The following is a 53,462-nucleotide window of genomic DNA, read 5'->3' on the forward strand; positions in this document are numbered from 1 at the left end:
GCTCCTCGGCGTGGGTAATCACGGCACCTTCAACCAGGGCCTGTTCAACACCGGCAACTACAACATCGGCATCGGGCTCACCGGCGATCACCTGATCGGCATTGGCCCGCTGCACATCAGCCGTTGACCGCACCCTCCAGATCGGAAATGAGATCGGCAAGACTGAGGATCCGCTGGGCGTCACGCACGTGCAGATTTTCGATCATGCGACCGTCGACAGTGATGACGCTGCGGCCCGCTGCCCGGGCCTGCTCATAGGCCGAGACGACCTTGCGGGCGTGCGCCAACTCTTTCTCCGAGGGGCCGAACGTGTCATTGGCCGCCGCGATCTGCGACGGGTGGATCAGAGTCTTGCCGTCGAAGCCCATCTCGCGGCCCTGTCGGGCCTCGGCGGTAAAGCCGTCTCCGTCGGTGATGTCGTTGAACACGCCGTCCAGGACGGCTTTCCCGGCCGCGCGGGCACCCAGTACAGCCATTGCCAACGCCGGCAACACCGGAGCCCGGCCGGGGACATGCAGGCCATGCAACTCGTTCACCAGATCGTTGGTGCCGACCACCAGAGCAGCCAGGCGATCGCTCGCCGAGGCGATCTCTTCGATGCGAAGGAACGCGCGGGGCGTTTCGATCATCACCCACAACTGCAGCGAACGCGGCGCTCCCAGCCCGTCGAAAGCACCGACCAGATGCTGAACTTGTTGGGCTGTCTCGATTTTCGGCACCAAAACCCCGTCGGCGGCCGAACCCGCCACGGCGGCCAGGTCATCGTCGTGCCAGTCGGTGTCCAGGCCGTTGATCCGTACCACCACTTCGCGGGGCCGGTAGTTGCCCGACATAACGGCATCACACACGGCCGTCCTCGACTCGTCCTTCGCGTCGGGACCGACGGCATCCTCGAGGTCGAAGATCAATACGTCCGCCGGTAGCGTCCGGCCCTTCTGCAGTGCCCTGCTCTTGTTGCCGGGGAGGTACAGCGCGGATCGACGTGGGCGCAATGTCGGTGCCATGGTGCTGAAATTCTTTCACTCGGCTTTCCGGCCGGTCTGCCAGGTCTGCACGCCACGGTTAGGCTGACCACGTATGGAATGGCCGGCCGGGACGGGAGCAGCGGATGTCATCGTTTGGTTCGGCGCGTGCCGAGGGGGACAGCTGGGATCTCGCCTCCAGCGTGGGGGCGACCGCCACCATGGTGGCGGCCGCGCGAGCATTCGCCTCCCGCGAACCTGATCCGCTGCTCGACGATCGATTCGCTGAACCGTTGGTGCGTGCGGTAGGGCATCCGTTCTTCACGCGCATGCTGGACGGCGAGATACCCCTGGAAGACGCCGAAATGCCGATGACCTTCCAGCAACGGCGTGAGCAAATGACCGTGCGCACACGCTTTTTCGACGATTTCCTGCACACCGCCACCAGCGACGGCATCCGACAGGTGGTGATCCTGGCCGCCGGACTCGACGCCAGGGCCTACCGCCTCTCGTGGCCAGAGGGCACGGTGGTCTTCGAGGTTGACCAGCCCGAGGTCATCACCTTCAAGAGCCTGACGCTGGCCCAGATCGGCGCCGAACCGACCGCCGAACGTCGCCCGGTGGGCATCGATCTGCGCGATGACTGGCCTAATGCGTTGTCCGAGAACATGTTCGAGGCGAACGAGCCAACCGCGTGGATCGCCGAGGGCCTGCTCCCCTATCTTCCGCCGGAGGCTCAGGACCGGCTACTGGACAACATCACCAGGCTGAGCGCCCACGGCAGCCAACTCGCGACGGAAAACATCACCGACATGAGTGTGTTCACCGACGAACGTGCCCGATCCATGCGTGCCGCCTGGCAAAAGTACGGGCTGGATATCGACGTCGCCGATCTGGTTTGGCTCGGCGAACGCCGGCCGGCCGCTGACCACCTGGCTGCCGCCGGCTGGACGGTCCGCCAGTACCCCACCGAGCTCTTGTACGCCCAGTACGGATTCACCCTGCCGGACAACGAGATTCTCGCGGCGTTCCGCGACACCGTCAGCTACATCAGCGCCGCACTGAGCTGACGGCCCAGACTTGCCAGGCCTGTGAGTGTTGGGTTCTCGCCGAAAGGGGGCATCCACTCCAGCGATCACACGCCAGAGCAGGAGGCCGGAGTATGAGCATTGTCCCGTCAATCACACTCAATGACGGGAACTCGATCCCGCAGCTGGGTTTCGGGGTCTTCCAGATCGAGCCGGACCAGACGGCCGCGGCCGTGCGTGCCGCCCTGGAGGTGGGGTATCGGCACATCGACACGGCCGAGATGTACGGCAATGAGAAAGAGGTTGGTCAAGGCGTTCGTGACGCGGGCGTGGACCGCGGCGAGGTCTTTCTGACCAGCAAGCTGAACAACGGTTTGCATCGGCCGGACGACGCCCGGAAAGCTTTCGATGCGACGCTGTCGGCACTGGGATCAGATTATGTGGACCTCTTTCTCATCCATTGGCCATTGCCGACGTTGTACAACGGCGATTTCGTGTCGACCTGGAAAACGCTCGAGGAGTTTGCCGCTGACGGTCGCGCCCGCAGTATCGGCGTGTCCAACTTTCAACCCGCCCATCTGGATCGGCTCGCGGACGCTGCACAGACCGTGCCGGCGGTCAATCAGATCGAGGTGCACCCGTACTTCACCAACGACGAGGTGCGGGCTTACGGCAAAGCCCACAACATCGCGACCGAGGCGTGGTCACCGATTGCGCAGGGCAAGGTACTGAACGACGAAGTCATCACGGGTATGGCGAAGGCTCTAGGCAAGACGCCAGCGCAGGTGGTGCTGCGCTGGCACATTCAGCGCGGCGACATTGTGTTTCCCAAGTCGGTCTCTCCAGAGCGGGTGAAGTCGAACTTCGAGATCTTCGACTTCGAACTCTCGGAGCAGAACATGGCGGCCATCACCGCGCTGGATCGAGGAGAGAAGGGACGCACGGGAGCTCATCCCGACGAGTTCGACTACATCCCCGACTGAACGAGTGCCAGGAGCCGACCCGCGGGTTACGGCTCATTTCTGCGTTCACGCCACTCCCGCTCGAACGGCAGTCGCCACGCGTTCGGCGCAATCAACTGGTGGATGGCGTTCGGGCCCCAGGTACCGGGCTGATAGAGCTTGGCCGGCGGCGGATCGTCGAGCAGATCCTGCGATCGCTCCCATAGCGACTCGATGCCCTCCGCAGTGGTGAACAGCGTGTGATCGCCGCGCATCGCGTCCAGAATCAGCCTCTCGTAGGCTTCCAATACGTCTGCGGCGGTGTCTATCTCCTGGGTGGAGAATTGCATGGACAGTTTGTCGAGCTTCATTCCCGGGCCCGGTCGCTTTCCGTAGAAGGACAGCGAAACTTTCGAGTTGTCGGCGAGGTCGAACGTCAGGTGATCAGGGCCCTGTGTTCCCACGCCGGACCCCGGCGGGAACATGGTCCGGGGTGCCTCTTTGAAAGCGATCGAGATGATGCGGATGCCCTCGGCCATCTTCTTGCCGGTGCGCAAGTAGATCGGCACCCCGGCCCAGCGCCAATTGTCCACTCCCACCTTGAGCGCAATGAAGGTCTCGGTGTCGGAATCCTTCGACACACCATCTTCCTGGCGGTAGCCGTTGTATTGGCCACGCACCACATTCGACGTCTTGATCGGCAGCATGGACCGGAACACTTTGTTCTTCTCCTCGCTGATCGCGCGCGGTTCCAGCGCCGTCGGCGGTTCCATCACCACAAAGGCCATCACCTGCAAGAGATGGGTGACGACCATGTCCCGAAAGGCGCCGGTGTTTTCATAGAAGTGCGACCGCTGGTCCAAGCCGAGGGTTTCCGGGATGTCGATCTGGATATGGTCGATGAAGTTGCGGTTCCAGATCGGCTCGAACAGCCCGTTGGCAAAGCGAAAAGCCAAAATGTTCTGGGCGGCCTCCTTGCCCAGAAAGTGGTCGATGCGGAAAATCTGGGATTCATCGAAGGTTTCGTGTACGAACTCGTTGAGTGCCACCGCGCTGTCGAAGTCGGTACCGAACGGTTTCTCCATCACCACTCGCGAGCGGTCGACGAGATCGGCTTCGCGCAACATGGTGATGACATCGGGCGCCGCCTTCGGCGGAACCGACAGGTAGTGCAGTCGTCGGACGTTGTCGCCCAAATCTTCTTCGGCTTTCGCGACCGCTTTAGCAAGTGCTTCGGAGCCGGAGTCTTGGGGCACATAGGTGAGGATTCTTGCGAATTCCTCCCACTGTTCGGGCGTGAGTTTGTGGGCGCCGAACTCATCGATCGCGTTGTGGGCGATTTCCCGGAATTCGTCGTCTGTCAGATCCTCGAGTGAGGTGGCGATGATCTGGATATTGGGTGCGAGTTCAGACTGGTCCAAGTGGGCAAGGCCGGGAATCAGCTTGCGTTTAGCCAGATCACCTGTCGCGCCGAACAACACGATGACGTGCGGGTCCAGCGGGGCGTTGTCGTGGTGGTGCGGGCGCGCCTCCGGCGCCGGGTACGAGATGGTCTGCGGTTTCTTGGTGGCCACCCTCGCGATACTTCCACCGCGCGGCGCGATCTGCACGTGCGGGCCCTCATGTCAGCCTGGACGACGAATTCAGGCTGCCGGGTTACTGACACACTGGGCGGTAATCTTCACTGCGGCCAACCACTTTCGCTGACCGGCGATCAGGGGCGGTCCAGCACCGCGTCGATAGCCCGATAGATCCGCTGTTCGCTGACTGGCCGTGGGGTGCCGAGTTGCTGTGCCCACAGGCTGACCCGTAGTTCCTCGATCTGGCGACCGATCTGGCGGATGTCGTCCGCTGCCGCCCGCCAGCCGGGGAGGTCGCGCAACAGTTCGCCGAAGGCGTTCTGTACCCCGTGCACCCGCCGCATGCGGTCCCGGTCGGTCTGAACTGACTGGGGCAGCCGGTCGAGGCGGCGCCTGGCCGCGGTCAGGTAGCGGGCGAGGTCGGCCAGATGCGCGGCTCCGGTGGCTGTGACAAATCCGGGCGGCAACAGCCGGTCGAGTTGTGCCCGCACATCGGAGATCGCCTCGGCCTGTTCGGTCGATGGGTGAGCAGGCAAAACGAGTTGCACTTCCCGTGCCGCCGACAGCACCTTCGCCGTGCGGTCGACGATATCGGCGGTCGTGGCCACCAGGGCCGTCGCCACCCGGTCGCGTAGTAGCGTGAACGCCTCGCGTGTCCACACCGCTTGCGGTATCAGCGCGTCCGCGGCGGCGTCGGCGCAGTCCTCGAGGAGCGCGGCTAACGAGCCGTCCGGATTGCTGCCGAGAGTCAACCGGGTGCGTGGATCCAGCTGCCGTTCAACAGCTTTGACCGTTGATGTGACACCGAGTCGGACCAGCCGGCGGAGGCCGGGTCCCATCGCGCTGCCCTGCTCGCCGGAATGAGTGAAGACGCGCACGTCAACGGCGGTGCGTGCGTCGACGAAGGCGGGAAAGCCGCGCACCGATCGGCCGTCGACAATTCGCTCGACCACTTGCGGCAGTTCCGCCATGTCATCGGGCCAGGCACGCAGTCCCGTTCTTTCCAGCTCACCGGCGACCGCATGGGCGACGGCCCGGCGAGCCGGTGCCGCAAGCCGTTGCTGCAGCACCGCCAGATCCTTTCCGCGCGCGACTTCTGTCCCGTCGGCGGCCTCGACGGCGAACGTCACTCGCAGGTGCGCGGGCAGCTTCTCCAGGTCGAACTTCTCGACTGGCACCACAACGCCTGTGCGACGGCGTAATTCGCGCTGTAATGCGGGTAGTAGCGGCTCGCCGGCGGGGTCGATGCCTGCCAGCAGGGCCCGGGCGGTATCGGGTGCGGGAACAAAATTGCGCCGCAGGTCTTTTGGCAGTGATCGGATGAGTGCCGTGACCAATTCCTCCCGCAGTGCCGGAACCTGCCAAGCGAATTCGTCCCCGCCCAGCCCGGCCAGCACGTCGATCGGAACATGCACCGTGACACCGTCGTCGGCGGCGCCCGGTTCGAAACGATAGGTCAACGCCAGCGCCGCGTCGCTCGTGCGCCACGTATCCGGCCGGTCCTGGTCCCCGGCAGCCTGTTGGCTGCGCAGCAGGTCTTCACGACGGAAGGTCAGCAGCTCAGGGGTCTTGTGGCGCTGCTTTTTCCACCACCCGTCGAAGTGGCGCGCGGATACCACATCAGCGGGGATACGGGCGTCGTACAACGCGTAGATGTCGTCGTCACCCACCAGCAGGTCACGCCGGCGTGCCCGCTCCTCCAACTCCTCGAGTTCGGTGCGCAACCGTTCGTTGTCGCGGAAGAAGTGATGCCGGGTGTTCCAGTCGCCTTCGACGAGTGCGTGCCGGATGAAGATCTCCCGCGCGACGGCCGGTTCGATCCTGGCGTATCCGACCTTCCTGCGCGCAACCAGCGGGAGGCCGTACAGGGTCACCCGCTCGTAAGCCAGCACTTCGCCACGTTTGGCGTCCCAATGCGGCTCGCTGTAGGTGCGCTGCACCAGATCACCCGCGACCCGCTCGACGACCTCCGGCTGGATGCGCGCGGCGGTCCGGCCATAAAGTCGGCTGGTTTCTACCAGTTCGGCCGCGACCACCCATTGCGGCGGACGCTTGGTGAGCACCGAGCCCGGAGCCAGGACAAACCGCGCATTGCGCGCGCCGAGATATTCGCGCGTGTCTTCGCGGCGCATTCCCACGTGCGACAGCAATCCGGCAAGCAGAGCCGCGTGGATTCCGGATGCCTGGGCCGGCTCGCCGGACTCGACGATTCCCAAATCCCGGGCGATGGTGCGCAGCTGCCCCACCAGATCCTGCCACTCGCGGATGCGCAGGTAGTGCAAGAACTCTTTTCCGCACATCCTTCGGAAAGCGCTGCCGGACAATTCTTTCCGCTGACTTCGCAGATACTGCCACAGGTTGAGGTAGGCAATGAAGTCGGAATCCTCAGCGGCGAACCGGGCGTGACTCTGGCGCGCCGCCTCCTCGCGGTCGGCGGGCCGTTCCCTCGGGTCCGCAATGGTCAGTGCCGCAACGAGTACCAGTATTTCGCGCACGCATCCTTCGGTGTCGGCCTGCAGGATCATCCGGCCCAGCCGGGGGTCGACGGGCAGCCGCGCCAGCCGGCGGCCGACGTCGGTGATCGCGCCGTGCTGGTCGAAAGCGCCGAGTTCCTGCAGCAGTTGCACACCGTCGCGGATGCTGCGGCGGTCCGGTGGGTCCAGGAACGGGAACTGCTCGAGGTCGCCGAGTTCGAGAGCCGCCATCTGCAGGATCACCGAGGCGAGATTGGTGCGCAGGATTTCCGGTTCGGTGTATCGGGGACGGGATTCGAAGTCCTCCGCGGAGTAGAGGCGGATGCACACACCCGGCGCCACTCGACCGCACCGGCCGGCCCGCTGCGCGGCCGACGCCTGCGAGATCGGTTCGATGGGCAGGCGTTGCACCTTCAGCCGGCGGCTGTAGCGGGAAATGCGGGCATTGCCCGGATCGACGACGTAGCGAATGCCGGGCACGGTCAGCGACGTTTCGGCGACGTTGGTGGCCAGCACGACGCGGCGTCCGGTATGCGGCGCGAAGACACGCTGTTGTTCGGCGGTGGGCAACCGGGCATAAAGCGGAAGCACTTCGGTGTGTTTGAGCCCACTCAAAGCCTCTGCGGTATCCCGGATTTCGCGCTCTCCTGACAAAAACACCAGGACGTCACCCGCTGGTTCGGCCTCCAGTTCATCAATGGCGTCGACGATCGCCTCAATCTCATCGCGTGTCTGGGTGCGGACGATTTCGTGGTCGGGGTCGTCGGGATCGTCCGTCGTGTCAAGCGAAACGGGCATCTCGAGTGGGCGGTAACGGATCTGCACCGGATACGTCCGTCCGGACACCTCGACGATTGGTGCCTCGTTGAAATGTGCCGCGAAGCGCTGCGGTTCGATGGTCGCCGATGTGACGATCACCTTCAGTTCGGGACGGCGGGGCAGCAGCTCGCGGAGGTATCCCAGCAGGAAGTCGATGTTGAGGCTGCGTTCATGGGCTTCGTCGAGGATCAGCGTGTCATATTGCAGCAGTCGGCGGTCCCGCTGAATCTCGGCGAGCAAGATGCCGTCGGTCATCAGCTTGATCAGGGTGCGATCGCTGACTTGGTCGGTGAAGCGGACGGTGTAGCCCACGACGTCGCCCAGTGTGCTGTGCAGTTCGTCGGCGATGCGTTGCGCAACGGTGCGGGCGGCCAGCCGACGCGGCTGAGTGTGCCCGATGGTGCCACGCACGCCGCGGCCGATGTCCAGACAGATCTTGGGCAATTGGGTGGTCTTGCCGGAGCCGGTTTCTCCGGCGACGATGACCACCTGGTGGTTGAGTATCGCTTCGGCGATGTCCCGACGGCGCTCGGTGATCGGCAGATCGGGATAGCCGATGGCGGGCACCGCGCCCTGCCGGGCGGACAGCAGTGACTCCGCGGCGGCCACCTGCTCGGCGAGCTGCTGGAGCTTTTCGGGTCTGGCGCCGCGGAGGTTGTGCAGGCGCCGGCGCAAGCGGGTGGCGTCGCGGATGGTCAGCCCGTCGAGTCGGCTCCTCAACTCCCGGACGCTCGGATCGGCCACTCGGTCAGAGTAATCGGCGTGTGTCGCGGGTTACGTTGGGCAACAGTCCGAATGAGTCGCCTATGCCGCGGGCGGCAGCACCGGTGGGCGGCACACATTGGCTGCCGGGTCCCACCACCAACCGTTTTCGCAATCGAGTGGTTGCGGCCCGACGCCCAGCGGGCGACAAACGTTGGCCGTCGGATCCCACCATTGGCCGGCGTCACAGTTGAGCGGTTGTGGTCCCACGCCCAGAGGCCGGCACACCTTGCCGGTGGGGTCCCACCATTCGCCGTCCGCGCACTGTGCCGAACTGATCGCCGGGGTTGCGATCGTCGCTACGGCCATCGGCGCGAACAGCATGGCGGCCACGGACATCAGCCGACAAATGATCGTCCACATTGCACACCTCGTATCGTGCGAGCTGATCTAAGGCCCGTCTTTCCCCGATACGGCGTGTCCCAAACTCAATACCCGGAGGAAACCGACCGGTTCGGTGAAGCCTTTGAGCGCAACCTTCTCTTCGCGTTTCGGCACGTCGGCCAGTATTTCGCGCACCGCGGGATCGGCGGCGACGGCCTGGGAGAGCACGATGTCGTTGCCGGCGCTCTGGCCTTGCAGTCGGGCAGCCATGTTCACGGTGGAACCGAAATAGTCCAGGCGGTCGTTCAGCGTCACGACCACGCTCGGTCCGGCGTGGACACCCACCTTCAACACCAACTGCTCGCCGCGGTGCGCCGAGGAGGCGATCCGGCACTGCATTGCCAGCGCCGCCCGCACCGCTTGCGCCGGATCGTCGAAAGACGCCATCACTGCGTCACCGATCGTCTTGACGACAGCGCCGTCATGGTCACGAACGATCGCGGCCAGCAAGGTGAAGTGCTCACGCACGAGGTTGTAGGCGACGGCATCGCCAACCCGTTCGTAGAGCTCGGTTGAGCCGCGCAAATCGGTGAAAAGCAACGCAACCTGGCTCACGCCCGCGTCGTCACCCGGTCTCAGCGTCGCCTCAGCGAACAAGTCGCGAAAGGCTTGCAGGGAAATCGCTTCCGGTGCGGTCAGTGCCTGGCGTGTCCACGTGCGTTCTTCTATCAGCGCCGCCAGCTCGAAGTCGGCGTCGTTGACGAACGTCACGGTTCCCGGCTCGTCGCTGCATGCCGCGGCGGAAAGTATCTGCACACCGGACCTCGTGATGCGCAGGCCGGGGAACGGACCCCCGGAGTGTTCGACGTTGACGAAGTCGCCGGGGTGCAACGTACGCAGGCGATAGGAACCGGCGGGCAGTTCAACGGCCATTGTGCGCCGCTCCCCCGGACCCAGCAGGACCTGCACGGCCACGTGCTCGGTGCTCATCGGGCCGGACAGGCAGAAGGCGCCTTCGCGCAGTGGTCGAACCGCCGGCGCCGGTGCAAAAGTCAGCTCGACGTTGCGCTCGAAGTCGCGGTCGTAGTCGATATTGCACGATGAGCAGTGCGCGCCGTGGGGTAGGTCGGCCAGCGTCGGGACGCTGACTTTGGCTCCACGGCAGTTGGGGCACAACAGATCCCATTTCATCCCGAGCAGGCCGGCCTTCACCCCGGTCAAACACGCCTCGGTCGCGGCCCGCGGGGGCACATCCAGCTCCCCCGCCAGAAGCTTGGGCCGCAGACGGGTGAGATCGGCGGCCATGGCCCGCAGCACCCACTCGGCGAGCCGGTCGCCAAGTCCGTTTCCGTACGGGCTGTTGTCGATTTCGCGCGCCATCGCGGTGGCGCGTTCGCGCGCGCCCTGGGGCAGCATCGGCTCTGGGAGCACGAACGGTGTCAGTCGCTCAGAGGCGTGGTCGCCGCGCAGAAAGGCGACCGCCTCGAGGACGCGCCGGCGCACGTTCTCCCCGGCCTGCGCCGCAAGTCGGGTGCCGAACACGCGGCCCGCCATGTTCAGCGGCTCCCATTCCAACGCATAAGAGACGCGCGAGCCCCCGTTGCCGTCGGGTTCGATATCGAAAACCGGGCCAAAGCGGCGAAATGGTCCCTTGCTGAACACCCGCGATTGGCGGAAGTGCCGGCCCGCGACCCACTCGTAGGGCTTTTCCTCCCACTCCAGCGCGAAGCCCGCCGCTTTGCCTCGGCCGGTGCGCAGCACCGTCCCGGTGGATTGCGGTGTTTCTTCCAGCGTGTAGGGCGGCAAACCCAAGGCTTCGTTGAACCGGTTCGTGTCGGCCAGGACCGGCCAGAGTTGCTCTGGCGGGAGGTCGAATGTCCAGGTCCACGTGCGACGCATCGATTGGCACTTTAGACCCGGGGGTCCGCCTAGGGACATCAAATCGGCTTGTTGCGCGACCGACCTGATGTGCTGGTGGCCGGGGTTGCCACGAGGCGCCGCCAGCGACGTCACGGGGGGTGTGCCAGGATCTGGGCATGACTGCACGCCGCCTCGCACGCATCTTCGCTCTCTTCGTCATGACGACGTGGGTGCTGTTGAGCGTGCCTCTCGCCGGTCCGACGGAAGCCTCAGCCGACCCGTGTGCCGACGTCTCGATCGTCTTCGCCCGCGGTACTCATCAAGAGCCGGGGCTGGGCAACGTGGGCCAGGCTTTCGTGGACTCACTCACCTCCCAGCTGGCCGGGCGATCCGTCGAGGTCTACGCCGTGAACTATCCCGCCAACGACGACTACCACAACAGCGCTCCGAGCGGCGCCGACGACGCCAGCGCCCACGTGCAGGGCACCGTCGCCGGCTGCCCTGCTACGAAGATCGTCATGGGTGGGTATTCGCAGGGCGCGACGGTGATCAACCTGGCCAGCACCCAGATGCCGGCCGCGGTTGCCGACCACGTCGCCGCGGTCGCCTACTTCGGTGAGCCGTCCAGCGGGTTCTCCAGTGCACTGTGGGGCGGCGGCCCGTTGCCGGCGATCAGCCCGCTCTACACCGGCAAGCTGATCAACCTCTGCGCTACCGACGACCCGATCTGTACCGGCGGCGGAAACATCATGGCGCACGTCTCCTACATCGAGAACGGAATGACGGCCCAGGCCGCGACCTTCGCGGCCAACCGCATCAAGTAACTCTCACGGGCCGACCGGGGCAAAATAGGTGCACCGGCGAGCCCACGTTGCTGATCACCGGAAATCGACTCGCGGGCACCGCGCCTAACCCCGACCATCTCTCGATGCCCGCCCAGCCATTGATGATGTCATCGGGGTCGATACCTCCGTGGTAGCCCGCAATGTCGTAGGGCAGCGCAAAGGTGGCCAAGATGGTATCCCCCGTCACCCCGGCGACACCCAATTCGACGTCGAAGATGTCCAACCAGTCCAGCCACGACAGCCCATCGCCGGCCGGGTTGGCCAGGCTGGCCAGCGCGTCGGGCACCGCGGACAGCGATCGCTGTGCCGAGGACGCGGCGCTCGGTGCTTCCCCCGCGGCAGTGCCGGTGGCTTGGCAGACGGCGGCCGGTTGCCCGGGCAACCCATTCGGATCGGTGGTGGCCGCGGGCTCGCTGAACGGTGTCAGGGTCGTCGCCGACGCCGAGGCCACCGCATAGCCCTGCATAGCCGCGGTGTCCTGCGCCCACATATCGGGGGCGCGGCAGCCCGGTCCGACGACCTACCGCTCGAATTCGAGGTAGTGCCGGATCTCCTCGGCCGCAGCCTCGAGATTGCGGGAGACGACGCCGCGCCCGAGCCACTCGCTCAGCCGTGCGATGCCCAGACCGCTGGTGGAAAACGTCAAGGTCAGGGTGAGACGACTGCCGTCACCATCCGGTTCGACCAGTGCAGCGAAGGAGTGGCGCGTCCCCTGCACTGCTCGCCATTTGAGCAGGCTTCCCGTCGGGGGTGTGATCAGCACCCGGCCGCCGAGCTGAATGGTGCCACTGTCCAGATAGACGTCCCACAGCTCGCCGTCGTCGCGCGACTTCACGAACCTACAGCGGCTGAACGTCGACACCCGGGGAAAAAGCGAATGGGGGTCGGTGATGAAGCCGGCGCTTATCGGGAACGGGCAGGCGATGTGGCGTGAAACGCTGACGGACTGGGTCATTTCACCGGATCATCGGCACGATGGTCTTGCTGGCCAGCTTCGACAGCCCGACCTGCATGACGCTGGTGACGTAAGCCAGCGCACGATCCCAATCCGGGTCGTCGCCGAACCGGGCTCGCACATCGATGGGCTCCAGCACTTGCATGCGGATCTTGGCCGGCAGTGGAAACTGCGGAAGCGGTAGCGGTGACAAGCCCCACGGAATGCTCAGGGTCATCGGCATGCTCTTGACGCGGGCCAGTTTGTCCAACCGCAGCAGTTGTGCGGTGCGCCGGCCGTCGTTGAGCACGATCAACGTGTCGTGCCCACCGGTAGCCACCACCGGCACGATCTTCACGTTGCACCTGTGGGCCAGGCGCAGAAAGCCCTTGCGGCCCGAGAAGATGATCTTGTTGCGGTCGCGCCACGGACGCAGCGCCTCCACATCGCCGCCGGGGTAGACAAGGGCCGAGCCCTCGCACTCGAAGATGCGCTCGGCAAAAGAGTTGGCAGCGGGAACGACGCCGAGCTTGCGGGTCAATCCGCCGATGACCGGCGCGGCGGTGACCGTGTCGTGCGCCAGCGCGTAGAGCGGGCGACCCTCGACGGTGAAGTAGGTGTTGTAGGCCAGCAGGAAGACGAACGTGTCCGGGGTCGCCCCCCCACCGCTGTGGTTGCCCACGAACAGGACCGGCTCATCAGGCACCTTCTCGAAGCCCTGCACCTCGGCCCGGAACCACACGGTCGACGCCAGCCACAGTGCCGGCAGCACCGCGCGAATGAACTCCGGGTCGCGATAACGAAGTTCCTTGGGGAGTCGTCGCCGAGTCATCTCGATGAGACTAAACCGACACGCCGCGTTTCAACCGCAGTGGCCGCCGGCAGTATTACCTGACCATTCGCGCCTCGAGGATCGCGCGGCGCGGGGGTTCGCCTGGTGGCTAGGGTTGTCGTAGCTTGAGACGGGAGTGTCGTAGCTTCGGCCGGTTCAGAACAAAGCCGGCGATGAGGCTCGAGTGGGGATTGCTGCGTGTCGATGTGACTGACTGCGTCACCGCCGCCCAGTGAAGTGTGTAAGGGGTTCGTTTGCGTCGATTAGCTGACCGAACTATAATCTGGACACATGTCCAGTTTGCTGTCGCATCGTATGCGGGTGTGTTGACAGCCATGAGATTGGCGCCTTTCCGCGGTCGATCGCTGGCGGCGAAGGGTTGAGTATGCGAATCGCTCTGCTGTCCTACCGGAGTAAAGACCATTGCGGTGGGCAGGGTGTCTATGTGCGGCATCTCAGCCGCGGGTTGGTGGATCTCGGTCACGAGGTCGAAGTGTTTTCCGGCCAGCCGTATCCGGAATTGTTGGATCCGCGGGTGCGGCTGACCAAGGTTCCCAGCCTGGACTTGTACCGCGAGCCGGACCCGTTCCGGGTGCCCCGGCCGAGTGAGATCCGTGACTCGATCGACATGCTCGAACTTGCCACGATGTGGACCGCCGGCTTCCCCGAGCCACGAACCTTCACGTTGCGGGTGGCGCGGCTGCTTTCCGGCCGGGTCGGCGATTTCGACGTCGTCCACGACAACCAGAGCCTGGGCAGCGGGCTGCTCGCCATCGCCCGATCGGGCATGCCGGTGGTGGCTACCGTGCACCACCCCATCACGCGCGACCGGTTGCTCGACCTCGCGGCCGCGAGGTGGTGGCGAAAGCCCTTGGTGCACCGCTGGTATGGGTTTTCCAGCATGCAGAAGCAGGTGGCCCGCCAGATTCCGGATCTGCTGACCGTCTCCTCGTCGTCGGCGACCGACATCGTCAGCGACTTCGGGGTCGCGCCGGCTCAATTGCGTGTGGTCCCGTTAGGAGTCAATACGGAACTGTTCAAGCCGGGATCGTCGCCACGGCGGCCCGGCCGGGTGATGGCGATCGCCAGCGCGGACACTCCGCTGAAGGGGGTGAGCACGCTACTTCACGCCGTGGCCAAGTTGCGGACCAACCGGGATCTCGAGTTGTGCTTGGTCGCGAAAGTGGAAACCAACGGTCCCACCCATAAGCTCATCGCCGAACTGGGTATCTCCGACATCGTCCACATCGCCAGTGGGCTGCCCGATGCGGAGCTTGCCGCTTTGTTCGCCTCTGCCGAGGTGGCGTGCATTCCCTCGCTCTACGAGGGCTTTTCGTTACCGGCGGTGGAAGCGATGGCGAGCGGAACTCCCATCGTCGCCAGTCGCGTCGGCGCGCTACCCGAAGTCCTCGGGACAGACGGTGCCTGCGCCGAGTTGGTGGCACCGGCGGACGTCGACGCCCTGACCCAGGCGCTGGGAAGACTGCTGGATTCACCCGAGCGCCGCCGCAGTCTGGGTGCGGCGGGACGGGCACGCGCGGTCGACGTGTTCAGCTGGGACGCCGTGGCTGCTCAAACCGTGCGCGTCTATCAGCAAGCCATTGAACGCCGAGGCGGCGTGGGCGAGCCGCCATGCTGACGGTCGACTTCCAGCGGTTGAGTATCGGGCCCGCTACGAAGGTCATCGACGTGGGGTGTGGCGCGGGCCGACACGCATTCGAGGCGTACCGACGAGGTGCGGATGTGGTGGCCTTCGACCAGGACGCAGCCGAACTGCGCTCGGTGGACTCCTTGTTGCGCGCGATGGCCGAGACTGGCGAGGCGCCGCCCGCGGCCTCGGCGAAGGTGGTTCGCGGCGATGCGCTCAACCTGCCCTATGCGGACGAGACCTTCGACTGTGTGATCGCATCGGAGATTCTGGAGCACATCCCGCACGACGATGCGGCGATCGCCGAATTGATCAGGGTGCTCAGAGTCGGCGGCACCCTTGCCGTCAGCGTGCCGCGCTGGCTGCCGGAGTGGGTGTGCTGGTTGCTGTCCGAGGAGTACCACAGCAACGAGGGCGGACACGTGCGGGTTTACCGGGCCAGTGCGCTAAGGGACAAAATCGCAGTCCGCGGAATGCAATTGACGCATACCCATCACGCACACGCACTGCACTCACCGTTCTGGTGGCTCAAGTGCGCCGTCGGACCCTCGAAGAACGATCATCCCGTGGTCAGCGCCTATCACAAGCTGCTGGTATGGGACCTCATGCGCCGGCCCAAGATAACGCAGTTGACCGAGACCATGCTCAATCCACTCATCGGCAAGAGCGTGGCCATGTATTTCACCAAGTACAGATCAGTGGAAACTCGCTCGGCACAAGGGTATTCAGTTGCTTCGGGATAACAGCGCGCTGGGGGTCGTCGGTGTTCTGACTCCACAGCAGTGCCGGCAGACCGCGATGTCCATTGCCGCCGCGCAGGAATCGTCGGGGGCCATCCCGTGGTTCCCGGGTGGTCACACCGATCCGTGGGACCACGTGGAGAACGCGATGGCGCTCACCGCTGCCGGGTTGCTGGAAGCTGCGCGCGCCGCCTACGACTGGTGTCGCCGCATGCAGCGACCGGACGGCTCCTGGCCGATCCAGGTCCGGGCCGGCATTGTCGAAGATGCCAATAGCGACAGCAACTTCTGCGCCTATGTCGCCACCGGTGTATGGCACTACGTCCTGGTCACCGGGGATGAAGCCTTTGCCGCCATGATGTGGCCGGTGGTGCAGAAAGCGATTGACTTCGTCATCGACCTGCAGGTTGGGTACGGCGAAATCTGTTGGGCCAGAAGTGAAGACGGGCCTCTGCCGGAGGCCCTGCTAACCGGTTGCGCAAGCATATTTCACAGCATCCGTTGCGCGCTGGCCCTCGCCGCCCTGATCGGCGAACCGCAGCCGGAGTGGGAACTGGCGCTGGGCCGGTTGGGTCACGCGATAGTCGCTCACCCGGAAGTGTTCACCGAAAAGGACCGCTATTCGATGGATTGGTACTACCCGATCCTGAGTAGCGCATTGCGAGGTCCGGCGGCCGCGGCACGAATCCGTCAGCGCTGGGACGATTTCGTGGTGGGCGACCTGGGCATTCGCTGTGTGGTCGACCGGCCGTGGGTCACCGGTGCGGAGACCTGCGAACTGGTCCTGGCGTTGGATGCCATCGGTCACCGATCGGCCGCCCACCGGCAATTCGGTGCGATGCAGCATCTGCGCGACGGCGACGGGTCTTACTGGACGGGACTGGTTTTCGCGGACGGCAAGCGCTGGCCCGAGGAACGCACCACCTGGACCGGCGCGGCGATGATTCTGGCTGCCGACGCACTGTCCGGGACCACGCCCGGTAGCGGGATCTTTCGCGGGCATGGGCTGCCGATCGGATTGCAGACCGACTTCGACTGCGAATGCGTTACCGCCGGGCCTGGGCGGTGACCTCGACCGGTTCGCCCGCCCGGCCGGCGGTTCTTTCCAGCACCCGCAGCGAACCAGTCGCGGCCGTCTCTCGAAAATAGCCTGATTCGATTGCACGACAATAGATTTGGTATGGAGCGCGGCCCCCGTCGTTAGGGTCGGGGAACACATCGTGGATCACCAGCGCTCCCCCGGCGACCACCCACTTCGCCCATCCTTCGAAGTCGCGCGCAGCGGCGGCCTCGGTGTGGCCGCCGTCGATGAACAGGAATTGCAGTGGCGTGCGCCATCCCTTGGCGACGACCGGAGACTTGCCCACGACGGCGACCACGTGATCGTCCAGGCCGGCGGCATCGAGCGTGCGCCGGAATGTGGGCAGCGTGTCGAAGAGTCCGGTTGTCTCGTCGACCAACGAGGCGTCGTGAAACTCCCAGCCGGCCTGGTGTTCTTCCGACCCGTGATGATGGTCGATGGTGAAGAGCACGCTCCCGCTCTGCTGCGCAGCCGCACCCAGCAACAGCGCGGACTTGCCGCAGTAGGTTCCGATCTCCACGCCCACGCCGCCGTCGAGATAGCGGCACGCGGCATCGAACAGCGCTTGACCCTCATCGCTGGGCATGAAGCCCCGGACCTGCTCGGCAAGCGCGAACAGGCGGGCGGTCGAGCCGGCGTCGTGATCGCTCATGAGCTGAACTTATCGGGCGCGGCGGTGACGCCGACCATCGGTCGGCATCCTTGCTGGATGCCCGCGTGGTCAAGTCCTTCTGGACACCCGTCCGGCCCGAAGGGGTGCGCCCGATCAGCCGTGCGGCGCCTCGGAGATCTTGCTGTCCGGCTTGCCCAGGGTCTGGCAGTACGTCTGCGCCGAAAGACGCGTCGCGTTGATCTCGAGCGAGCTCGGCTCGGCGCCGTTCTTGTCCTTGAGCATCTTGCTGACCTCCTCGCTCTGCTTCTTCTCGTCCTGCGTGGTGAAGTCTTTGCACTTGGTGTCACCACCGGTATTGATGACTTTCGAAGCCGAACATCCACTGAACATCAGCGTGGCGATGACGATCACGGCAGGTGCGAGGGGTTTCATCACTGGCCCTTTCTCGAGTCGGAGTCGTAGCTGTCTATACACCGCGGCGCGCATTTCCAAACGCGAGCAATTGCACAACCGCGAAACAAGCGATGCTTATTTTTCCAGGGTGAACTGATTGACGTCTATATGGCCGGAGCGGAAACGATCGGCGCAGCCGGTCAGGTATTTCATATACCGGTCGTAGACCTCTTCAGACTGAATTGCGACGGCCTCGTCGCGGCGTGCCGCCAGCGCTGCTGCCCATAGGTCGAGGGTCTTGGCGTAGTGCCGCTGCAGCGACTGGCGCCGGGTCAGCGTGAAACCCGCCTTCCCGGAGAGGTCGGCGACTATATCGGTATCCGGCAACCGGCCGCCCGGAAAGATCTCTGTGACAATGAATTTGACGAACCGGATGTGGTTCATGGAGATAGGCAGACCGCTCTGGTTGAGTTGGTCGCGGGTCAGTCCGGTGATGGTGTGCAGCAGCATCACCCCGTCGGCCGGCAGCAGCTTGTAGGCCAGCGAAAAGAAATCTGCATAGCGATCGTGACCGAAGTGCTCGAACGCACCGATCGACACAATGCGGTCCACGGGCTCGTCGAATTGTTCCCAGCCCTGCAGCAGCACCCGTCGGTCGCGCGCGGTGTCCATTTCGTCGAACGTCCTGTGCACATGCGCGGCCTGGTTCTTGGACAAGGTCAGGCCGACGACATTGACGTCATATTTCTCGATTGCGCGGCGCATGGTGGCGCCCCACCCGCATCCGACGTCCAGCAGCGTCATGCCGGGACGCAGGCCCAGCTTGCCCAGCGACAGATCTATCTTGGCGAGCTGAGCCTCTTCCAGCGTCATGTCGTCGCGCTCGAAATATGCGCAGCTGTAAGTCTGGGTCGGGTCCAGAAACAGCCGGAAGAAGTGGTCGGACAAGTCGTAGTGTGCCTGCACGTCGTCAAAGTGCGGCTTCAGTTCCTGAGACAAGCGGGTTGTGCCTTTCGTGGCATGTGAACTCAGTTTCGAGTCCGGCCTACGCCGGCTGGTATCTAGTTCCCCGCCGGTGCCAAACGAAACACCGGCTAAATCACACCGGCCTCCGAGCGGTGAGTTTCCGGCGATCGGCGGGTCATACCCATGGAACGGACACTTCATGAGAAAAGGTGGAACCCATGTCTGAGGCCAAGCCGCCGGTCGTGGATGAGCACAGTTGGCGCGCGCAACTGGACGAGTTACGCAAGCGCGAGAAGGCCGCTACCCGCGAACTGGATGCGATCGCCGCCCAGCGGCGACGACTGCCGATGGTGCGGTTGCCCGACTACACGTTGATCGGTGCCGACGGGCCCGTTCGGTTGGCCGACGTTTTCGAAGGGCGCTCCCAGCTGGTCGTCTATCACCACATGTGGTCGCCGGGCGCCGAGTGGCAGTGCGGCGGATGCACGGGGTTCACTTCGCAGTTCACCCGTCTGGAGTTTCTCGACAACTACGACGCCCGATTCGTCATCGTCACCAACGGAACGATCGACGAGGCGCTTGCTTACCGGCGCAGGGTCGGCAACAGGATGCAGTGGTACTCGTCTTCGGACAGCTCGTTCGGTGCCGACGTGGATGCGCCGCCCGGCGGCGGCTTCGCCGTCAACGTGTTTCTGCGCGATGGTGACACCATCTACCGCACCTGGCATACGAATGGGCGGGGAACCGAGCAGCTCAGTCACTCCTTCGCGCTGATCGACATCCTGCCCTTCGGCCGTCAAGAGGAATGGCAGGACTCACCGCCCGGCTGGCCGTCGAGGCCCACCTACTCCGGGTGGCTCGATTCGCCCGACATCGCCCGCGCCTACGGCCCGAGGGACGAAGGATGAGCAGCGACGGGCGAGTTCGGCGAATGCGACGCGTACCGCCCCAGGGTGGTCGATCCAGGGAAAATGGCCGGCTTCGGGTATGACATGCCAGATCACGTTCTCGGTGTGATAGCGCTTCGGCTGCCACACCGACGGGGTGACGATCCGGTCTGCTGATCCGCTCACGATCAGGGTTGGCACTGTGCTCGGCCACCATGCCGATACGTAGTCACCGTCGAAGTATTGTGCGGACCACTGTGCGGCCCGGACGTTGTATGGCAGCCGCCCCAGCAGATTCGTACCCGTAGCCAGACTGTCAGCCGGAAAGTTCCACGGCGCAGATTGCACCACCAAGTTGCGCAGGTTTTCACTGCTGGGTTCCGACTCGTAACGTGCGGCGGCCTGGTCGATGCCCGCTAACGGGTTCCGGGCGGTCATCTCCGCATGAACCGGGATCCACGAAGCATCGGGGGCGGTGCTGATCAGGACCAAGCCGGCCAGCACCTCGGCCAGCGCAGGGGTCGACAGCAGGTACTCACCCCCCGTCGAGTGCCCCACATACACCGGGCGCTCGACGGCGTGGGCCGCTTCGAGCAACACCTGTGGCCACAGGCTGTAGGGATCGGCGGGTGCGCCGGGGGCGTTGGTGTTGGAGCCGTCGCCGGGCAGGTCGACCAGCCAGGAGCATCCTGACACCGCGACCGCGTCCACGAGTTCCTCTAGCGATTCCGACCCGATTCCCGGCTCACCCGGGAGGAACAGCCAGTTCAGCTCGCCGACGCGGCGCCGGTGCAGACGCAGCCGGACACCAGAGGGCGTCCAATGCAGGTGCTGGGGTTCCATGGGTACCGGGCTCAAGATACCTGCGGTGGCTGCACATTCACCTCCGGCAAAGTCTTGACTGACTCCAGATAAGTGCGGAGTATGAGCATGTGTCCTCGGATCATGCCGAGCAGTTGCGAATGGCCGAGTTGCGGGTAACGCGGCCACGCATTGCGGTGATGGAGGCTGTGCATGCTCATCCGCACGCCGACACTGACACGATCTTCTCCGCTGTGCGGCTCGGGCTGCCCGATGTGTCCCGGCAAGCCGTGTATGACGTGCTCAATGCGCTGACTGCGGCCGGGCTGGTCCGGCGCATTCAACCCTCCGGTCTGGTCGCACGCTACGAATCGCGCGTAGGCGACAACCATCACCACGTCGTGTGCCGTTCCTGCGGCGTTATCGCCGACGTCGACTGTGCCGTCGGAGAGACGCCGTGTCTGACACCTTCGGATGAAAACGACGTCTTGGATGGCTTCGTCCTCGATGAGGCCGAAGTCATCTATTGGGGCCTGTGCCCCGACTGCTCGAGTACTGATTCCCGATCACAACCGTGATCGCAGCCCGTTTCAGATAAACCCGGAAGGAATGCAGTGTCATCCGATACATCCGATAGCCGACCTCCGCACGCCAACGACTCGGCCAGCACGAGCGAGAGCGAGAACCCGGCAATCCCGTCGCCGACACCCAAATCGCATGCTCCGCGTACCAATCAGGACTGGTGGCCCAACCAGGTTGACGTGTCGAGGCTGCATACGCACTCACCGCAGGCCAGTCCCCTCGGCGAAGGCTTCGACTACGCCGCGGAGTTCGCCAAGCTCGACGTCGAGCAACTCAAGGCCGACCTGGTCTCGGTGATGACGACATCGCAGGACTGGTGGCCGGCCGATTACGGGCACTACGGCGGCTTCTTCATCCGGATGAGCTGGCATGCGGCCGGTACCTACCGCATCTTCGACGGTCGCGGCGGTGCCGGCCAGGGGATGCAGCGGTTCGCCCCGCTGAACAGTTGGCCGGACAACGCCAGCCTGGACAAGGCACGCCGGTTGCTATGGCCGGTCAAGAAGAAGCACGGCAACAAGATCTCCTGGGCAGACCTGCTGGTCTTCGCCGGAAACGTTGCCCTGGAAGACATGGGCTTCCAAACCTTCGGCTTCGCCTTCGGCCGCGCCGACGTCTGGGAACCGGAAGAAACCCTCTTTGGCGAGGAGGACGAATGGTTGGGCACCGACAAGCGGTACTCCGGCGAGCGAGAACTCGCGCAGCCCTATGGCGCAACCACCATGGGCCTGATCTATGTCAACCCGGAAGGCCCCGAGGGCAAGCCGGATCCGGTCGCCGCGGCGCGTGATATCCGGGAGACGTTCGGGCGGATGGCCATGAACGACGAGGAGACCGCGGCACTCATCGTGGGTGGTCACAGCTTCGGCAAGACCCACGGCGCCAGTGCAGATCCGGTCGGCCCGGAGCCGGAGGCCGCCCCGATCGAGCAGCAGGGGTTGGGCTGGAAGAGCACGTATGGCACCGGCAGCGGCAAAGACGCCATCACCAGTGGCCTGGAAGTAGTGTGGACGCCCACCCCGACGAAGTGGGACAACACCTACCTGGAGACCCTCTACGGCTACGAGTGGGAGCTGACGAAGAGTCCCGGCGGGGCATGGCAGTTCACCGCAAAGGACGGTGCCGGCGCGGGCACCATTCCCGACCCGTTCGGCGGGCCGGGCCGCAACCCAACCATGCTGGTGACCGATTTGTCGCTGCGCGAGGACCCGATCTACCGGCAGATCACCCAGCGCTGGCTGGAGCACCCGGAGGAACTGTCCGAGGCGTTCGCCAAGGCGTGGTACAAGCTGTTGCACCGCGACATGGGACCGATCAGCCGCTACCTCGGACCGTGGATTCCCGAGCCGCAACTCTGGCAGGATCCGGTGCCGGCGGTCGATCACGAGCTGGTCGACGAAAGTGACATCGCCGCCTTGAAGGCCAAGGTGCTCGCGTCGGGCCTGTCGATTCCGCAACTGGTGAAAGTGGCCTGGTCTTCGGCGGGCAGTTTCCGCAAGACCGACAAGCGCGGCGGAGCCAACGGGGCACGGATACGCCTGGAACCGCAGAAGAGCTGGGAGGTCAACGAGCCCTCCGAGCTGGACAAGGTGTTGCCGGTACTCACCCAGATCCAGCAGGACTTCAACGGCTCCGCGTCCGGCGGCAAGAAGGTCTCGCTGGCTGACCTGATCGTGCTGGCCGGTTCCGCGGGGGTGGAGAAGGCGGCCAAGGACGCGGGGTACGAGATCTCGGTGCACTTCGCGCCGGGCCGTACCGACGCCACCCAGGAAGACACCGATGTGGAGTCGTTCGCGGTGCTCGAACCCCGTGCCGACGGTTTCCGCAACTACGTCCGTCCCGGCGAGAAGGCTCCGCTCGAGCAACTGTTGCTGGACCGGGCCTACATGCTGGGCGTCACCGGGCCGGAGCTCACGGTACTGATCGGCGGGCTGCGGGCCCTGGGTGCCAACCACGGCGGCAGCAAGCACGGCGTGTTCACCAACCAGATCGGCAAGCTGACGAACGACTTCTTCGTCAACCTGCTCGACATGGGCACCGAGTGGAAAGCGTCGAAGACCGGCGAGAACGTCTACGAGGGCCACGACCGGGCGACCGGCGAGCTCAAATGGACGGCGACCGCGAATGACCTGGTGTTCGGCTCGAACTCGGTGTTGCGCGCGCTCGCCGAGGTGTACGCGCAGGACGACAACAAGGCGAAGTTCGTCGAAGACTTCGTCGCCGCATGGGTCAAGGTGATGAACAACGATCGGTTCGACCTGACGTAATCCGGTTCGACTGTCGAGGCGCCCCGCGAGCCATGCGCTTGCGGGGCGCTCTCAATTCAGGCGGCCGCTGTAACCACAATCGAGTCGCCGCCGGTCGTCCACGCCGCCGTGAACGTGCCGATCGAGACCTGCTCGTCGGCACGGTCGGCACCGGGGTCGTTGAGGTGCACCACCTCGGCGTTGGTGTCGATACCCGTGACTACCAGAAAGTGATCGGCCGCGGTGCGCTGATCGCCGGTATCCCAGATGATCGCGGAATTGACCCAAGCGATGATCTTGCGGTTGTCGCGCAGGTACCGCTGGAGCGCGGGCAGTCCCGTCTGGTCGGGACGCGTTGCGTTGTCGGTCATCGTCGACTTGATGCCGTAGTGCTCGAGGAGCACCACTTCGTCCGCCATTTCGATGCCGCCCGTGCCGTTCGCGTGACTCGGGTCGCTCACCGGCGCATAGATCGGACCTGGGTTGGTGCCCGAGGGCGTGCTCACCGCTAACACGATCATCTGCTTTTCGGTCGGCGCGGTGCCGGTGACCTGCCCCACCACGTCGGCCACCGAAAGCAGGCCGCAGTTGTCTTCGAGTGACTGCGGTTGCCAGTATTTCGCGGCCGCCGCCGGGTCGCCGTAAAGACCAGTCGCAGCGGCGCTCGACGGTGTCGTGGTGCTGATCCCGGCGCCGGTGGTCGGCCGCGCCGACGCCGCCGTGGTCGGACCGCACCCCGACAACAGGATGGCGGCGGCCAAGCCGATCAGCGCCCGGGCCGCCGCCGCGGCCCGGGCCGTCGGCGCGGCGCCGGTTATCTGGCGAGGTCCCACTGCCCGTAGTCGGCGGCAAGGACGTCGTCGATGTCGGTGGGAACCCCGGCCAGCAGCGGCCCGTTGACCACTCTCTGATACAACACGGCGGCAGGCTCGCGCTCCCCGTTCGACCAGGCGCTCGTCTGCCATGCCCAGCGGTAGCCCGGGGTCGTCGATCGCCCGATGACGTTGTCTTTGATGGCCCATGCGCAGGCTCGGTTATGCCCGTAGATGCCGGTCCGGCCCACTCCGAGCACTGAGTTGATTCCCCGGAACCATTGGACGGCAAGGCTGTTCCATGTTTCCTGGTCGATGTTGTCGTCCACGCTGAAGAAGATCGGCGCCGAGGCCGGTCCGCCGGCCGCGCCGTGCAGGGCCAGCGCCGCCTGAGCGTCGGCAACACCGCCGTCGTAGCTGCGGGTGAAGTCCGACGGCGCCGTCCCGCCCGGCTTGCCGTATTGGAAGTTGCTGACGATGTGCAGACCCGCGGCACGCAGCGAGTCCGCGTACTGACGGGTGATCGGCTTCGCCTCGAAGTTCGCCCCCGGCCGCGACTCGGACACGTAATTCACCACGCCGTCGTAACCGGCCGCCTTGATGGCCTCCGGCGGGATGGTGTGCTCAGCAAAATCGATCAACAGGCCACTACCGGCTGACGCCTTCGGCGCTTCGGCTGTCGCAGCGATGCCGAGCAATACCGGGGCAAGGGCATACGCGAACGCTGCCCGTCGTGAGATGGGGCGGCGCGGGCCGCGGGATGAAGCTGTTTCGGGCACCGCGCGATGGTAACAATTGTCTGTTCGCGATCGTCGAGAATCGAATCCGATCGCAGGTAGACGCGCCGGGACCGGAGCAAAATCGTCGCGGAACTGCGCGGCCCGGCTGGCGACTCGATGCCACCCCGAGGTCCTCGGCAGCGCCGCTATTGCTGCGGGTGGCTCAGCCCGGCTGCCATTGGCCGCGGGACACCAGCACGTTGCGCAGTAGGTCGGCGCGATCGGTGATGATGCCGTCCACTCCGATGTCGAACAGCGCAACCATCTCCGCTGGATCGTCGACCGTCCAGGCGTGCACCTGCCGGCCCATCTCGTGCGCCGTGTGCACCAGGGCCGGCGTGATGACAGGCACCGTCCCCAGTCGCGACGGCAGTTGCAGGCAGTCGCTGTCGCGCATGAGCCGCCACGCATACGCGTGATTGCGCGGCGTCTTTGCCGCCAGGACTGCCAGAAATGCACCCGTTCCGGCTGCGCTGGCGACCCGCTTGGACAACAGCCGCAAAGCTTTGCGCCGGCGGCGCTCGGAGAACGAGGTGACCAGCACGCGGTCGTGGACGTTCATCCGCTCGATGACGTCGACGGTCGGTTCGACAGCTGACCCGACTTTGATGTCGATGTTGACCCGGATATCGGGATGGGCGCTCAGCAGGTCTTCCAGAGTGGGAATTGTCTCCCCCACGCCGAGATCTGCCTTGCGTACCTCGCGCCAATCCAACTCGTCGACTGCACCATGCACCCCACAAGCCGGGTCGAGTCGCCGGTCGTGCAGGACCACCGCGACGCCGTCGCGGGTCGCTCGCACGTCCGTCTCGATATAACGAAAACCGAGCCGCACCGCCCCGTCGAAAGCGGCCATGCTGTTCATCGGGAACCTGAACGACGTAAAACCCCTGTGGGCCATGGCGATCGGGCCGTTCTCGCGAAGGAACTCCACAATCGGTGTCCCGTCATCGTCCACCAGGTAAGTATGTCCACCGCTGTGTGAAACGCCAGTGCCGTCGAAAGCAGGTGAAACAAATTTGTTAAGCGGTGCACGGCCGCAACACGACTCGCTACGATCAGGTGCTGTGCGCCAATTAGTTGCCCGGAAATCGGTTGAACTCTGTCTTGCGGCAATCGCGACTGCTTCCGCGCTACTCGTTGCCGGTGTGGTGCTGCCCGCCGGCTCTCCAGGCGCGGCCCGCTCGGCGGCCGCCGCGAACTGCCCGCAGGTGGAGGTCGTGTTCGCCCGCGGCCGATTCGAGTCAGCTGGGCCCGGCGTCCTGGGCAATGCGTTCATCAACTCGCTCAGCTCCAAGTTGGGCGGGCGCAGCATGGGCACCTACGCCGTGAAGTACCCAGCCGACTCCGAGATCGACATCGGTGCCAACGACATGAGCCGGCACATCCAATACATGGCGAACAATTGCCCCAACACCCGCCTGGTGCTGGGCGGCTATTCACTCGGTGCGGCGGTTACCGACGTAGTGCTCGCAGTGCCCATGTCCGCATTCGGATTCGACAGCCCGCTTCCCGAAGGTACCGATCAGCACATTGCCGCGGTCGCGCTATTCGGGAACGGAAGCCAGTGGGTCGGACCCATCACCAACTTCAGCCCTATTTACAACGATCGGACCATCGAGCTCTGTCACGGAGCAGACCCCGTCTGCAATCCGGCCGATCCCAACACCTGGAAACAGAACTGGCCGCAGCACCTGGCCAATGCGTATGTCCAGGACGGCATGGCTAACCAGGCCGCGGACTTCGTCGCCGGGAAGCTCTAGCCAAAAAAGCGCCGGCGGCGTCCGAGGCCCCGCTGCGTGGGCGATTTCCGCAAGATGTGTGATCGCGCCCCAGGTAGGAGCGCCGTGCAGAAGCCCGCGACCGCGGGAATTCCGCGCTGAGCAAGCAGTCGCTGCATCCTGCGGGCGACGATAAGCACGAGCAGGCTGGCGGTGAGCCGGCTCAGGGCCAGTCGACTCGTCCGCTTCTTCCGGGCCCTCGGCCTAGGGCCGGTGTGCCGTCCGACCTGAAAACCGGTGCACAGCGCCGTCAGCAGCGCGAACCCCACCAGCACCGTCATGTAGATGAGCGTGCTGCGTCGCCGTCGCGGCGAGGTCACACGGCAGATACGCCTCGGCCAAGATATTCCCCCCGTTGCCGGCCGGGAGGTCGATTAAAAGCGATGACCCCAATAAGAATCATGCTGAGAATTATGGTGCACCGCCGCTGGCCGCGTCGCGAATTCCCATAGCGCAGAGATTCGTTCACGGTGAGATTAGCGGCCGCACGTCGGTATTCATATGTTCGGGCGGCGGCCATGTATTAGCGACCGATGGTAATTGTGGTATGTCGGCCGGCCGGGTGGCCACGGCAGCGGGCTTGATCGTGCCGGAAAAGGGCCCGTGCCCTTTGCTCGAGGGGTGGCCGGGGGCGTGGCGGACCTGTTTCGACACCGAAGAATAGCGACTCCGGTTCAGGTGCCACGCGAAAAGCTCTGTGCCCAAACGATTTCTGGCTGAGCCAGGCAATAAGACTTTGGCTAGGCGCAGCCGGTGATTGTTCAAAGCGGGGCTGAGTGCGCCCGAAGTCCTGGGGCGGCGATTATGCCGCCGGAAGCTGCGTGCCCGCTGCACAGAATCTATGAGGTTGGTGTGACTAAAAATCAAGGTGAATGTTGGGTAAACCCCAAGATCAGCGTCCATTCGGCGGTATTCGTCGCGTTGAACCTGTCACCGAATGGTCAATACCGTGACGAGATAACGCCAACACCTTGACGTGTCAGCGCCCGACCTATGTTCGGAGGAATCGTATGTCTTTCGTTCGCACTTATCCAGAGCATCTGGCTGCCGCATCCAGCAACCTACAGTCGCTCGGCGCGGCTTTGAGCGTAGGCAACGCGGCGGCGGCCGCCCCCACGACGGGCGTCGTGCCCGCGGCAGCCGATGAAGTGTCGATCCTGACGGCCGCGCAGTTCGCCACGCACGCCGCGCGGTTTCAGGAGCTGCAGGCGCGGGCCGCCCAGATTCAGGCGGCGTTGGCCGCCACGCTGGGGACGAGCGCCGGTTCCTATGCGGCGACCGAAGCGGCTAACGCGGCGTCGGTCTGAGCGCTCGGCCAGAGACGAGGGGATGACGAGCCATGGTTGACTTCGGCCTGTTGCCGCCCGAGATCAACTCAGGGCTTATATACGCCGGTCCGGGGGCGAGCTCGTTGCTGGCGGCTGCGCAAGCCTGGGGCAGCCTGGCTGCTGACCTGCAAGCCGCGGCGTCCGGTCATCGATCGGTGATCACCGCGCTGACCAGTGGCCCGTGGCTCGGGCCGGCAGCGGCATCGCTGACTGCCAGCGTGAGTCCCTTCCTCACCTGGCTGGACACCAGTGCCGAACAGGCGGCGCAAGCGGCGAGTCAAGCGACCGCCGCGGTGAATGCTTACGAAGCCGCGTTTGCGGCCAGCGTTCCGCCGCCGTTGATTGCCGCCAACCGTGCTCTGCTGCAAGAATTGGTCGCGACCAACCTGCTCGGACAGAACACTGCGGCGATTTCCACCCTCGAGGCTCAATACGCCGAGTTCTGGGCGCAGGATTCGGGTGCGATGTATGCCTATGCGGGTGGCGCGGCGGCGGCCACCAACCTTGCGGAGTTGCCCGCGCCGGCCGAGGTGGTGGATCCCGTGGGATTGGCCGATCAGGCCGTCGCCGTCGCCAAAGCTCAGTTCAACACCGGGTACACCCATGCGATGAATGCGGCGTCGCAGGTGAACCCGAGGGTTTCCGATGTGCTGAAGACGCTATCCAGCCCGATCGACGGCGCGGCGATCGACAAGTTCCTCATGGAGTACACGCCCTTGGGCGACGTGGTCGCGTTGCACAGCAAATACCTTCTGCCCTACGTCAGCTCGCTGGCCGCGTCGATTCAGTCGATTCAGTCGTTCGGGCAGGTCAGTAACGGCCTGACCGCCATGGCCAATTTCGCCAAGCCTGCGGCTTCCGCGGCCAAGGCGGCCGAAGGCGCGGCATCGGCCGCAGGGGCGGCCGCGGCCAGTGCGGGGCAGGCCGCGGCGGGTGCCGCAGGAAACCTCGGTGGTGCGGCCGCAGGCCTGGGCAAGGCGCTTCCGATCGGGGGGTTGTCGGTGCCGGCCAACTGGGTTCCATGGCACTCCACCACGAATCCCGGCATTGCGAGCGCGATTCCGGCCGCCGCCGAAGGCGCCAACAGTTTTCCGATGGCTCCGCCGTTCGGACAGTTCTTCAACGGCGGCTATGGCCGCAATCAGCCGACCTACGGGTTCAAGCCCTCCGTCATGGCCAAACCCCCGGCCGCCGGATAACGGCCCGCAGCGCCGCAGCATCTACCGGCTGGGCGGTCAACAGGCATGAGGGGGTTAAAGCAAGATGGTTGATTATGGCGTGTTGCCACCCGAGGTCAACTCGGGTCGCATATACACCGGTCCAGGGGCGGGCCCGATGCTGGCCGCCGCGGCGGCATGGAGTGGACTTGCCGCCGACCTCAAAGCCGCGGCCTCAGGCCACCGGCTGGTGGTTTCGGAGCTGACCAGCGGTCCGTGGCTGGGTCCGTCGTCGGTATCGATGCTTTCGGCGACGACTCCGTTCATCGTCTTTCTGGAAAGCAGTGCGTTACAGGCCGAACAGGCTGCGAGCCAGGCTTTTGCGGCGGCGGCCGCCTACGAGGCGGTTTTCGCTGCTACGGTCCCGCCGCCGGTGATCGCGGCCAACCGCGCACTGCTGGCGGTGTTGGTGGCAACCAACTTCTTCGGGCAGAACACCGCGGCGATCGCCGCCACTGAAGCGCTGTACCTGGAATTCTGGGCTCAGGATGCCGCGGCGATGTACAACTACGCGGGCAGCGCGGCGGCGGCTACCCAGTTGGCCGAGCTCCCGGACCCTGCCGAGGTGACGGACCCCTATCGGTTGGCCGACGAGGCCATGAACGTGGCGGGGCAACTGAGTCCCCGGGTGGCCGACGTCCTCAAGACCCTGTCTACGCCGATCAACGGCACGGCGATCGATCAGTGGCTGATTGCGAATACGCCATTGGACGATCTCGTGCCGCTGTACAGCAAGTACATCTCGCCCTATGTCTCCACTCTCACGGCGGTTTTCCAGTCGGGGCAGGCGTTCGGACAGGCCAGCAGCGGTGCCCTCGCGATGACCAACTTCATGAACAGCCTGGCGCCGGCGACCAAGGCGATCCAGGGAGCGGCTCAAGCCGCCGGGGCGGGCGCCGCCAACCTCGGGACGAAGGTCGGCAGTGTGGCAGCGGGACTGGGCAGGAGCGTGCCCGTCGGCGGGCTCTCGGTGCCCGCCAGCTGGACCTCGGCGAATCCCGTGACCAGCACCGGCGTGACAGCGATCGGTAACGCTTCTGTGGGCCCGGCCGCTGCCGAGGGTGCTGCCGCCGGCAACCTTCCGGTGGCGCCGCCCTTCGGGCAATTCTTCAATGCCGGCAACGGCCGCAAAACCCCTGCTTACGGCCACCGTCTCACATTCATGACGCGACCACCGGCGGCCGGCTAGCACCGGTCGCAATTTTCACCCGTTCCAACGTGGCTGCTATGGTGCCTTGCTAATGCCCGAAATGGATCGTCGCCGCATGTTGTTGATGACGGGCCTGATGACCGGCGCCGCCGTGGTTGGCGCGGCCCCGGATCCGAAGGCTCACGCGGCCCCCTCCCCCCGCCCGCTGGATCGTGTACCTGCGCCGGCGGCCCCGAGCGGCGCCTCGGGCCAGTACATCTTCCACGACGAGTTCGACGGGCCGGCCGGCTCGGCCCCCGACCCGTCCAAATGGACGGTGTCCAAGGCCCGCGAGACGATCAAAGACCCCACGTACTGGGAACTGCCCGAGCACGTCGGCCAATACCGCGACGACCGGCAGAACGTGTTCATCGACGGGAACTCGAACCTCGTGATCCGTGCCGCGAAGGACGGCTCCACCTATTACGGCGGCAAGGTATTCAGTCCCTGGCAGGGCGGCATCGGGCACACCTGGGAGGCGCGCATCAAGTTCGACTGCCTGACCGCCGGTGCCTGGCCCGCGTTCTGGCTGTCCAGTGACGCCCAGGGCGAAATCGACATCATCGAGTGGTACGGCAACGGCAGTTGGCCGTCGGCGACGACGGTCCACGCGAAAGCCAACGGCTCTGAGTGGAAGACTCACAACATCGCGCTGGACAGTGCCTGGCACACTTGGCGAGTCCAGTGGGATGAAGCCGGGATGCGTTTCTGGCAGGACTACAGCGACGGCGCGCAACCGTACTTCACGGTGGCGGCCAACTCGCTGGCGGACTGGCCGTTCAACAATCCGGGCTATCAGGTGTTCCCGATTCTGAACCTTGCGGTCGCAGGTTCCGGCGGTGGCGATCCGGGGCCGGGGCACTATCCGGCGCAGATGCTGGTCGACTACGTGCGGGTCTGGTAGCTACTACAGTTCGGGCATGACCGCCGCCGCTGCGCCGCTGATCACGCGTTATGCACAGCGTTTCTGTCGGGTACACGCCGGCGGACACTCGGTATCTTCGCCGCTGGGCGCGTGGTTGTTGCTGGCCCTGGCCGCGCCGCTGGCCCGGGACTCGGTCCGCGCGGATCTCGAGGACATCCTGGGTGCCGGCGCAAAGGATGTGCGGCGAGTGGTCGACGCGCTGCTCAGAGACCCGCCTCGGGTCGTCCGTAGCGCACTGGCGGTGTGGGGTGTACCTGATTGGCCCGGCGGGCTACCCGCCGCCGTGCAAACGGGACCGGTGCCGACCCGGGCGCAGGCGGATGCATGGGCCCGCGACCACACCGACGGCATGATCGACCGCTTCCCGGTCGATCTGTCCGAGATGACCGCCGTGTTGGCCAGTGTCCTGGCCACTCGGATCGCCTGGCTGCGGCCCTACGACGTCACCGGTGCCGGCGAATTGAGGTCGCCGTGGAGTGACCGCGTCGGCGAGGCACTCACACTCAACGGCGCCGACGGCTACCTCACCGACGTCGCAGGGCTGGGCACGGTAGCGGTGCACACCGCCGTCGGCGGCGACTGCCTGCAAGTGATATCGGTGATCGCCGGGGAAGATGCCCCATCCGAGGCAGTCCTGGCGGCGGCCCACGACATCGCGCGGCGGCAAGCCACCGGTGCAACGGTGTCGCGGCGTGAACTCGCCGATCTTGCCTTGGGTGACGGTCGGTTCTGGACGATCAGCGAGGATCACCGACCAGGCGGGGACCGGGTGCGCGTGGTGTTGCCGGCGTGGAAAGCGTCGTCGAACCATGAGCTGACGGCCGATCCCGGCCTCGGATTCGGCGCGTTGGGGCGGGCGCTTGCGGCGTCCCTGCCGCCGGGCACGGCAGGAGCCATCCAGGCCCGCCAATGCGCGGTCGCCCGATACAACCGGTGGGGTTTCGAGGCAGCGGCGGTCACGGCCGTCGCGCTGCGCAGCGCGATGATGCAACCGGGCGTGTCGCGCACCGCGACGCTGCGTTTCGGTCATCCATACGCCGTGGTCGCCGTCGTCGGCAAGGGACCCGCCCGGCCGAGGCGCGATCCGTGGGCCGGAGTACCGGTTTTCGCCGCCTGGGTCGGTGAACCTGCCGAGGTCGACTCCCGTCCGCGCAGTTAGCCCATGCGCTATTCGGGCTTTTGCCGCCACTCGTTGATCTTGCGTCCTAGGGAATCGGCCGCGGTGGTCGCAGCCCGGCCGACACCGTCGACAATGCCGCCTAAACCGTCCCGGATCCCTTTGATGAGCGGGTCGTCGGACTGGTCGAAACCATCCTTGTAATGCCGGGCGGCTTCGCTGAAGTCGTCGACGAATGATGCGCCCTCGTCGTCGGCTCGCCGCGGGTAATCCCCGGAGAGCACTTTGGCGTACCCGCCGGTGTCCACCCACTGGGTCAGTGCGGCGGCCCGCAATACCGAGAAGGGGTGCGTCTGGAGTTCCAGATTGAGCAGCTTGAGCACGCCGTCGCGCATGTCACCCGATTTCTCGTACTCCCGGGCCTGGGCCAGGAAGGCCTGCGAATCCAGCTTGTCCAGTCGGCTTCCACCCGCGAGCTTCATCTCCACCCGTATCGCGGTGTCGAGATCCTGGCAGCAGAGCAATCCGGCACGGTCCCCCGACAACTCCGACTTGCGTTGCCATTCGAGCAACGCGGCCACGATGGCACGCAATGCCCACCCGCCGATGGGCATGAAGCCGAACGAGTTGGCCACTCGCATCAGATGCATCATCATCGTGCGGTAGACCGCATGCCCGGACAGCGCGTGTCCGAGTTCGTGCCCGACTACGAACCGCATCTCGTCGTGCGTCATGAGGTCGTACAGGCCGGAAGTGATCACGATGAACGGCTGGCCCATTCCGATCGTGTAGGCGTTGGCCATCGGTGACTGGGTCACGAACAGCTCAGGACGTTCGGGCGCGTCCAAGACGTCCGCGCATTCTCCCAGCAGTGCGTCCAGGTCGGCGAACTGCCTGGGCCCCACCCGCGCACCGCTGGCCAGGTACAACAACCGATGTTGGCGCTCGCGCAGCATCCCGGAGAGCAGTTTGAGGATCTGATCGAAGCCCTTGAGCCGGCGCAGTGCCGACAGCGCGGTCCGGTCGGCGGGATGCTCCCAGGCACGTGAACTGATCTCCGGGAAAACCGCGCGTGCGGTGGCAGGTGTCTGAGACATGACGCTCCCCTCATTGACGCCCTCAGAATAAGGGGGAGGCGCTCACAACAATTTGCGGCAAAAGAGCCGCACGCGAGGGCGGCGCGTGCGGGTCCGACAGGATCTGGTCAGCAGCTGGGAATGTCGGGCGGAAATGTCAGGCGGGGGCGTCGGCGGTGGAGTACACGCCGAAGCTGACGTGACCCGAAAGGGTCGAACCACCGATCGCCGCAGCGCGCTGCCGGCCGATATAGGCGGGATGCCGGCGCATGGCCTCGTGGAGTTGACGTTCTCGGCGCTGCGCTGCCGTCCAGATGGGGTGGGACTGCAGATAAATTACGTTCGCCCCTGATTCACTCGCCACGATTGTCAACTCCTCCCCGACTTACTTCGCGAAAGCTGCAAACCGGGTGGTTTACAGCTCTGTTCCTAAGCATGCCCAGCAAAGCTGTGACCTAACCGTGTCTCAAGTTGAGAATTTGCCGTGAATTTGATACCGAACGATGACCGGCGCCACATACCCTCCGCAACGGCTCACGGAGCCAGCAGCGCGACGGCGCTGAACGGGCTGCGGCCGGGCCGCCGAGGATCCGGTTGTGGTAGCCAGGCGACGGAGCGCATCAACTTCGGCAAGCGATGAAATCGGCGGGCTGCGGAGAACAGAGATTCCGCGTCCACGACGCGCCAACCGAGATTCTCGAAAAACGCCACGCCGTTCGCCGGAGCGAATTTAAACGGTGCATTTTGTACCAGTCCGGCCATCTTCTTGTTCATCATCTTTTTGAGGCCCGGCCCCGCGAAATCGAGCATCCACCAGGCCACCTCCGGCCTTGCCAGGGCGGCTGAAAGCGCTGTGACATCGTTCTCGTCGAGATACATCAACAGTCCTTCGGTGAGCACCAGCGCCTTGGTGGCCCCATCGAGCGCCTTGTCGAAGAAGGCTTCGCGAGCAACTGGATCGGCCAGATCGACGGCCGTCCGAGTCAGCCGGCATCGAGGTCGCTCTTCGGCGAGAAGCTCAGTTTTCTCCGCGAGCAGTTCGGGCAGGTCGGCTTCCACCCAGGTGAGCTGCGTCGGCAGCGGCAACCGATACGGGCGGGTGTCGAGCCCGGCGGCCAGGTTCAGGACCCGGTCACAACCGTCGTCGATCGCCTGCAGAATCGCGTCGTCGATGATCTTGGTGCGTGCCACCAACCACCAGCCGTTGCGCGTCGAGCGCGGCACGTGGGCGACGATGGCGTGGCCTTGTTCGCCGGCGAGCCGTTCGGCAAGCGGGTCGCGAAACAGCGCGTCCGGGCGCGCGGACTCGGTGGCGCGGTGCAACGCCGTCCACCGCGCGGTATCCGAGACATGAGTGATGACGTGTTGCGTAGCGGCCATACGTGCGTTATAGCACCGGGTGCCGACAGGACGGGTTGGGCCATACCGCGCCGATCAGGGGTACCGTTCGCACATGGCCGACCGAAACCGCCGCTTTCTGCTGCGCGAACGCCCGATCGGACGCATCGGGCCCACCACCTTCGAACTACGTGAAGAGCCGATCCCGGAGATCGGTGACGGTCAGGCCCTGGTCCGGGTCGATTGGATCTCGCTGGACCCGACCAACCGCATGTGGATCACCGACGTGCCGACGTATCTCCCGCCGGTCGGAATCGGCGAGGTCATGCGCGCGGGCGGTCTCGGCGAGGTGGTCGCGTCCAAGAACTCGAACTACCCGGTGGGTCAGATCGTGCAGGGCCTGGTCGGCTGGCAGGAGTATGTGGTGGCCTCCGACCAGATGATGCTCATGCCGGTCGACGTCGCCGACGGCGTCTCGCCCAGCGCCTACATGGGTGCGCTCGGCATGACGGGACTGACGGCCTGGATCGGTATCCGGGATATCGGAAAGCCCAAACCGGGCGAGACGGTGGTGGTGTCGGCGGCGGCCGGCGCCGTCGGTTCGGTGGCCGGCCAGCTGGCCAAAGCTGACGGGGCGCGCGTCGTCGGGATTGCCGGTGGCCCCGAGAAGTGTGCGCTGCTGACCGAGCAACTGGGCTTCGACGCCGCTGTCGACCACAAGGCCGACGACTGGTACGCCCAACTGGTCGCGGCCACCCCGAACGGCATCGACGTCGACTTCGAGAACGTCGGCGGCGACATCATGGACGCGATCTTCGCCCGCCTGAATATCAAGGCGCGCGTGGCCCTGTGCGGTCTGATCTCCGGTTACAACGACGCCGACCCGCCGCCCGGGCCTCGCGCTTTCGCCAACCTACTAATTCAGCGCGTCACGCTGCAGGGTTTCATCGTTCTTGACCACTTCGGCCGTGCACCAGAGGCGATCAGTGAGATCGCCGGCTTGATCGGCGATGGCAAGCTGACACCGCTGGAGACGGTCGTCGAGGGTTTCGAGGAATTGCCGACGGCCATCAACATGCTGTTCGACGGTAAGAACGTCGGCAAGCTGATGGTGAAGATCACCTAAAGCGGGCCAATACGTGCGGTTGGCCGGGTGCGGCTGCCCGCTATCCCGGTGCTGCGTCGCTCAGATAGCCCTGGATGAATTCGTCCAGCGCCGGCGCCAGATCGGACACCGTCGACCCGTGCAGCTTCGCCAGCAGAATCAAGCCCTGGTAGTGCGCAAAGACGGCGCGGGCCAAGCGGTCGGGGTCGACGCCAGCACGTAGCGTCCCGTCGGCGGCGGCGTCTCGGCAGATGCCGGCCAGATAGCCTTCCAGGGCGGCCAGCCTGCCGGCGAGGTGAATGCGTACTGCTTCATCCGTGGTGGACAATTCCGCGGCAAGGTTGCCGAAAGGGCAGCCGACAAACCGGCCGAACTGGTTGTACAACCCGGCCTGGATACCGGCGATGGCTTCCGGAATGGCGGAGAGTCGCTCGGCGGGGCTGGTACCAGGCCGGCCGGCCAATCGCGCCTGGAACACCTCCAGATGGAGGTCGATGACCGCCTTCGCCAGCTCGGCTTTGGACGAAAAGTAGTGGTAGAAGCTGCCTTTGCGGACGTCTGCCACTGCGCAGAGTTCCTCGACACCGACGTTGTGATAGCTGCGCTCGAGGAACAGTCGTGCCGCGGTGGCCACGATGCGATTGCGAGCATCTGAGGTGCGGGGCATGATCGAATGTTATGCGGTAGTTGACTGGTCGGTCAAAGAACGGTTAGGTGGTGCTCGGCATCACGACGATTGGAGATCGCGGTAATGAGTTCGCCCACCCCCGAAGTTTTTCGCACTCCCGACTCTCGGTTCACCGACCTGCCGGGGTACGGCTTCGCGCCGAACTACCTCGAAGTCGATGGGCTGCGCATGCACTACCTAGACGAGGGCCCGCGCGAGGGCGCCCCGGTCGTGTGCTTCCACGGCGAACCCAGCTGGGCGTACCTGTATCGCAAAATGCTGCCCCCGCTGGTCGCGGCCGGCCACCGGGTGATCGTTCCCGACCTCGTCGGCTTCGGCCGCTCCGACAAACCGACCGACCGGCGTTGGTACACCTTCGATCGGCACAGCCGATCGATCGCCGGGGTTCTCGGTGCGCTGGATCTGCGCAATGCCACCGTCGTGGTCCAGGACTGGGGCGGTCCGATCGGTTTGCGATGGGCGACGGAGAACGCCGACCGGGTCGGCGCCCTGATGATCATGAACACCGGGCTGTTCACCGGCCATGTGTCCAAGGGGTTCATGGCGTGGCGCGACTTCGCGGAGAAGAACCCGGATCTCCCGGTGGGTTTCGTCATCCAGAGCGCCACCACGACGCAGCTGTCCGAGGACGTCGTCGCCGCCTACGAAGCGCCCTTCCCCACCACCGAGTCGAAGGCCGGTGCCGCCCAGTTCCCGCTGCTGGTCCCGATCACCGAGGACGCGCCGGGAGCTGAGCAGATGAAAGCAATCAGCGATCAGCTCTCCCGCTGGAGTAAGCCTGCGTTGATTGCCTTTTCGGATTCCGACCCCATCTTCCCTTACCCCAGGGCGGGACAGTTGTTCTGCGATCTGATCCCCACCTCCGGCGAGCAGGTGCGGATAGAGGGCGCGGCGCACTTCCTGCAGGAGGACCGCGGCGAGCAACTTGCGGAGGTCCTGCTCGAACGACTCGCGGGTGACAACGCGCGAGTCTGAAGCACCGTCACGACCGAGACCTTGGGCCTAGTCGGCGGCGGCCGACCCATGTGCGTCGATAGCCGTTGTGTGTCAATGCGTTTCACATTTGCTACGGCTTATCGCGTGGACCGATGGTGGGAATTGCCGGACTCATCGACTAACGTGCCATCATGTTTCGCATGACGGTCCAGGACGTGTTCGTGATCCGCGGCCGCGGTGCGGTGGCAACTGGCCGAGTGGAATACGGGCAGCTGAGCGTCGGTGATCAAGTACGGATCAACGACGGACCGCCGGTACGGGTCGATGCCATCGAAGCCTTCCGCAAGAAGCTGGACACGGCCGGTGCCGGCGAGAACATCGGGATCCTGTTTCATAAACTCGCCAAAAGCGATCTGGCCGCCGGCGACGTGATCACTTCGGGCGGCGCCTATCTGGCCTGACGGGCAAACAGGAACGGCCGCAACGTTATTCGGTGCTGATCGATGTATTGCTGACACGCCTTCGGGCCCCGTGTCGACGGTTTCGGCCGCGAAATGCCGCCAGCTCGGATTTGCAGACTCTAGAGTCATCGCCATGGTGCGTGGCGATGTCCGTTGAGGAGCAGGACGCGGGCGCCGTTCATCATTTGCACCGCGACCTGTCCAACCGCCAGATCCAACTGATCGCGATCGGCGGCGCGATCGGTACCGGCCTGTTCATGGGGTCGGGGCGGACGATCACCCAAGCGGGGCCAGCGGTCGTCGTGGTCTACGCGGTCATCGGGTTCTTCGTCTTTTTCGTGCTGCGCGCGATGGGCGAATTGCTGCTGTCGAACTTGAACTACAAGTCGTTCGTCGACTTTGCGGCCGACCTGCTGGGACCCGCGGCGGGTTTCTTCGTCGGGTGGTCTTACTGGTTCGCCTGGATCGTCACCGGGCTTGCGGAGGTAGTGGCTATCGTCGGCTACTCCAAGTTCTGGTGGCCGGCCATCCCAGACTGGTTTCCCGCTCTCGTGACGGTGACCTTGGTGTTGGTCATAAATCTGTTCAGCGTGCGCAACTTCGGCGAGATCGAGTTCTGGTTCGCGCTGATCAAGATCGTCGCGATCTTGGGCTTGATTGTGGTTGGAGCGGTTCTGGTGGCGACCGGTTTCGTCTCGCCCCGCGGCGACCGCGCAACGCTGGAGAATCTGTGGAACGACGGCGGGTTCTTCGCGACGGGTTTCATGGGTGTGGTCGGTGGCGTCCAGATCGCATTCTTCGCCTTCGTCGGTGTCGAACTGGTCGGCACCGCGGCAGCTGAGACCGCCGATCCGCGCCGGACTCTCCCCCGCGCCATCAACGCCGTCCCATTGCGGGTGGCAATTTTCTATATCGGCGCGCTGCTGGCGATACTGGCCGTCGTGCCGTGGCGGCTCTTCGCAAGCGGCGAGTCCCCGTTCGTAACGATGTTCGCCTTGGCCGGACTGGGTGCGGCCGCTTCACTGGTGAACTTCGTAGTGATCACCTCCGCGGCCTCGTCGGCGAATTCCGGGGTGTTCTCCACCGGTCGAATGATCTTCGGTTTGGCCGACGAGGGCAGCGCCCCTTCGGTGTTTCGCCGACTCAACCGCGGCGGTGTGCCGGGGTGGGCCGTGCTGTTGACCGCGCCGTTGCTGCTGTTGTCGATTCCCCTGCTGTACGCGGGTGGTTCGGTGATCGACGTCTTCACGGTCATCACGACGGTGGCGTCGCTGTTGTTCATGTTCGTGTGGGCAATGATTGTGGTCAGCTACCTGGTTTACCGTCGTCGGCATCCGCGGCGCCACTCCGCCTCGATGTACAAAATGCCGGGTGGCCTGGCGATGTGCTGGGCAATCCTCGTCTTCTTCATCATGGTGATCTGGACACTGTCAACCGATCGGCAAACAACAGTCGCACTGGCCTGGTTTCCCGCGTGGTTCCTGTTGCTGGGAGCCGGTTGGCTGGTGGTGCGGCGCCGCCCCGGCAACGCCGAGCGATATCGGATGTTCCAAGCTGAGATGAACCACCCACAGATCGGAGTACCCAAGCATGGTTAATCGCCCCGAGGTTCCGGGAAACGCCGAGATCATCGATGAATTTCGGGCGAACGGCGGCAAGGTCGGAGGCCCTTTCGAAGGGGCCACGCTGTTACTGCTGCACAGCACCGGCGCCAAGTCCGGCAAGGAGCGCGTCAACCCGGTGATGACATTTGATATCGACGGCAAACTGCTGATCGTCGGTTCGTATGCCGGCGCCGACGTCGACCCCGCGTGGTTGCACAACCTACGTGCTCACCCCGAGGCGCACATCGAGATCGGCACCGAGGCCTACGACGTGCGTGCCCGCGAGCTGCCGATTGACGAGCGCGACGCCGTATACCCGCGAATTGTGGAGCAGGCGCCGGGCTTCGGCGGGTACCAGTCCAAAACCGACCGGCTCATTCCGGTCATCGAACTACAACGTCGTTGAGTTTCTTGGGATCGGTAGCCTTCCCGCACCTTTCTACTGGGTGCAACGACGACGCCACCAAGGCGACGCGCCACGAAAGGAAGACTGCAGATGAACATCGTCCCCGCCAGCGTCCAGGCTCAGATCAACCGGGTCGACCGGCAGTGGAGCCTGTGGATCGGGATCAGCCTCGCCCTGCTGGCTGCCGGCTCCGCGTTCCGGGTGTTCTGGATGCTCTACATCTCCATGGCGTTCGGCATGTTCGCGGGTCCGATCATCGTTCACGTCGTTTTCTCGCTCGCGATCGGCGCCGCCGCAGCCGTAGGAGCGACCGGATTCCTGACCCGCTACCACAAAGACACCGAATCCGAACGAGTGTGAGCCGCTAGAGCAACCGAATGGCCCCGAACAATCGGGGCCATTCGTGGTTGCGTGCGGGATCAGCGACTGGAGATCCGCTGCAGCGTGTTGTCGAACAGTTTGTCCAAGGGCTGTTGATGGCCCGTACTCGCCGTGCCGGTCAGCACTACCCCCCTGGTGCGTGCGTAAGAGTAGTAGTCGGTCCGCGTCTCGTCCGTCGGGCCCGACCCGATGGTGGTGGTGACTGAGTACCGAAAACGTTGCGGCCCAGTCCCGTTGCGCGAGTCCTCAAGAATGTGAACGGTATAGTTGCCGGCGGCCGCACTGCTGAACTGCAGGCAACGGGACACCTGACCGGTGAACGCCTCGAAGCCGGCCGGTTCGAACTCTCGCCCGACCATCAGACGAATATCCCTGCGCGCCGCGAGATCTGCCGAATCGGACAGATCGTGGCCGAACACCTCGGCTGCGTCGAAGGCGCCGGTGGAAGCCACTCCAATCACGGCGAAGCATTCGACGGGTGTGATGCCCAGGCCCTCGTCGTTCACGTGATACCGGAAATACCCGAACGTGTCCGAGAGCTCCTTGATGTCGCTGACCGTCCACGAGGGCGGGAAGTCGTTCTGGCCGGGCAACAGTTGTGCCAACTGCTGGTCCGTCAACGCGGCGAGGTGTGGAGCCGGCGCACCCGACTCATGTTCGTGCGCTGACGGTCTGAACACGTTGGTCGCGGTGATGAGTACCGCGGTCGCCGCGATCACCCACAGCACGAGCGCGACCAGCCATGGAGCTCGGCATCTCATAGTGAGTGCAGCTTTCGCAGTGTTTGGGCGGCAACGCTTTTAACCTGCTGCAGTTCGGCGCCCTCCAGGTAGATGGTGCACTCCAGCAGAACGCCGCGCACCGCGTAGTACTCGACGTGATAACTGGAGGCCGGGTCGCGTCCGGTGACCGGCGTGAACTTGCGGGTGACGACGACGGCGGCGTCTGCGCCGTCAGCCGAACGTGATTCCACCGATGTCGCCACTTCGCGGCGATTCTTGACCTCGCCGTCGAGAAAGTGATTGGTGACCCGGTATGAGCCACAGCGACCGATCCAGTTGAGGTAGTGGGTGATTTGAGCCGGACCGTCGGGCACAACCCAGATCGCAAACCGGGCGTTGGGGCCATGTTCGTGGGATTCCCCGGTAGCCGCGGCGTCCGCGGGCGGCGCGTCCTGGACGAACAATTGGGCGTAGCGGTCGACGTGGACGAACGCGGCCAGGGCGGCACCGGAGTGGTCGAGGAGGTGCGGGATTGTTCCGCAGTCCACCGGGGCATACTCGGCGGCGGCCGCGGTTGACACGGTTGGAGTCGGCGAGGGTGCCGCGGTCGAGGGCGCGCGCTGCAACCGACCCGTCAGCGAATAACCCCAATCCTGCGGGAAGTCGACGCTGGTAGGGAGGGCGGTGGCCAGTGCCCAGTTCGTCCGCGAGGCCAGGCTGCTGTCGTGCGGTGCCCGCACCAGCAGGACCGCTCCGCAGATACCCAGGACGACGACGGCGGCGACGCCGACCACCTGCGGCCAGGGCCGGTCGCGCGCAGCCCGTTTCACGGTGACGGCCTCCATGCGCTCTCCTCCCGCGGTCTGGGCTGCGCGGCGTCCGCACTGCCGCCGGGAATGCCGGCGTAACACTAACGCGGCGACGACGCGGAGAAGCCGATCGACACAGCTCGCGGCCGAGAATTCAGCCGGCACCAGTCTTACCCGACGCAGATCAGCCACCGCGCTGCGGCGGTACGGCCTTCTAGCGGTGCCAGCCGTCGGCACGGCGAATAGTGTTGCGCCGCAACTGAAACTGCGCCAGTTTAGCTACTTACGCGTTGACCAGCTCCGGGTGGAAGCGGGCCGCCATCCGGCGTAGTCCGTCCTGCCAGTCGACCGTGCCGGGGGCGCCGATGAGCTCGTGAAGCCGGCTCACATCGACGGGGTTGCCACGCAGCGCCAGGGGGCTCTCCTGGAACACCGGCTCCCGGCCGATCAATGCGCCCAGGTAAGCACACCATTGCTGGATACTGACGATCTGGTCACCGGCCCAATTGACCGTGGTCGCCGGAACCGAGGCCGCAGCAAGCAGTTTCGGGATGGTCGCGATGATGTCGTCCTGGTGGATCGGGTTGTAGCGGGCCGGTTCACCGGGCGGCACCGGAATTGGGATACCACCCAGGATCATCTCCATGTGATAGAACATCCATCCCCCGTTGTCTCCGTAGGGAACGTTCAATCGGGCGATCGTGGTCGGGAGCCCAAGGACGCGCGACATCGACCGGGCGACGGCCTCCCCCGCGATCTTGGAGATCGAATACGTGGGGAACAACGGCTTGTGGTTGTCGCCCAGCGCGGCGCGTTCGGTGCGCACTTCGTCACCCGGCGGGTCGTAGACGGCCGTCGACGAGCAGTGCAGAAAGGCTTGCGCGCCGCGGCAGTGCGCCATCAGGAGTCCGACAGCGTCCGCGTTGGCGCTCAGATCCTGGTCCCATTTGCCGCTCTTGGCCACCGCAAAATTGAGGACATGGTCGAAATCCGACGGGAGGTCGGCGAAGTCGCCGGAGGCGAGATTGACCGTCTCGCATCGCACACCCGCCTGTTCGAGGGCGGCACGCGCGGTGGCGTCGGTGAATCTGGCGATGCCCCAGACTTCGTTGTCGGCAGCCAGGGCGGTGGCCACCGGGGTGGCGACTTGGCCGGTCACTCCGGTGATCAGGATCTTCGAGTCGCGCATTCGCAGATGGTAGCTGTGGCCGGCCGGTCCGGGCCCCGCCGTACGAGGTCGATGGTTTTGCGCATTGTGCTCACTGGGCGTGGTAGGGTCCCTGCATGCCCACCAGGGGTCGCATCGACTTGCGGCTCGCCAGCCGGATACTGCTGCTGCAACTGGTCTTGATCACCCTGACGTTGATCGTGGCGTTCGGGCTGTTCGTTGAGTTCAATCGCCATCGACTTGATCTGCAATACGGCGTGCACGCAATGGATATCGCCCGCGTCGTGGCCTCGTCGCCGACCGTGCTGAACAACATCGGACGCTACGAAGACCTGCCCGCGAGTCCGACGGAAACTGCGCCTGCCCAACTGCGCAACGAACTGGCGACCGGACCGCTTCAATCGGTGGCGACGCGGGTGGAACAGCGAACTCACGTGTTGTTCGTCGTCATCACCAACGACCAGGGCATCAGGCTTGCCCATCCCCGCCGCGACGAACTCGGCCTGCGGGTCAGCACCGATCCTTCGACAGCCCTGCGCGGGCAGGAAGAGGTGATCCATGAGTCCGGCAGCCTGGGTCGGTCGATCGTTGCCAAGGTGCCGTTGGTGGAACCGGGGACAAATCGGGTGCTGGGCATGGTCAGCGTCGGCATTTCCACCAAGGAGTTCGACGAACAGTTCTCCAAAAACTTGCGGGTCCTGGCTCCGTTGGGCGGAGCCGCCCTGCTGATCGGTGTGGTGGGCTCGATTGCGCTGGCGCGGCGGTGGCGAGGGTTGACCCTGGGTCTACGTCCTGCCGAGATGGCCGAATTGGTGCGCACCCAGGCGGCGGTGTTGCACGGCATCGGAGAGGGCGTGCTGGCGGCAGACGAGACCGGCAGCATCACTTTCGTCAACGACGAAGGGTGCCGGCTGTTGGAGATCGGCACCGAACTGGGCGGCCAAATCGACGAAATCGGTTTGACACCGCGCATTCTCGACGTGTTCAAGTCGGCTGACGCGGCGCCCGCCCTGGCAACGGTCGGGCAGCGCATCGTCGTGGTCTCGGCGCGCCGAGTGCAGCGCGATGGTCGTCAACTGGGCACCGTCTTGGTGGTGCGTGACCGTACCGATGTCGAGTCACTGACGCGGCAACTCGATGCAGTGCAGGTGATGAGCACCGCGCTGCGCGCTCAGCGCCACGAGTTCGCCAACCGGCTGCATCTGCTGAACGGGCTCTTGCACACCGGGCACGTCGAGGACGGGTTGGCCTACCTGGAGGAACTGCTCGGCTCCGGCCCGCTCGGTTCCGCGCTGCCCGGAATCGAATCCATCCGCGACAACCACCTGCAAGCGTTCCTGGGGGCCAAGGCAGCGGCCGCCCGCGAGGCCGGCGTCACGCTCCAGATCGGTGAGAACACCTGGGTGTCTGGCAGATTGGAACTCCCGGTGGATGTCACTACCGTGGTGGGCAATCTGATCGACAACGCGATCGACGCCGCCCGCTCCGGTGCGAATCCCGCCAAAGAGGTGGAAATCGAACTACTGCAAGAGGGTTCGACGCTCCATGTCACCGTAGCCGACAGCGGTGACGGCGTCGCGCCCGATTTCGTCGAGCAGCTTTTCAACGAGGGCACCACAACCAAGCCCGATTCCGGGATACCGGGCGGGCGTGGTATCGGACTTGCCTTGTCGCGCCAGATCAGCCGTGCCCTGGGCGGTGAGCTGCGGCTGGCCAGTGCGGGCAATCCGGGTGCACGGCAGGGGCCGGTGGGGGCTGAGTTCATCGCGCGACTGCCCGGTGTGATGGCTGAGGAGGAGCAATGGGCGGAGCAGACCTGACTGTGCTGGTGGTCGACGACGACTTCCGCGTCGCCAATATGCACGCGGGCGTCGTCGACGCGATGCCGGGTTTCACGGTGGCCGCGACCGCCAATACCGTGGCGGCCGCGCGCCAGGCCGCCCCGGTCGACCTGGCACTGGTCGATGTATACCTGCCGGACGGTTCCGGCATCGACTTCGTCCGCGAATTACGCACTGACGCAATGGTTCTCACGGCGGCCACCGAAGCCGACACCGTCCGAGCCGCAATGGCGGCGGGGGCGGTGAGCTACCTCGTCAAGCCGTTCGCCACTACCGAACTGGCGGCGCGATTGTCAGGTTATTCGCGCTACCGGAAGATCCTGTCCAGCCCGAATCTCAGCGCAGCCGACGTGGACTCGGCGCTGGACGCGCTGCGTCCCAGGGTCGTGCCGGTGCAGTCCCCCACCACAGTGGCTTCGCCGACCAAAAAGCTTGTGCTACAGGCACTGCATTCCGCCGAGTCGCCGATGTCGGCGGCGGAGGTGTCCGCGGCGATCGGCATCTCCCGGGCGACGGCCCAGCGGTATCTGGCGGCGTTGGCGACCACGGGCGAGGTCAGCGTCGGGCTGCGGTACGGAACAACCGGGCGGCCGGAGCAAGAATTCGCCGCCACGAATCCCGCGGCGCGGTCACGGCGCTGAATTCGCGGTCCGGCGAACGGCTCGGTTCGACCGCACCGCTGGCCACCAGTTCGCCCGTCCGATCATGGCCGCCACCGCGGGCACGGTGATGGTGCGCACCACGAAGGTGTCGATCAACAATCCCATGCCGATGACGAAGCCGGTCTGAACCATGATCGAGATGCTGCCGAACATCAGGCCGAACATCGAAGCGGCGAAGATGATGCCGGCTGAGGTGATGACGCCCCCCGTGGATCGAACGGCACGAATGATTCCCGAGCGGACGCCGGATCTGGACTCCTCCTTTATCCGCGTGATCAGCAGCAGATTGTAGTCGGCGCCGACCGCCACCAACATGATGAATGCGATCGCCGGCACGTTCCAGTAGAGGGCCTGATGGCAGACGAACTGGAAGAACAGTACGCCCAGCCCGACCGCGGAAAGGTACGAAATCACGACGGAAGCAATGAGATACAGCGGAGCCACAACCGACCGCAACACCGCGACCAGGATCAGGAAGACCACCAGCAGGGTCACTATGACAACCAGCCGGATATCGCTGTCGTAGAAGCTGCGTGTCGTGTTGTACATCGCGGTGGTGCCCGCCACCGATATCGACGCATCCGCCAGCGAACCCTGCTGTTCACCGCGCGCCGCGTTGAGAATCGCCGTGTCCTGATTCATCGCGGACGCGCTGAACGGCGCGAACGTGGTTTCGACGAGATAGCGCACCGAATGACCGTCGCGTGAGATGAACATGGCGGCGGCATTCTTGAAGTCATTGGAATCCAGCACCTGTGGCGGGATGTACATCCCGGCCATGGAGGGTTGTGCGGCGTCACGCTTCATCGACAGCAACAGATCGGCGGCCTTGGTCATGCCAAGCCCCATCTGCCTGGTCTGATCGACCAGCGTGTGCACTCCTTGAGCAAGTCGCCGGCTGCCGACAGCCAGTGAGTTGGCCCCTTCTTGCAGGTGGGCGATGTTGCGCTGAACGCCCGCGGGGCCGGATGCCGACGTGAGGACACAAGCCAGACGACTTATCGCAGACTGCAATTGCCGCACGACAGCAGCGGTCTGGCTGGTGAGCACACCGCTGTTGCGGGCGCCGACGAGCTGTCGGAGCTGCTGACGCCCGCTGCGGCAGCTGGCATCAGCATCGCACTGAGCGCTGTTGTCCAGGGCATCGAGCATCGGACTGGCGGCATCCATGACCCCGGTCAGCGGGCCGACCCCGGCGTCGGTGAACTGGCGCAAGGTCTTGAGCAGCCCCGCGGCGACTTCCAGCTGCTGTTGCGCCTGGGTCAGCGTGGCCGACAATGCGGTCAACGAGCCTTCGGCGCCGGTGACCTGATCGCGAACCTGCGCCAGGTTCCTCGCGAGTTCGTCGGCTCCGCTGGTCAGCGCGTCGAGATCGGTATTCCGGTCGGTGATCTGGGTGGAGACGGCCTGCAGTCTGTCGCCAACCTCCCCGGCCTGGAAGCTCAGCGCTGCTTGAGTGAGCGGCTTGCCGGCGGGCCGGGTGATGCCACGCACCGCAGCGATATCGGGAAGCGCAGCCACCCGTTGCGCCATCTGCTCCAGATCGGCGAGTGCTTGCGGGTTGCGCAGGTCATGCGGCGAACGCACATAAACGTATTGCGGCAGTAGTGCACTCGCGCCGAAGTGGCGCTCCATAGCCGAGAAGCCGAGGTTGCTCTCCGCCGATGCCGGCAGTTGGGTACGGTCGTCGAAGGTCGGGTGCAGCAGCGCGGCGCAGCCGGCCAAGGCGATCAGTATCGAAAGGCTCACCAGCAGATGGGCTTTCGGACGCCGCACGATGCGCACCGCCGAGCGTCGCCATACTCGGTCGGTCAGTGGTCGCAGCGGCGCCACCCACCCCCGTCGGCCGGCCAGCACAAGGACGGCCGGCAGTAGTGTGACAGCGGCGCCGAAGGACACCGCGATGGACACGGCAAGGGCCGGGCCGACACAGGTGAAAGCGGGCAGGCGGGTGAAGACCATCGAGAAGAAGGTGGCGGCGACGGTTGCCGCCGATGCCGCGATGACCTTGCCGATCGAGTTCAACGCGGTGCACACGGCAAGGTCTGAGTCCATGCCAGACCGAAGGTGCTCGTGGTAGCGGCTGATCAGAAATACCGCGTAATCGGTTCCGGCGCCTGCGATCACCGCCGTCATCATGACCACTGTCAGCGCTGAAACGCCCAGCCCGAGCTGGGTCAGCGCTGAGACAACCCGCTGGGCGGAGGCCACCGAGATGCCGATGGTGACCAGGGGCAGCAGCACCGTGACGGGACGCCGGTAGATCACCAGCAGGATGCCCAGCACCAGCAACGCGGTGGCGATCTCGATCAGGTGCATGTCGTGCTCGGTGGTGATCGACAGGTCGCCGAGGACGGCAGGCTGCCCGGTCACGTCGGCCCGCACCGCGGAACCGGCTGTGGTCTGCTTGGCGATTCGGCTGATCCGTTGGTAGGCCTGCGAGGACTCCGGTGACCCAGGGGGCGTACGCAGCGTGACGGCCATGAAGAATGCCTTGTGGTCGGGGCTGACCATGACCGGGCGCAGCGCCGGTGAACTGAAAATGTCCTGCGCCGTGGTGATGTCGGTGGTGTCATCGCGCAGCTTGGCGGCTAGCTTGCGGTAGACGGCATCGTCGGCCGGTTGCAGGCCCCGCTCGTCGGTCAGCACGACCACCAGAGTGTTCTCGGCGGATTCGCCGAAGTCTTTGGCCATCTGCTCGGCTGCCGCCATCGCGTTGGGCGGCAGTGGTTGTACCGTGCGGCTTTCCACTACTTGGCTCAACGGCGGGAACGCCACCATGAGCACGGTGAGCGCGGCGATCCAGGCGCCGACCACCAGCCACGGCGCGCGCACCACCCCGCGACCCAGCACCGCGAACGCGCCACAGCCCCAGGTTCGCATGTCACGCGGCCTCGTCGAGCGGGTCCGGGTTCGGCCAGCCGGCACCGGCGGTCAGTTCGAACTCCCGCAGTGTGCTCGAAATGTGCTGTTCCAGCAGGGCATTGGTATTGGGTCCGCCGGGCTGATAGGCAAGGACGGAGATGAACAGGCGACCGTCCAGTCGGCCGGAAGCAAGCGCCAGCCGTCCGCCGGTGTTGTGCATCATCGACGTCGTCACCCCGGGAAACAGTGACATCATCGCGAAGCAGTCCGACGGCGTGCCGTCCGCGCGGGCAACCGCGGGGTCGATCGCGCCGACGTTGGACGCGACGACGGTGCTCGGGGTACCGGCAGCGACTCCGACCAGTCGTTTGACCAGTCGCTTCGGCAGGAACGGAACCAGCGGCATGAGCGCCCACCGCTCGTTGGGGACCTCGTCGTGCCGGATCAGGGCCTGCTTGATGGTCGCCCGGATCTCGCGCAGGTCGGTTGGATCGGGTACCTGCCGCACGGTGATGTCGGCGTTAGTCACCGCATTTGCGCGCGTGTCACCTGGAATGCGTTCGTTGACGGGCATCGCCAGCACCAGCGAGCCGTCGGCGGCGACCCGTCCCACCCGCTGCGCGAGGCGGGCCGCCACCGCGGCGAACAGCGCGTTGCTGGTGCCGCCGATGGCGTGCGCGCGGGCGTCCCACTCGTCGGCATCGACAAAGACCGTCGTCATCGGCATCGCGACGGGTTTGTCCGGCTGGGTGAGCGGGCCCGTCGCGGACGCGGCAACGCCGCGGTCCCGCCAGGCCAGCCGTGCCACCGCAACGACGGCGCGGCCGGCAGCGGGAAGGTCACGCACCGTTTGCCGAATGTCGGCGAGCAGCACCCGAGTGCGTCGGCGCGACCGGGCGGCGGGCCAGCCGATCGTGCCGTCATTGCCGGTTGCGGCCGCCGTCAGCGCTTCACACAGCCCGAGGCCGTCCGCCAGGCAATGCGACAGCACCAGACTCACACCTGCGCCACCTTCGGAGAACGGCAGTACGGCGAGATGCCACGGGGGCCCAAGCTCGGCGTCCAGTGGGGTGTTGGCCTGTTCGGTGAGCCACGCGTCGAACTCTGCCCGGGGGCGTGCGGAAGTGGCGATCTCGATGTCGGAGAAGCGTTGCGGGGAGACCCAGCGGTGGCGGCCGAACGGCAACGGTGAGCGCTCGATGCAGCGGCGCAGACGTCCCTGCTGCAGGTGGTGGTGGAAGGTTCGCAGGCCCTCGAGGTCGATCGCGCGGTGGTAGACCCAGGCGCACTGCAGCAGGCCGGTGGCTCCGGTGGCCCGTTCACCGAGGAACATGGCTTGGTCGGCGAGATCGATCACATTGTCGGTGCCATTGTCGGTGCCCTTGTCGGTGCCCTTGTCGCTGCAATCGTGCAACGGCGAGCGCCATTTTCGGCTCCGGGCGAATGGGGTCATTGTGGTATTCCTTTTCTCGAGTATGGCGTTACCGGCTGATCCAGGGATTCGACATCGGAAGGGCGCTGAGAACTAACGATTCAGCTGCCGACCGGTCGGTGTCGGCATAGGTCTGCGCAATCTGCGTGAAAGCCACGCCGGCCCGGATCAGTTCTTCCTGCGCGGCTCGGTTCAACTCCAGCATCGATTCAGCTTCTTGCTGGAAAGCCGTCACAGCCTGCATCGATACCTCGTCGGCGCCCGCAGGCGGCAGACCGGTGATGGCGATTTGTGCGTGGTCGCCGGCCTGGAGGCTGCTTAGGCCGATCTGGACCACCTGGCCCCCGATGTCACCGACGACCGGGTGAAATGTCATTGGTTGCATGCGTCTACTCCTCGTCTGTGCTGTGCCGAATTTCCCCCGCGATGCGAAAATCGGTGGGCACTGCTGTCCGCCGAGAACTCGGGTTATTCCGGAGTTCTTCGGGATACAAACCGCGTTATTTGTTGAGATTGAACCTAGGGCGCGGTTGCGGACGTGTCGCGCTTGTGGGCGATAGTCGGAGTAAGCGACGATTTCTCACTTTTGCGCATTGTGCTCACCGTCGGTGTGGCGGCGGCAGAAAGTGCTTCGGGACGCCCCTCGGGGACCTTAGAATTGAGTTGTTGTCCAGCGTGATCGGACCGGCGCATTTTGCAGCGGTCGTCGCGCACGAACACACAGGAGCAGCAGGCAGATGGCAATGGATTCCATGTACCACGATCCGGCCGCCGGTGACATCGGTTCGCAGTTGGTCGACATCGGTAGCCAGGGCATCAGCGCCGGCTCGACGGCGGCTATGTCGGTGTTGACCGGGCTGATACCTGCCGGCGGTGAAGAGGTCTCGATGCAGGCGGTGATGGCGTTCGCGCAAGAGGCTGCCACCATGCTGGCGTCCAACACCGCGGCTCAAGAAGAATTGATGCGGGCCGGCACCGCGTTGACCGACATTGCCCGCATGTACAACGAATCCGACGACGCGGCCGCCGGGGCGTTGGCCTTCAGCTCCGGCGCGATGTCCCGCTTCGGATCGGCGGCCGGTTCCAGCGGCGGTGGCGGGCTGGGTGCCGCGGCGTTGCAGAGCGACCTTGCCGGGGCGGCGCGCAATCCCCTGGTAGCAGGTCTGGCCACTGAGGCGACGTCGCCGTCGATGACCTCCGCGGCCGCCAACGCCGGCTCCTCAGCGATGAGCGGTGCGGCCCCGCTGGGTAGCGGCATGAGCGGCGCGGGGAGTTCTGGCGGCGCTTCCAAGGCGAGTCTGGCATCGGCCTCTGCCCCTGATGACCAAGACGACCGCCAGCACGACCGCGAGGACGAACAGCAGCTCGGCGAGCAGTTGCTCTGACACGACGCGTCACGCATTCGCGACGTAGCCCCGTCCGGTCTCATACGCTAACGCGTGAAACTCGACGTGAAGGAGCGCTGTTGTGACCGAAGAGCCTGAGATGGCCACCATCCTGCGGCAGATGAAGGTTCCCGAGCGGATGAAGGGCAGCCAGGCCTTGCGAGACTTCCTGCTCATCTACGTCGACGACGAAGAGTCGATTGCCGCCAACCCGGAACGACTCAAGCAGCTGAACGGGTTGATGATCCTTTCGCAGCTCGAAGTCATCAACGCTCTGGGAGCGTTGGAGGAGAGTGCCCAGAACTACAGCAGGACAACCCGTCGCCGCCGCTGGTTCTGAGCCCAGAGTGCGGTGGATCGTCGACGGGATGAACGTCATCGGGAGTCGCCCGGACGGCTGGTGGAAGGATCGTCAGCGTGCCATGGCCGCGTTGGTGGACAGGCTTGACGAGTGGGCCAAGCCCCACCACGAGGTCGTCACGGTGGTGTTTGAGCGTCCGCCGTCGACTCCGATCCGCTCGTCGGTGATCGAGGTGACGTATGCGCCCAGGGCAGCGGCGAATTCGGCCGACGACGAGATTGTGCGACTGGTGCAGGCAGACCAACAGCCCGGTGAAGTTCGGGTGGTGACATCGGACAGGGCGCTGACCGAGCGAGTCCGGCTCCTCGGCGCGTCGGTGTCCCGGGCCGAGGGCTTCCGTGACCTGATCGACCCCCGCGACGCCAAACCCGGAGCGCCGCATGCCAACTGATACGGCAACCCCGACCGGCACGAACCGACTCTGCGCTCTCGCAGGCATCGACATCCCGATCGTCCAGGCGCCGATGACCTACATCGCCGGTGCGCAACTGGCCGCGGCGGTATCGAATGCCGGCGCGCTGGGCATCATCGAAACCACGTCGGAGCAGGGCCGCGCCGATCTGCAGCGCGTACACGAGATCACCGACCGGCCCGTCGGGGCCAACATCGCGCTGCTGTTCAACCGCGACCCGGCCGTTGTAGACCTGTTGGTCGCCAACAATATTCGCTTCGCAACCACCTCGGCCGGTGACCCGTCGCTGTTCACCGCCCGACTGCATGACGCCGGCATCACCGTGTTTCACGTGGTCGGCACGCTGGCGGCGGCGAGGAAGGCCGTCGACGCCGGCGTGGACGGCCTGGTGGTGGAAGGCGTTGAGGGAGGCGGCTTCAAGAACCGCTTCGGCGCTTCGACGATGGTGCTGCTGCCTCTGGTGGCGGCCCATGTCGATGTGCCGATCGTGGCGGCCGGTGGCATCTGTGACGCTCGATCCATGGCGGCTGCGTTGGTGCTGGGCGCCGACGGCGTGCAGATGGGCACCCGACTACTGGCCTCGGCGGACGCGCCCGTGCACCGCAATCTCAAGCAGGCAGTGGTCAGCGCCGACGAGACTTCGACCGTGCTACTCCCCCTGGACGGCCGGCGAATGATGCGCGTGATCCGGACTCCCGCCGCTGAGAAGCTGGATGCTACAGCGTCTTTCGAAGAGGGCGGTGCCGCGTTGCAGCGGGTGCAGCGGCTCTACTTCGACGGCGATATGGACGCCAGTGTCGCCAATACCGGTCAGGTCGCCGGCCGTATCGATGATCTGCCGCCGGCTGCCGACATCATCGCCCGGACGTGGACGGGGTGTCGTCAGGTACTGGCTGCCACCGCCGACCGACTGGCTAGCTCGGCCGGGACTTGACGTCGTACAGGACGGTCTCACCATCGACCTTGGTGATCTTATGTGCGCGGTGTACGGCTTGCCTTCGGGTCCGGTGAAGTGACAGTTGAACTCGGCGCCGACTTTGGCTTCTACTCCCGGCGGGCATTTGACGTCCGTTGGCCGGAAACCCGTTTGCCTGGCGACGACGTCGATGACGGACTTTGTGGCTCCTTCGGGCCGTACTGTCGACTTGCTGCTGCATCCCGGCACGGACACTGCCACCAATCCAACGACGACGCCCGCGGCCACGCGGGTACCGGCGCTTGTTATTCGATGAGCGTAACCGGGATTCCGGTCAGTCGGGTTCGTCTCCATTTTCGTCGTCCTCGGGTGCGAACAGTTTCTCCGGGTGGTGGAAGGTGTTGATGCGGGGTTGGCCGTGGTCCAGG

52 protein-coding genes and 1 pseudogene are annotated in these 53,462 nt (G+C 65.1%); 27 read left to right on the forward strand and 26 right to left on the reverse strand.

The window, feature by feature from the left end; all coding sequences use genetic code 11:
* Nucleotides 1-116 precede the first annotated feature (116 nt).
* Nucleotides 117-1,004, reverse strand: a complete 888-nt coding sequence (locus tag AC5Y7D_RS26565) for an HpcH/HpaI aldolase/citrate lyase family protein (protein ID WP_499928760.1) — start codon at nt 1,002-1,004, stop codon at nt 117-119.
* Between the two features lie 104 nt (nt 1,005-1,108).
* On the opposite strand from AC5Y7D_RS26565, the gene AC5Y7D_RS26570 reads away from it, so the two are divergent.
* Nucleotides 1,109-2,032, forward strand: a complete 924-nt coding sequence (locus AC5Y7D_RS26570; protein WP_499928761.1) for a class I SAM-dependent methyltransferase — start codon at nt 1,109-1,111, stop codon at nt 2,030-2,032.
* A gap of 92 nt (nt 2,033-2,124) precedes the next feature.
* A complete protein-coding gene (locus AC5Y7D_RS26575) occupies nt 2,125-2,973 on the forward strand; it encodes an aldo/keto reductase (protein WP_499928762.1) in 849 nt (282 codons plus the stop codon).
* A 26-nt stretch (nt 2,974-2,999) separates the two neighbouring features.
* Here AC5Y7D_RS26575 and zwf read toward each other — a convergent pair whose 3' ends face one another.
* The 4 genes from zwf to AC5Y7D_RS26595 form a co-directional block, all read right to left on the reverse strand.
* A complete protein-coding gene (gene zwf, locus AC5Y7D_RS26580) occupies nt 3,000-4,505 on the reverse strand; it encodes a glucose-6-phosphate dehydrogenase (RefSeq protein WP_499928763.1) in 1,506 nt (501 codons plus the stop codon).
* A 140-nt stretch (nt 4,506-4,645) separates the two neighbouring features.
* Complete coding sequence (gene hrpA / locus AC5Y7D_RS26585) at nt 4,646-8,548, reverse strand: ATP-dependent RNA helicase HrpA (protein ID WP_499928764.1); 3,903 nt, start codon at nt 8,546-8,548, stop codon at nt 4,646-4,648.
* 60 nt (nt 8,549-8,608) lie between these two features.
* The gene (locus tag AC5Y7D_RS26590) at nt 8,609-8,929 is read right to left on the reverse strand and encodes a hypothetical protein (RefSeq protein ID WP_499928765.1); all 321 of its coding nucleotides are present in this window, start codon (nt 8,927-8,929) and stop codon (nt 8,609-8,611) included.
* Nucleotides 8,930-8,956: 27 nt separating this feature from the next.
* Complete coding sequence (locus AC5Y7D_RS26595) at nt 8,957-10,789, reverse strand: adenylate/guanylate cyclase domain-containing protein (RefSeq protein WP_499928766.1); 1,833 nt, start codon at nt 10,787-10,789, stop codon at nt 8,957-8,959.
* Between the two features lie 137 nt (nt 10,790-10,926).
* On the opposite strand from AC5Y7D_RS26595, the gene AC5Y7D_RS26600 reads away from it, so the two are divergent.
* The gene (locus AC5Y7D_RS26600) at nt 10,927-11,574 is read left to right on the forward strand and encodes a cutinase family protein (protein WP_499928767.1); all 648 of its coding nucleotides are present in this window, start codon (nt 10,927-10,929) and stop codon (nt 11,572-11,574) included.
* On the opposite strand, the gene AC5Y7D_RS26605 is transcribed toward AC5Y7D_RS26600, so the two are convergent.
* The 3 genes from AC5Y7D_RS26605 to AC5Y7D_RS26615 are packed head-to-tail and all read right to left on the reverse strand — an operon-like array spanning nt 11,567 to nt 13,361.
* The gene (locus AC5Y7D_RS26605) at nt 11,567-12,085 is read right to left on the reverse strand and encodes a hypothetical protein (RefSeq protein WP_499928768.1); all 519 of its coding nucleotides are present in this window, start codon (nt 12,083-12,085) and stop codon (nt 11,567-11,569) included. The genes AC5Y7D_RS26600 and AC5Y7D_RS26605 overlap by 8 nt on opposite strands.
* 30 nt (nt 12,086-12,115) lie before the next feature.
* A complete protein-coding gene (locus AC5Y7D_RS26610) occupies nt 12,116-12,550 on the reverse strand; it encodes a hypothetical protein (RefSeq protein ID WP_499928769.1) in 435 nt (144 codons plus the stop codon).
* A gap of 1 nt (nt 12,551) precedes the next feature.
* Nucleotides 12,552-13,361: a 1-acyl-sn-glycerol-3-phosphate acyltransferase gene (locus tag AC5Y7D_RS26615; RefSeq protein WP_499928770.1), complete on the reverse strand. Its 810-nt coding sequence runs from the start codon at nt 13,359-13,361 to the stop codon at nt 12,552-12,554.
* A 385-nt stretch (nt 13,362-13,746) separates the two neighbouring features.
* On the opposite strand from AC5Y7D_RS26615, the gene manT reads away from it, so the two are divergent.
* From manT to mmpH, 3 genes are read left to right on the forward strand one after another with little or no spacing between them, the layout of a single operon-like run.
* Nucleotides 13,747-15,000, forward strand: coding sequence for an MMP alpha-(1->4)-mannosyltransferase (gene manT, locus AC5Y7D_RS26620; RefSeq protein WP_499928771.1), 1,254 nt, complete (start codon nt 13,747-13,749; stop codon nt 14,998-15,000).
* Entirely contained in the window at nt 14,994-15,752 is a 759-nt protein-coding gene (locus tag AC5Y7D_RS26625) for a class I SAM-dependent methyltransferase (RefSeq protein ID WP_499928772.1), read from the forward strand. The genes manT and AC5Y7D_RS26625 overlap by 7 nt, the downstream gene beginning before the upstream one ends.
* Before the next feature lie 55 nt (nt 15,753-15,807).
* Nucleotides 15,808-16,818 (forward strand): MMP endo-(1,4)-3-O-methyl-alpha-D-mannosidase, encoded by a 1,011-nt coding sequence (gene mmpH / locus AC5Y7D_RS26630; protein ID WP_499928773.1) that lies wholly within the window; start codon nt 15,808-15,810, stop codon nt 16,816-16,818.
* On the opposite strand, the gene AC5Y7D_RS26635 is transcribed toward mmpH, so the two are convergent.
* From AC5Y7D_RS26635 to AC5Y7D_RS26645, 3 genes are all read right to left on the reverse strand, one after another.
* Complete coding sequence (locus AC5Y7D_RS26635; RefSeq protein WP_499928774.1) at nt 16,796-17,482, reverse strand: class I SAM-dependent methyltransferase; 687 nt, start codon at nt 17,480-17,482, stop codon at nt 16,796-16,798. The genes mmpH and AC5Y7D_RS26635 overlap by 23 nt on opposite strands.
* A gap of 114 nt (nt 17,483-17,596) precedes the next feature.
* Nucleotides 17,597-17,875, reverse strand: a complete 279-nt coding sequence (locus AC5Y7D_RS26640) for a hypothetical protein (RefSeq protein WP_499928775.1) — start codon at nt 17,873-17,875, stop codon at nt 17,597-17,599.
* A 96-nt stretch (nt 17,876-17,971) separates the two neighbouring features.
* The gene (locus tag AC5Y7D_RS26645; RefSeq protein ID WP_499928776.1) at nt 17,972-18,835 is read right to left on the reverse strand and encodes a cyclopropane mycolic acid synthase family methyltransferase; all 864 of its coding nucleotides are present in this window, start codon (nt 18,833-18,835) and stop codon (nt 17,972-17,974) included.
* A 185-nt stretch (nt 18,836-19,020) separates the two neighbouring features.
* On the opposite strand from AC5Y7D_RS26645, the gene AC5Y7D_RS26650 reads away from it, so the two are divergent.
* Nucleotides 19,021-19,710, forward strand: coding sequence for a DUF899 domain-containing protein (locus AC5Y7D_RS26650; RefSeq protein WP_499928777.1), 690 nt, complete (start codon nt 19,021-19,023; stop codon nt 19,708-19,710).
* On the opposite strand, the gene AC5Y7D_RS26655 is transcribed toward AC5Y7D_RS26650, so the two are convergent.
* Nucleotides 19,618-20,532, reverse strand: a complete 915-nt coding sequence (locus AC5Y7D_RS26655; protein WP_499928778.1) for an alpha/beta fold hydrolase — start codon at nt 20,530-20,532, stop codon at nt 19,618-19,620. The two genes, AC5Y7D_RS26650 and AC5Y7D_RS26655, sit on opposite strands and share 93 nt — an antisense overlap.
* Nucleotides 20,533-20,651: 119 nt before the next feature.
* Between AC5Y7D_RS26655 and AC5Y7D_RS26660 the strand changes: the two genes are divergently transcribed.
* Together AC5Y7D_RS26660 and katG are read left to right on the forward strand one after the other, a co-directional pair.
* A complete protein-coding gene (locus AC5Y7D_RS26660) occupies nt 20,652-21,068 on the forward strand; it encodes a Fur family transcriptional regulator (protein WP_499928779.1) in 417 nt (138 codons plus the stop codon).
* 36 nt (nt 21,069-21,104) lie between these two features.
* A complete protein-coding gene (gene katG, locus AC5Y7D_RS26665) occupies nt 21,105-23,339 on the forward strand; it encodes a catalase/peroxidase HPI (RefSeq protein WP_499928780.1) in 2,235 nt (744 codons plus the stop codon).
* 56 nt (nt 23,340-23,395) lie between these two features.
* Here katG and AC5Y7D_RS26670 read toward each other — a convergent pair whose 3' ends face one another.
* The 3 genes from AC5Y7D_RS26670 to AC5Y7D_RS26680 all read right to left on the reverse strand — a co-directional run bounded on the left by AC5Y7D_RS26670 (nt 23,396) and on the right by AC5Y7D_RS26680 (nt 25,843).
* Nucleotides 23,396-24,151, reverse strand: coding sequence for a C39 family peptidase (locus AC5Y7D_RS26670; protein WP_499928781.1), 756 nt, complete (start codon nt 24,149-24,151; stop codon nt 23,396-23,398).
* Nucleotides 24,133-24,909 (reverse strand): DUF1906 domain-containing protein, encoded by a 777-nt coding sequence (locus AC5Y7D_RS26675; protein ID WP_499928782.1) that lies wholly within the window; start codon nt 24,907-24,909, stop codon nt 24,133-24,135. The genes AC5Y7D_RS26670 and AC5Y7D_RS26675 overlap by 19 nt, the downstream gene beginning before the upstream one ends.
* A gap of 163 nt (nt 24,910-25,072) precedes the next feature.
* A complete protein-coding gene (locus tag AC5Y7D_RS26680) occupies nt 25,073-25,843 on the reverse strand; it encodes a glycerophosphodiester phosphodiesterase family protein (RefSeq protein ID WP_499928826.1) in 771 nt (256 codons plus the stop codon).
* Between the two features lie 181 nt (nt 25,844-26,024).
* On the opposite strand from AC5Y7D_RS26680, the gene AC5Y7D_RS26685 reads away from it, so the two are divergent.
* From AC5Y7D_RS26685 to AC5Y7D_RS26710, 6 genes are all read left to right on the forward strand, one after another.
* Nucleotides 26,025-26,672 carry a cutinase family protein gene (locus tag AC5Y7D_RS26685; RefSeq protein ID WP_499928828.1) on the forward strand — a complete coding sequence of 216 codons (648 nt, stop codon included), beginning with the start codon at nt 26,025-26,027 and terminating at the stop codon, nt 26,670-26,672.
* A gap of 1,028 nt (nt 26,673-27,700) precedes the next feature.
* A complete protein-coding gene (locus AC5Y7D_RS26690) occupies nt 27,701-27,997 on the forward strand; it encodes a PE family protein (RefSeq protein ID WP_499928783.1) in 297 nt (98 codons plus the stop codon).
* A gap of 32 nt (nt 27,998-28,029) precedes the next feature.
* Entirely contained in the window at nt 28,030-29,217 is a 1,188-nt protein-coding gene (locus AC5Y7D_RS26695) for a PPE family protein (RefSeq protein ID WP_499928784.1), read from the forward strand.
* 64 nt (nt 29,218-29,281) lie between these two features.
* The gene (locus AC5Y7D_RS26700) at nt 29,282-30,424 is read left to right on the forward strand and encodes a PPE family protein (protein WP_499928785.1); all 1,143 of its coding nucleotides are present in this window, start codon (nt 29,282-29,284) and stop codon (nt 30,422-30,424) included.
* 52 nt (nt 30,425-30,476) lie between these two features.
* Nucleotides 30,477-31,328, forward strand: a complete 852-nt coding sequence (locus tag AC5Y7D_RS26705) for a glycoside hydrolase family 16 protein (protein WP_499928786.1) — start codon at nt 30,477-30,479, stop codon at nt 31,326-31,328.
* A 16-nt stretch (nt 31,329-31,344) separates the two neighbouring features.
* Entirely contained in the window at nt 31,345-32,508 is a 1,164-nt protein-coding gene (locus AC5Y7D_RS26710; protein WP_499928787.1) for a hypothetical protein, read from the forward strand.
* An 8-nt stretch (nt 32,509-32,516) separates the two neighbouring features.
* Here AC5Y7D_RS26710 and AC5Y7D_RS26715 read toward each other — a convergent pair whose 3' ends face one another.
* From AC5Y7D_RS26715 to AC5Y7D_RS26725, 3 genes are all read right to left on the reverse strand, one after another.
* Nucleotides 32,517-33,563: a M48 family metallopeptidase gene (locus AC5Y7D_RS26715; RefSeq protein ID WP_499928788.1), complete on the reverse strand. Its 1,047-nt coding sequence runs from the start codon at nt 33,561-33,563 to the stop codon at nt 32,517-32,519.
* Nucleotides 33,564-33,699: 136 nt separating this feature from the next.
* On the reverse strand, nt 33,700-33,906 hold the full coding sequence (locus tag AC5Y7D_RS26720; protein ID WP_499928789.1) for a hypothetical protein: 207 nt from the start codon (nt 33,904-33,906) through the stop codon (nt 33,700-33,702).
* Nucleotides 33,907-34,076: 170 nt separating this feature from the next.
* Nucleotides 34,077-34,922 (reverse strand): class I SAM-dependent methyltransferase, encoded by an 846-nt coding sequence (locus AC5Y7D_RS26725; protein WP_499928790.1) that lies wholly within the window; start codon nt 34,920-34,922, stop codon nt 34,077-34,079.
* A gap of 73 nt (nt 34,923-34,995) precedes the next feature.
* On the opposite strand from AC5Y7D_RS26725, the gene AC5Y7D_RS26730 reads away from it, so the two are divergent.
* Entirely contained in the window at nt 34,996-36,006 is a 1,011-nt protein-coding gene (locus AC5Y7D_RS26730) for an NADP-dependent oxidoreductase (RefSeq protein WP_499928791.1), read from the forward strand.
* Between the two features lie 40 nt (nt 36,007-36,046).
* Here the strand turns inward: AC5Y7D_RS26730 and AC5Y7D_RS26735 are convergent, their stop codons facing one another.
* Nucleotides 36,047-36,652 (reverse strand): TetR/AcrR family transcriptional regulator, encoded by a 606-nt coding sequence (locus AC5Y7D_RS26735; RefSeq protein WP_499928793.1) that lies wholly within the window; start codon nt 36,650-36,652, stop codon nt 36,047-36,049.
* A gap of 84 nt (nt 36,653-36,736) precedes the next feature.
* Between AC5Y7D_RS26735 and AC5Y7D_RS26740 the strand changes: the two genes are divergently transcribed.
* The 5 genes from AC5Y7D_RS26740 (at nt 36,737) to AC5Y7D_RS26760 (ending at nt 40,440) form a co-directional block, all read left to right on the forward strand.
* Nucleotides 36,737-37,648, forward strand: coding sequence for a haloalkane dehalogenase (locus AC5Y7D_RS26740; protein ID WP_499928795.1), 912 nt, complete (start codon nt 36,737-36,739; stop codon nt 37,646-37,648).
* Nucleotides 37,649-37,800: 152 nt separating this feature from the next.
* A complete protein-coding gene (locus tag AC5Y7D_RS26745; RefSeq protein WP_499928797.1) occupies nt 37,801-38,070 on the forward strand; it encodes an EF-Tu/IF-2/RF-3 family GTPase in 270 nt (89 codons plus the stop codon).
* Nucleotides 38,071-38,216: 146 nt separating this feature from the next.
* Nucleotides 38,217-39,668, forward strand: coding sequence for an amino acid permease (locus AC5Y7D_RS26750; protein WP_499928799.1), 1,452 nt, complete (start codon nt 38,217-38,219; stop codon nt 39,666-39,668).
* Nucleotides 39,661-40,080 carry a nitroreductase family deazaflavin-dependent oxidoreductase gene (locus tag AC5Y7D_RS26755; protein ID WP_499928800.1) on the forward strand — a complete coding sequence of 140 codons (420 nt, stop codon included), beginning with the start codon at nt 39,661-39,663 and terminating at the stop codon, nt 40,078-40,080. The genes AC5Y7D_RS26750 and AC5Y7D_RS26755 overlap by 8 nt, the downstream gene beginning before the upstream one ends.
* Nucleotides 40,081-40,170: 90 nt before the next feature.
* Nucleotides 40,171-40,440: a hypothetical protein gene (locus AC5Y7D_RS26760; protein ID WP_499928802.1), complete on the forward strand. Its 270-nt coding sequence runs from the start codon at nt 40,171-40,173 to the stop codon at nt 40,438-40,440.
* Between the two features lie 59 nt (nt 40,441-40,499).
* On the opposite strand, the gene AC5Y7D_RS26765 is transcribed toward AC5Y7D_RS26760, so the two are convergent.
* From AC5Y7D_RS26765 to AC5Y7D_RS26775, 3 genes are all read right to left on the reverse strand, one after another.
* Complete coding sequence (locus tag AC5Y7D_RS26765) at nt 40,500-41,222, reverse strand: hypothetical protein (protein WP_499928804.1); 723 nt, start codon at nt 41,220-41,222, stop codon at nt 40,500-40,502.
* On the reverse strand, nt 41,219-42,028 hold the full coding sequence (locus tag AC5Y7D_RS26770) for a hypothetical protein (protein ID WP_499928806.1): 810 nt from the start codon (nt 42,026-42,028) through the stop codon (nt 41,219-41,221). The genes AC5Y7D_RS26765 and AC5Y7D_RS26770 overlap by 4 nt, the downstream gene beginning before the upstream one ends.
* Nucleotides 42,029-42,275: 247 nt before the next feature.
* Nucleotides 42,276-43,181, reverse strand: coding sequence for an NAD-dependent epimerase/dehydratase family protein (locus AC5Y7D_RS26775; RefSeq protein WP_499928808.1), 906 nt, complete (start codon nt 43,179-43,181; stop codon nt 42,276-42,278).
* A 95-nt stretch (nt 43,182-43,276) separates the two neighbouring features.
* Between AC5Y7D_RS26775 and AC5Y7D_RS26780 the strand changes: the two genes are divergently transcribed.
* Nucleotides 43,277-44,980, forward strand: a complete 1,704-nt coding sequence (locus tag AC5Y7D_RS26780) for a sensor histidine kinase (RefSeq protein WP_499928810.1) — start codon at nt 43,277-43,279, stop codon at nt 44,978-44,980.
* Complete coding sequence (locus AC5Y7D_RS26785) at nt 44,962-45,642, forward strand: response regulator (protein ID WP_499928812.1); 681 nt, start codon at nt 44,962-44,964, stop codon at nt 45,640-45,642. The genes AC5Y7D_RS26780 and AC5Y7D_RS26785 overlap by 19 nt, the downstream gene beginning before the upstream one ends.
* Here the strand turns inward: AC5Y7D_RS26785 and AC5Y7D_RS26790 are convergent.
* The 3 genes from AC5Y7D_RS26790 to AC5Y7D_RS26800 form a co-directional block, all read right to left on the reverse strand.
* A complete protein-coding gene (locus AC5Y7D_RS26790) occupies nt 45,631-48,546 on the reverse strand; it encodes an MMPL/RND family transporter (protein WP_499928814.1) in 2,916 nt (971 codons plus the stop codon). The genes AC5Y7D_RS26785 and AC5Y7D_RS26790 overlap by 12 nt on opposite strands.
* A 1-nt stretch (nt 48,547) precedes the next feature.
* Entirely contained in the window at nt 48,548-49,861 is a 1,314-nt protein-coding gene (locus AC5Y7D_RS26795; protein WP_499928830.1) for a WS/DGAT/MGAT family O-acyltransferase, read from the reverse strand.
* A gap of 148 nt (nt 49,862-50,009) precedes the next feature.
* Complete coding sequence (locus tag AC5Y7D_RS26800; RefSeq protein ID WP_499928816.1) at nt 50,010-50,345, reverse strand: PE family protein; 336 nt, start codon at nt 50,343-50,345, stop codon at nt 50,010-50,012.
* A 358-nt stretch (nt 50,346-50,703) separates the two neighbouring features.
* On the opposite strand from AC5Y7D_RS26800, the gene AC5Y7D_RS26805 reads away from it, so the two are divergent.
* The 4 genes from AC5Y7D_RS26805 to AC5Y7D_RS26820 all read left to right on the forward strand — a co-directional run bounded on the left by AC5Y7D_RS26805 (nt 50,704) and on the right by AC5Y7D_RS26820 (nt 53,052).
* Nucleotides 50,704-51,345 carry a PE family protein gene (locus tag AC5Y7D_RS26805; protein ID WP_499928818.1) on the forward strand — a complete coding sequence of 214 codons (642 nt, stop codon included), beginning with the start codon at nt 50,704-50,706 and terminating at the stop codon, nt 51,343-51,345.
* Between the two features lie 82 nt (nt 51,346-51,427).
* The gene (locus tag AC5Y7D_RS26810; protein WP_499928820.1) at nt 51,428-51,685 is read left to right on the forward strand and encodes a hypothetical protein; all 258 of its coding nucleotides are present in this window, start codon (nt 51,428-51,430) and stop codon (nt 51,683-51,685) included.
* A 7-nt stretch (nt 51,686-51,692) separates the two neighbouring features.
* Entirely contained in the window at nt 51,693-52,097 is a 405-nt protein-coding gene (locus AC5Y7D_RS26815; RefSeq protein ID WP_499928822.1) for an NYN domain-containing protein, read from the forward strand.
* Nucleotides 52,087-53,052 (forward strand): NAD(P)H-dependent flavin oxidoreductase, encoded by a 966-nt coding sequence (locus AC5Y7D_RS26820; protein WP_499928824.1) that lies wholly within the window; start codon nt 52,087-52,089, stop codon nt 53,050-53,052. The genes AC5Y7D_RS26815 and AC5Y7D_RS26820 overlap by 11 nt, the downstream gene beginning before the upstream one ends.
* Nucleotides 53,053-53,148: 96 nt before the next feature.
* On the opposite strand, the pseudogene AC5Y7D_RS26825 reads toward AC5Y7D_RS26820, so the two are convergent.
* Nucleotides 53,149-53,388, reverse strand: a pseudogene (locus AC5Y7D_RS26825) (hypothetical protein); the annotation flags it as partial.
* Nucleotides 53,389-53,462 lie beyond the last annotated feature (74 nt).

Source organism: Mycobacterium sp. NGS49 (assembly GCF_059812565.1).

What these genes read in the sequence shown, in the direction of transcription:
- AC5Y7D_RS26625 (WP_499928772.1), top strand. Translation starts at nt 14,994, where the DNA reads ATGCTGACGGTCGACTTCCAGCGGTTGAGTATCGGGCCCGCTACGAAG.
- AC5Y7D_RS26575 (WP_499928762.1), top strand. Translation starts at nt 2,125, where the DNA reads ATGAGCATTGTCCCGTCAATCACACTCAATGACGGGAACTCGATCCCG.
- AC5Y7D_RS26640 (WP_499928775.1), bottom strand. Translation starts at nt 17,875, where the DNA reads ATGAAACCCCTCGCACCTGCCGTGATCGTCATCGCCACGCTGATGTTC.
- AC5Y7D_RS26725 (WP_499928790.1), bottom strand. Translation starts at nt 34,922, where the DNA reads ATGGCCGCTACGCAACACGTCATCACTCATGTCTCGGATACCGCGCGG.
- AC5Y7D_RS26745 (WP_499928797.1), top strand. Translation starts at nt 37,801, where the DNA reads ATGTTTCGCATGACGGTCCAGGACGTGTTCGTGATCCGCGGCCGCGGT.
- AC5Y7D_RS26775 (WP_499928808.1), bottom strand. Translation starts at nt 43,181, where the DNA reads ATGCGCGACTCGAAGATCCTGATCACCGGAGTGACCGGCCAAGTCGCC.
- AC5Y7D_RS26800 (WP_499928816.1), bottom strand. Translation starts at nt 50,345, where the DNA reads ATGCAACCAATGACATTTCACCCGGTCGTCGGTGACATCGGGGGCCAG.
- AC5Y7D_RS26590 (WP_499928765.1), bottom strand. Translation starts at nt 8,929, where the DNA reads ATGTGGACGATCATTTGTCGGCTGATGTCCGTGGCCGCCATGCTGTTC.
- AC5Y7D_RS26765 (WP_499928804.1), bottom strand. Translation starts at nt 41,222, where the DNA reads ATGAGATGCCGAGCTCCATGGCTGGTCGCGCTCGTGCTGTGGGTGATC.
- AC5Y7D_RS26730 (WP_499928791.1), top strand. Translation starts at nt 34,996, where the DNA reads ATGGCCGACCGAAACCGCCGCTTTCTGCTGCGCGAACGCCCGATCGGA.
- manT (WP_499928771.1), top strand. Translation starts at nt 13,747, where the DNA reads ATGCGAATCGCTCTGCTGTCCTACCGGAGTAAAGACCATTGCGGTGGG.
- AC5Y7D_RS26820 (WP_499928824.1), top strand. Translation starts at nt 52,087, where the DNA reads ATGCCAACTGATACGGCAACCCCGACCGGCACGAACCGACTCTGCGCT.
- AC5Y7D_RS26610 (WP_499928769.1), bottom strand. Translation starts at nt 12,550, where the DNA reads ATGACCCAGTCCGTCAGCGTTTCACGCCACATCGCCTGCCCGTTCCCG.
- AC5Y7D_RS26705 (WP_499928786.1), top strand. Translation starts at nt 30,477, where the DNA reads ATGCCCGAAATGGATCGTCGCCGCATGTTGTTGATGACGGGCCTGATG.
- AC5Y7D_RS26595 (WP_499928766.1), bottom strand. Translation starts at nt 10,789, where the DNA reads ATGCGTCGCACGTGGACCTGGACATTCGACCTCCCGCCAGAGCAACTC.
- AC5Y7D_RS26710 (WP_499928787.1), top strand. Translation starts at nt 31,345, where the DNA reads ATGACCGCCGCCGCTGCGCCGCTGATCACGCGTTATGCACAGCGTTTC.
- AC5Y7D_RS26635 (WP_499928774.1), bottom strand. Translation starts at nt 17,482, where the DNA reads ATGAGCGATCACGACGCCGGCTCGACCGCCCGCCTGTTCGCGCTTGCC.
- AC5Y7D_RS26660 (WP_499928779.1), top strand. Translation starts at nt 20,652, where the DNA reads ATGGCCGAGTTGCGGGTAACGCGGCCACGCATTGCGGTGATGGAGGCT.
- AC5Y7D_RS26805 (WP_499928818.1), top strand. Translation starts at nt 50,704, where the DNA reads ATGGATTCCATGTACCACGATCCGGCCGCCGGTGACATCGGTTCGCAG.
- AC5Y7D_RS26785 (WP_499928812.1), top strand. Translation starts at nt 44,962, where the DNA reads ATGGGCGGAGCAGACCTGACTGTGCTGGTGGTCGACGACGACTTCCGC.
- AC5Y7D_RS26780 (WP_499928810.1), top strand. Translation starts at nt 43,277, where the DNA reads ATGCCCACCAGGGGTCGCATCGACTTGCGGCTCGCCAGCCGGATACTG.
- AC5Y7D_RS26565 (WP_499928760.1), bottom strand. Translation starts at nt 1,004, where the DNA reads ATGGCACCGACATTGCGCCCACGTCGATCCGCGCTGTACCTCCCCGGC.
- AC5Y7D_RS26715 (WP_499928788.1), bottom strand. Translation starts at nt 33,563, where the DNA reads ATGTCTCAGACACCTGCCACCGCACGCGCGGTTTTCCCGGAGATCAGT.
- AC5Y7D_RS26740 (WP_499928795.1), top strand. Translation starts at nt 36,737, where the DNA reads ATGAGTTCGCCCACCCCCGAAGTTTTTCGCACTCCCGACTCTCGGTTC.
- AC5Y7D_RS26655 (WP_499928778.1), bottom strand. Translation starts at nt 20,532, where the DNA reads ATGGAACCCCAGCACCTGCATTGGACGCCCTCTGGTGTCCGGCTGCGT.
- AC5Y7D_RS26795 (WP_499928830.1), bottom strand. Translation starts at nt 49,861, where the DNA reads ATGTTCCTCGGTGAACGGGCCACCGGAGCCACCGGCCTGCTGCAGTGC.
- AC5Y7D_RS26695 (WP_499928784.1), top strand. Translation starts at nt 28,030, where the DNA reads ATGGTTGACTTCGGCCTGTTGCCGCCCGAGATCAACTCAGGGCTTATA.
- AC5Y7D_RS26700 (WP_499928785.1), top strand. Translation starts at nt 29,282, where the DNA reads ATGGTTGATTATGGCGTGTTGCCACCCGAGGTCAACTCGGGTCGCATA.
- AC5Y7D_RS26690 (WP_499928783.1), top strand. Translation starts at nt 27,701, where the DNA reads ATGTCTTTCGTTCGCACTTATCCAGAGCATCTGGCTGCCGCATCCAGC.
- AC5Y7D_RS26600 (WP_499928767.1), top strand. Translation starts at nt 10,927, where the DNA reads ATGACTGCACGCCGCCTCGCACGCATCTTCGCTCTCTTCGTCATGACG.
- AC5Y7D_RS26615 (WP_499928770.1), bottom strand. Translation starts at nt 13,361, where the DNA reads ATGACTCGGCGACGACTCCCCAAGGAACTTCGTTATCGCGACCCGGAG.
- mmpH (WP_499928773.1), top strand. Translation starts at nt 15,808, where the DNA reads ATGTCCATTGCCGCCGCGCAGGAATCGTCGGGGGCCATCCCGTGGTTC.
- AC5Y7D_RS26570 (WP_499928761.1), top strand. Translation starts at nt 1,109, where the DNA reads ATGTCATCGTTTGGTTCGGCGCGTGCCGAGGGGGACAGCTGGGATCTC.
- AC5Y7D_RS26760 (WP_499928802.1), top strand. Translation starts at nt 40,171, where the DNA reads ATGAACATCGTCCCCGCCAGCGTCCAGGCTCAGATCAACCGGGTCGAC.
- AC5Y7D_RS26650 (WP_499928777.1), top strand. Translation starts at nt 19,021, where the DNA reads ATGTCTGAGGCCAAGCCGCCGGTCGTGGATGAGCACAGTTGGCGCGCG.
- AC5Y7D_RS26605 (WP_499928768.1), bottom strand. Translation starts at nt 12,085, where the DNA reads ATGTGGGCGCAGGACACCGCGGCTATGCAGGGCTATGCGGTGGCCTCG.
- AC5Y7D_RS26770 (WP_499928806.1), bottom strand. Translation starts at nt 42,028, where the DNA reads ATGGAGGCCGTCACCGTGAAACGGGCTGCGCGCGACCGGCCCTGGCCG.
- AC5Y7D_RS26735 (WP_499928793.1), bottom strand. Translation starts at nt 36,652, where the DNA reads ATGCCCCGCACCTCAGATGCTCGCAATCGCATCGTGGCCACCGCGGCA.
- AC5Y7D_RS26790 (WP_499928814.1), bottom strand. Translation starts at nt 48,546, where the DNA reads ATGCGAACCTGGGGCTGTGGCGCGTTCGCGGTGCTGGGTCGCGGGGTG.
- AC5Y7D_RS26750 (WP_499928799.1), top strand. Translation starts at nt 38,217, where the DNA reads ATGTCCGTTGAGGAGCAGGACGCGGGCGCCGTTCATCATTTGCACCGC.
- AC5Y7D_RS26755 (WP_499928800.1), top strand. Translation starts at nt 39,661, where the DNA reads ATGGTTAATCGCCCCGAGGTTCCGGGAAACGCCGAGATCATCGATGAA.